Here is a 42,408-nt window from a genome sequence, read left to right on the forward strand (position 1 = left end):
CGACGTGCTGCCGCCAGACCTGGCTGGTGGCTTGTCCTGTTTTGAGTGCCATGACTCCTCCCATTTTTCGGGGGTATCATAAGCATTCACCAGGCCCTTGGGAATGTGGGGATTATTGCACGCTTACTCATAAACGGCGTGGCGGTTAAAATCTACAGTCCTGCAAAGACGGTGGCCGATTGCTTCAAGTTCCGCAACAAGGTCGGTCTCGATGTCGCCATCGAAGCGCTCCGCGAGGCCTGGCGGTCGCGTAAAGTCACCATGGACGAACTGGTGGAAGCCGCCGGAATCGACAGGGTATCGAAGATCATGCGGCCCTATCTGGAGGCAACGGTATGAACCAGGGCAAAAACGTTGCCCACTCGATCATTCAGCGGCTTTTGAACCGCGCCAAAACCGACAAGGAAGATTTTAATCTTCTGCTCTCCCGGTACGGCATGGATCGGTTCCTTTATCGGCTCAGGGTCTCTTCAACTACCTTCAGACTATACTTGGCGGCAGAGTAACCCTGTGTTTACAAAAGCAATAGCGGCAGCCGGGAAGGGAAGTGCATTGCGATTGAATCTCAGCGCCGCAGAATCATGCCGCATGGCTTCGTTTGGTTTTTTGGATAGGGGTCAGACTTAGCTTGAGCCCGAAGGGATTCAGAAGGCGGTTGATCGTTGACTGCGTCGGGTTGTGGCGCGGATTGATGGCGCGCAGCAGGTTGGGACTTTCCATGTCGATTTTTGCAGCGAACTCCTTGACACCCATGGCCCGGATCACCTTGCCGAGCGCATGCTGCAAGGAAATGCCCTCATCAACCGCGGCCAGTAGAAATTCACGGGCGAATTGAGGGTTTCTCAGATCGTTTGCCAAACCCTCGTTCCAGTCTTTAGTCCGCCGTGCCATGTCGTGTTCCCCCCAGGTATTCTTTCCAGAGAATCCGCGCTTTGCGGATATCGCCAGCTTGAGATGACTTGTCGCCGCCAAGCAAGAGCAAAATGATGGAGCGGCCTTCTTTCCCAAAATAGATCCGATATCCCGGACCAAACATTATGCGCGCTTCCCACACGCCGCCGCCAAGGGACTTGTGATAGCCGAGGTTGCCCATTTCAAAATGGAAAACCCTTGCTTGCATTCGGGCTTTAACTGAGACAGCAAGCGAGTCCAGCCACTCCCGGAAATGGTTTCTGCCATCGGCTGAGAGATATTCCCTTATTATCAGCCTCATCGTCGTTCAAAAATATCACATATGATAATATAGGGCAACCCAAAAACCGCGAATAAATTGGGAACGGAACACCTTAAAACACCACATAAATTCAGATAGCAGAGAGGCCGAATCCCATCCCCCGAGCGCTGGGCATCCATTAAGCACTTATAATGAGCCGGTCAATGATTTCTCAATTCACGGTCACTAGCTTGCGGCACTATTCCCGATTCCTTTTGGGAACTGCCGGGAAGATCCGGTCCCCATATAGATTGCCAGGCCGATTTATTGATAAGGCTGGCGGCGGAATGTTTGAAGGTAGATGAGCGTAATCGCGAAGCATGTGAGGATTTCGGAATTGTGCGCCCGGTCTACAGACAACGAAATTTCGCGGGTCCATGGGCGGAGCCTCCGGCCTCCCCTTCCGATCCGGCTGGCTGATTTTGCAGTCCATTCCGCAAACACCAAAATCCAAAAAGATGTTAAGCTGTGCCCGATCAGAAAGATGAACCCGGTACGCGTGACTCCAATGACGATTTACCCGAACCAGCCACGCGATAGCTATGATTTCATGCCCGATGGTTTGATACCGACCCCACCGGCCCGTTCGAGCGATACGAAGAGCTCAGCGGGAGAGGCGACCAGGAAAACGGCGGGCCACGACACTGACGTTGACGAATAGGACAAACGATATGATCCAAACGGTAATCACGCCAGCCGCCGGAAAGCGGCTGATGGCCAAAGCGCTTGCCAACCACCCGGCGATAAGGACGGCGCTGGAGTCCGGTACCGTCGTGATTGTCGCGGGAACGACCAACGGATATGTGGCCGAGGAGTTGCTGCACGCATGCGGCTGTGGAGAGGGGTTCTTGCGCAGGGGATTCTTCCGCGGCATCACCTTGCCGCCGTGCGCGAAGACGACCGATACCGGCCGGTTAGCGGACGAGGGCGGGTTCCCGGGCGATGTCGTCATCCGGAAAGGGAAGTGGCTGAAGGGGAAGACCATATTCGATGTCGTCGATGAACTCGGGGAAGGGGACGTCATTCTCAAGGGCGCCAATGCCGTCGACCCTGCAGAGAAGCAGGCGGGCGTTTTGATCGGGCACCCGGAGGGGGGGACGATCGTGGCCGCGCTCGGGGCGGTGGTTGGAAGGCGCGTTCGGCTCATCCTTCCCGTCGGGCTCGAAAAGCGGGTCTCGACCGGCCTACGCGACATCGCCGCGCGGCTCAACTCGCCGGGTGCCAGCGGGGCACGGATGCTTCCGGTTCCGGGGGAAGTGGTGACGGAACTGGAGGCCATCGGGACCCTTACCGGCGCCAGGGCGGAATTGGTGGCGGCTGGCGGGGTTTGCGGAGCGGAAGGGGCCGTCTGGCTGGCCATCTCGGGAACGGCGGAGCAGGAGGAGTGCGCCAGGGCGATCGTGGCCGGCCTGGGCGGAGAACCGATGTTCAGCCTGGAGTAGAGGGACAACTATGCCCCTCTGGTTCAGATACAATCGTCACATGGTGCATGTCATCGCGTGCGTGAATCCGGCGACGCTGGAGCATTTGTGTGATGTGGGCGACCCTCGGCCCGTGACGTTGAAGTGGATCATCGAAGATTATGTCCGGCATGTAGAGCATCACCTGCGACAGATCATGCCGGAGGCGGGCGCACGGCCCTGAGCGCGGCGGAAGGAACCCGTACTCGGAAGCCGCTGTCACGGGCCACCGCCTGACCAGCGCCAAAAATTGGCGCGCCCACGGGCCAGGGTGGGTCCAGGAGTTGACGCAGTCCTTTCGCATCGGTGCCTCGACGTGGTATGCCCACGCTTTGGGCTCGCTCCTACCAAAGAGGGCGGCATCGTGCAAGCAGGGCGAGGAACTCGACCGCCGGCGCGCGTTAATATTTGCATATCCGCGGCACAGATGAATGAAAGAATAGGATGTGCACAAGGAGCTGCCTGATCATGGATGGAGTATCCGGTCGTGAGGACATGCCTTTGACAGGGACCTGGTCAGGAGTGCCTTTCCGAGGCCAAGGGTCAGGGTACGAGGCCCCAAAGACGGTTAAGCTTGCGAAATATATAAAGATTTATATAATACCGATATGGGCGTCAAGGAGTTGAGGTTCGTCGCATCGAGTCTGGATGAGCTGCGGAATTTTCCTGAAGATGCCCGAAGAATTGCAGGCTTCGAACTGCGCGCCGTGCAAAATGGGCTGGAGCCTCAAAATTGCAGGCCTATGAGATCTATAGGCTCTGGCGTTAAGGAGATACGCATCCATGTACTGGGTGAATGGCGAATTGTTTACGTGGCAAAACTGAGTGATGCCATATATGTGCTGCATGCCTTTCAAAAAAAGAGCCAAAAGACCAATAGGCATGACATCGAACTGGCTCGTAAACGATTCAGGGAGCTTGGAGGCAAGTGATGAATGAATCCGTCGTCAAATCATCCGGAAACGTCTTTGTGGATCTCGGCTATTCACCGGAAGAAGCGGCTATTCTGCAGATGCGTGCGGATCTCATGGCAAGTCTCCGCAAGTTCATCAAAACCAGGAAGATTACCCAATCAGAAGCAGCCGAAATGCTGGGTGTAAGCCAGTCGAGAATTTCGGATCTTACGAGAGGGAAGTGGGAAAAATTCAGCCTCGAAATGTTGATCATTCTGGCGACAAAGGCCGGAATGCGTGTGACTCTCAAGACAGCGGCGTAGAAGAGAGCGTGAAAAGCAACATACCCGGGCTGAGGCGGCTGGCGCCAAACGTCGGCGGAGAGGACCAACGATATGATCCAGACCGTGATCACGCCGGCCGCCGGAAAGCGGCTGATCGCCAAAGCGCTGGTCAACCACGCGGCGATACGAACGGCGCTGCGATCCGGTACCGTCGTGATTGTCGCGGGAACGACCAACGGATACGTGGCCGAGGAGTTGCTGCACGCGTGCGGCTGTGGAGAGGGGTTCGCGCGCAAGCGGTTTTTCCGCGGGATCACCCTGCCGCCGTGCGCGAAGACGACCGATACCGGCCGGCTAGCCGACGAGGGCGGGTTCCCGGGCGATGTCGTCATCCGGAAAGGGAAGTGGCTGAAGGGGAAGACCATATTCGATGTCGTCGATGAACTCGGGGAGGGGGACGTCATTCTCAAGGGCGCTAATGCCGTCGACCCTGCAGGGAAGGGGGCGGGCATCCTGATCGGGCACCCGGAGGGGGGGACCATCGTGGCCGCGCTCGGGGCGGTGGTTGGAAGGCGCGTTCGCCTCATCCTTCCCGTCGGGCTCGAAAAGCGTGTCTCGACCGGCCTGAACGACCTTGCCGCACGGCTCGACGCGCCGGGCGCGAGCGGGGCGCGGATGCTTCCCGTTCCGGGGGAAGTCGTGACGGAACTCGAGGCCGTCGGGACCCTTGCCGGCGCCAGGGCGGAATTGGTCGCGGCCGGCGGGGTTGGCGGGGCCGAAGGGGCCGTTTGGCTGGCAATCTCGGGAACGGCGGCGCAGGAGGAGTGCGCCCGGGCGATCCTGGCCGAGCTGGGCGGAGAACCGATGTTCAGCCTGGAGTAGAGGGACAACTACGCCGGCAGTCCCCGTCCCGCCGATGGCAGCCGCCCTTGCGGGTCTACCTCTTCGGCTTTTTCTCCGACTTGCCGTCGCTCTTGATGAAAATGTACTTGTCCCTCATCTCCGCCGGAACCAGGTCCTGTCTCGGGGTTTCCACCAGCTTGGGACCGTAGTGCGCCTGGATGAAGATGAACGGGCGGGTGCATTTTATGATGGTAAACGGGCAGTGAACGGTTTCGGGAGGCACGTAGATCAGGGTCGACCTGTCGATGACGTGCTTTTCCATCTCCTCGCCCATGTACATTTCGAAGGTCGCCCCCAGATCCATCGGGTTGCCGGGGTCGGCGCCGAGCGCGACCAGGACTTCCGCGACCGGGTGCGTATGCGGGCCGTGCCCCATGATCTTGGTGGCGCTTTCCCCCATCCACATGACCGAAAAATAGTTGCACCCTTCGATGATGTCGTCGTCGGCGAAGGCCGTAAACATCTTCATGGCGCCGTAGCCGACTTCCTTTTCCTCCGCGGTCAGTTCGCTGAGGAAACACTTGCGGTATTTCGACCCGGGCGCCCGGGAAGCGGAAGCCCCGGGCCCGCCGATTTCCTGGGCGATGCTCTCCTGGAGCGGCCTGAACGCGGCCGCTAAAATGCCGGCCAGGGCGAGTCCGGCGGCGTTGCCGGTGAGTTCCTTCACGAATCCCCGCCTGGTCGTCCCCTGTTGCTTTTCCGGAACAGATATCATGGCTGCTTCTCCTTTTCGTGGACCCGGGATGCCCCCGGGCTGCATTGCCGCCGGTGCGGACCGGTAGGGATTCACGCCGGAGGGTTGAATTCCGCCGGCCCGACCAGGCTCACGTTCATGCCGTACAACGCGTCTCCGACGGTTTTGGTGTAATCGCCGAAAACCATCACCTGGTGGAGCCCGTTGACGTTCTGGAGGAAACGGCCGGCGTCCCTGATTTTCACCTCCATGGTGTTCGCGCACGCGTTGAGCGGCGTACCTCCGCCGGCCGAGGATTTTTCGGTATCCTTCACCTGGCTCTGGATGCGGCCGGGCCATGCCGCAAAACTTTTCAGATCCTTGCTGAACGCGCCGAGCAGGACCTCCCTCCCTTGCGGGAAAGCGACCTCCGGCACCACCCCCTTGCCGAAATTGTGGTAGTTGTGGAGCCTGTACGGGAGCGGCGGCGCCGCCGGGCCCTCGAGCCCGAGCGCGGAAGTGCAGTGGCTCAGGACGATTTTGGAACGGGGAGCATCCAGCGACATGAGGTTGCACATGAAGGAGGGCTTCCGGCTGACTCTCTCCAGGAACATCGACGTCAGCATGCCGCACACATCCGCTTCGCAGGCAGCCGTAATCCCGTCGTCCCTCAACCTGGCAAACGCCAGGCAAGGGTAGGGCAGGATGGGGTTGGGGCTCATGGTAAACCCGAGGCAATCCAGGGACACGGCCGACAGGCCCTCCCGCTGCACCATGGCGCGCAGGTACACATAAAGCCTGCAAACATCGAGGATCGTTTCATCCGGGACATTGACGATTTCGGTCGCCTCTCCCTTCCACCGCTGCATTTCCTTTCGGGCGGCCGTTTCATCGGCGCTTCTGTAGAGGGACGCCAGTTCCGCCAGCGGGCGGTACTCCATCTTTACGCCCGTTTGCCGGTAGACCTTGTCTTCGGTCAGGTTGCGGGCGGGGACGGTGGTGGACTCGAACGGTTTTCCAAAGAGCACCGCGCGACGGCCCTCCAGGATTCGGGGTGCGGCGACGATGCCGACAAGTTCCGCCGCCTCCTCGCGGGACAGGGCGAACCGGACGTTGGCCCCATTCCCCCGCAGCGAGGCTACCAGGTTGGCGTCGATGGGGATCAACTCGGGGTTTGCCGACAGCACGATCACCGGAACGCGCAGATCACCCATGGAGTCATACAGGCTTCCGAAATTGAAGGTGAGACGGGGCAGGCACAGGAGCAGGATATCCATCTGCTGCGCCCGAAGAACGCGGATGAGGTCATCCGGCTTCTGGTAGTCCACCTTCAGGGAGGATACCCGGAGGTTCTGTCCCGACGCTGATTGGACGGACCCGATCCACCCTTCGTGGCTCTTCGGGTCATCGCTCAGCACGAGGAGGTGCTTTCTCCCTGGGCCGGGCCTTACGGCCGACACGACGGCGTCCTGACCCGCGGGGGCGGCAACCGGGAGGGTTGCGGCGATGCCGGCCATGGCGGTGGTTTTTATGAAGGTACGCCTGCCTGCACGGAGTGTCATGAGGCCTCCCATCGGATCCGGTGATTTCGCTTCGGGTGCCGGAGGCGTGAAAACCCCCGGCGCTGATGGGGCGATTGTACACTCTTTTGCGGCCAGAGCGAAACGCAACTTCGGGGAGCGGCCCCGGCGTCCCGGTCCCGGCTACTCGAGGGCGAACGAGACGTCGGGCCCCGCCTTCTGCGACCGGTTGATCAGGAGCCGGCTGAGGTCGTACATGACCCGGAAGGGCTGGATGTCGGTGATCCCGTCGACGAAGCGGGCGCTGTCGATGGCGATCTTCTCCGCGCTCTCCCCCGCCTCCAGGCGCGCGAGCAGCCCGCGGTGGTATTTCTCCGTGGCCTTCATCGCGTACTCGAGGTGCTCCCGGACGTGGCCGTACAGGACGCAGTTGTGGCTCAGGACGGCACGCGCGGCCGGCAGGGTGGCTATTTTCCGGATGCTGTCGAGGTAACCGGGGAGCGACACGAAATAGTTCGGCCACAGGGCGTCCTTTTCCGGGACGTAGAAGCCGGTGGCGTCGCCGATCACCAAGGTCCCCTCCGAGCGCTCGAGGTAACAGACGTGGCAGGGGGAGTGCCCCGGGGTCTCGTAGACGTCCCAGACGACGCCCCCTCCCAGGTCGATCCGTTCCCCCTCCTGCACGACGGCGTCCAGCCCGAAATGGTAATCGGTCAGAAACGGCGGCAGGTCCTCGATTTCGTCCTTGGCCTTCATCATCTGGGCGATCGCGGTGTCGGCCAGGAGGTACTCGTGGAAGAGGTCGCGCTTCTGGAAGATCTTCTCCGCCGCGGCGCTCCCGATGACGCGGATGTGGGGCCAGATGCGCTTGAAATGGGGGATCCCCCCGATGTGGTCCGCGTGGGTGTGGGTCAGGGCGATGAACCGGATCTTCTCCGGGCTGACGCCGAGCGAGCGGATCTGTTCCACGAGGATGGGGAAGGTGGGCCCGGTGCCCCCCTCGATCAGCATGGCGCTCTCGCCCAGGGACAGGAAGGCGGGGAATGCCGGGGTCCCCAGCTGGAAAAGGGTGGGCGTCAGGGCGATGGGCGGGTGCTTCCTCCGGTACATCGGAATCCTCCTTGGGTCGATAAAGCGGATATTCTACCGCATCCGGGGGCGGATTGCGCCATTATCTCCATTGACCGGGGTCCGGGGGCGGAGAGTGTGATATCCTTTCCCCCCGGAACGGCGCCCGCCGGCGGGCGGCGCCATGAAATTGTGGGGGACGGTTACCTATGATTACGATGAAATTCGGCGGGACCTCGGTCGGCGACGCAGAGCGCCTGTGCGAAGTCGCGGCCATCGTGCGCACCAACCTCTCCTGCCGGCCGGTGGTGGTGGCCTCGGCGATGTCGGGGGTGACCGACCTGCTCCTGGGCACGGCGCACCTGGCGCTCGAGCGGAGGAAGGAGGAGGGCCTCCGCAATACGGAGCGGCTCCGGGAGAAGCACCTCGAGATCGTCACGGCGCTGGTGGAGCCGGGGGAGGCCAGGGACCGCCTGGTCCGGGAGCAGGGGGAGCTCGTCGACAAGCTCGAGACCCTCCTGCGCGGCGTGCACCTGCTCGGGGAACTGAGCCCCCGCTCGCTCGACGCCATCGCCTCCTTCGGCGAACTCCTCTCCTGCATGCAGATCGCCGCCATCCTCGAAGCGCGCGGGATCCCCGCCCGCTTCGTCGACGCGCGCCCCCTTATCCGCACCGACAGCGGCTACGGCGAGGCGGCGGTCGACTTCGAGGTGACCAACCCCGCCCTGCGCGGCGCCCTCCTCCCGTTGGTGGAATCGGGCGTCGTCCCGGTGGTGACGGGCTTTGTGGCTTCGAATCCCGAGGGGATCACCACCACGCTCGGGCGCAGCGGGTCCGACTATACCGCCTCGATCGTCGGGGCCGCCCTCGGCAGCGAGGAAATCTGGATCTGGACCGACGTCGACGGGGTCATGACGGCCGACCCCCGGGTGGTCGAGGGGGCGGCGCCGCTCGGCGAGATCTCCTACCGGGAGGCGGCGGAGATGTCGTACTTCGGGGCCAAGGTCATCCACCCGAAGACCATGCAGCCGGCGATCGAGCACGGCACCCCGATCCGCATCAAGAACACCTTCAACCCCGCCCACCCGGGGACGCTGATCTCGAGCTCGGGCAGCAGCTCCGCGAAGATCGTCAAGAACGTGACCTCCATCGACAAGCTCGGCCTGGTGGCCGTGGAGGGGAGCGGCCTGATGGGGGCCCCCGGCGTCATCGCGCGCCTCTTCGCCGCGCTCGCCCGCGTCGGCGTCAACGTCATGATGATCTCGCAGGCCTCCTCGGAGCACAACGTCTGCCTCATCATCCCCGAGAAGGACTGCCGCCGGGCGGTCGAGGAACTCCGCACCGAGCTGGGCCCCGAACTCGCCCGCAGGACGGTCGAGGCGGTCCGGGTCCGCGACTCCGTCTCCATCATCGCGGTGGTGGGGGAGGGGATGCGGGGGGTCCCCGGGATCGCGGCCAGGACCTTCACCGCCGCGGCCCGGGCCGACGTCAACGTCATCGCCATCGCCCAGGGCTCCTCGGAGCTCAACATCTCCTTCGTCGTGGACCAGTCGGAGGCGCACCGGGCGGTGCGGGCGATCCACGAGGCCTTCCAGCTCGCCTAGGGTCAGAGTCCGAGGAAAAGCACCGCGGCGCCCGAAAGCGCGATGACGGCGCCTGCCATGGCGTGGGTCCAGCGCTCCAGCCGCCCGAAGTGGACCAGGCTGAGCCCCTTCAGCGCCACGAGCGTCACCGCCACCATGAGGAGGATGGTGATGACGCCGAAAACGATCCCGGTCGCCAGCGCCAGGTCCCAGCGGCCGCGGCTGGCCGGGAGCACGAAAAGGGGGATGAGGGGCTCGCAGGGGCCGAGGACGAAGATGATGAAGAGGCTCCAGAAGGTGAGCTGGGAGCGGCCCGCGGCGCCGGCGGAGTGGGCGTGGACGTGGTCCCCGTGCGCGTGGATGTGGACCCCCCTGCCGTGGGCGTGCGCCGCGATCCCGCGGCGGCTCCGGACGGCGTGCCGGACGCCCCAGGCGAGGTAGGCCAGCCCGAAGGCCAGCAGGCCCCAGGCGGCCCAGTCCCCCCGCATCCCCTCCAGGGCCTCGATGCGGGCGATGGCGCTCCCCGCGGCCAGCCCCAGGGCTCCGAGCACGAGGGAGGAGAGGATGTGGCCCGCGCCGCAGAGCGCGGTCACCCCCACCGTGCGCGCCCGGCTCCAGCCGCGCGCGCGGGCGAGCATGATGAAGGGGAGGTAGTGGTCCGGGCCGAACAGGGTGTGGGTGACGGCGATCGCGATCGTGGCCAGGATCAGGTTCCAGGAAAAGGCATCCATCTGGGGCATGCGGTTCTTTTTCTCCTCCCGTCAACGGGCGTTTCGCCTTCGGGTACAATACAGGAACCCGCCCCGGAAGCAAAGAGCGGGGGCTTCTCGTTCCCGGCGGTTGCCCGGGGGGGCGGGTTGTGGCAGGATTCGGCTGAAAGGAGCGGACCATGGTCGGGAAGGTCGTCATCGGACTCGCGCAGATGGTCATGGAGGCCGAACCCGCGCGCAACCGGGCGCGCGCGTGCGAGCTCGTCGCGGAGGCCGCCCGCCGGGGGGCGGACGTCGTCTGTCTGCCCGAGCTGTTCACCTCCCGCTATTTCGCCCAGTACCGCGGCCCGGAGGGGAAAGGCGCGCCGTTCCTGGAATCGATCCCCGGGGAGAGCGAACGCGCCCTTTCGCGCTCTGCGGCGCAAAACCGCGTGATCCTCGTGGCCGGGTCGGTCTACGAGGACGCCCCGAACGGCCGGTTCAACACCTGCATGACGTTCGACCGGGAGGGGACGCTTCTGGGAAAATACCGGAAGATCCACATCCCGCACGACGAGAGTTTCTTCGAGCAGGACTACTTCACCCCCGGGGACCTCGGGTTCCAGGTCCATGACACGGACAGGGGGAAGATCGGGACCCTGATCTGCTACGACCAGTGGTTTCCCGAGGCGGCGCGGGTGAACGCCCTGATGGGGGCCGGGATGATCTTCTACCCCACGGCCATCGGCCGGGTGCGGGGCATGCCGGAGGAAGAAGGGGACTGGCGGGAGGCGTGGGAAAACGTGATGCGCGGGCACGCGATCGCCAACGGCTGCGTGGTGGCCGCCGTCAACCGCGCGGGCACGGAAGACCGGATGGAGTTCTGGGGCGGCTCCTTTGTCATCGACGCTTTCGGCAAAACCCTCGTGCGCGCGGGGGCGGGGGAGGAAGTGGTCCTGGCCGAAGTCGACCCGGCCCACGGCCGCAAGGTGAGAGAAGGGTGGCGCTTCTTCCACAACCGCCGCCCGGACCAGTACCGGAAAATCGTGGAACGGGGGGGGACGGCGTCATGACGGAAGCGAACAACCTCGAAACACCGAAGGCGGCCGGCTTCCGGATGCCGGCCGAATGGGCCGAACACGAGGCCACCTGGCTCTCGTGGCCGAAAAACCCCCTCACCTTCCCCGCAAACATCCTCGGCGCGGTGGAGGAGATCTACTGCCGGATGGTGAGGGCGCTGTCGCGCGGGGAGATCGTCCGGATCCTGGTCGACGACGAAGCCGCCCGCGTCCGCGTCGCCCGGATGCTCGAGAATCACGGCGCGGTCATGGACCGGGTGCGGCTGCTGCCCATCCCGAGCGCCGACGTCTGGATCCGGGACTACGGCCCCACCTTCCTGCTCCACCCGGAAACGGGGGAGCGCGCGGCGGTGAAGTGGCGCTTCAACGCCTGGGGGGGGAAGTACGACGACATCCTCCCCGACGACGCCACCGGGGACGCCGTGGCGGCCACCCTTTCGGACCGGGTCTTCCGCCCCGGGATCGTGCTCGAAGGGGGCTCGATCGACGTCAACGGTCTCGGGACCGTCCTCACGACCGAGCAGTGCCTCCTCAACCCGAACCGCAACCCGGCTCTCTGCCGGGAGCGGATCGAGGAGATCGTCCACGCCCACATCGGCACCGAGCGGATGATCTGGCTCAAATCGGGCATCGACGGGGACGACACCGACGGGCACGTCGACGATTTCGCCCGCTTCGTGGCCCCCGGCCGGGTGCTCTGCGCCTCCTCCGCCTCCGGCAAGGGGGGGAACGCCTCCGTCCTGCGGGAGAATTTCGACATCCTCCGCTCGGCCCGCGACCAGTCGGGCAACCGGCTCGAGGTGACCCCGCTCCCGCTGCCGGAGCCGCTCTGGCTGGAAGAAGAAAAACGGTGGCTGCCGGCGAGCTACGCCAACTTCTACCTCGGCAACGCCGCCGTGCTCCTGCCGGTGTTCGGCGACCCGATGGACCGGGAGGCGGTGGCCATCCTGAAATCGTGCTTCCCCGACCGCGAGATCGCGGCGATCCCCGCCGTCGAGCTGGTGTACGGCTACGGCGGGATCCACTGCATCACCCAGCAGGAGCCGGCCGCGCGCCAGAGGGGTCAGATCCGGTCGAGCAGCCGGTACCAGACGTAGCCGGCGTACTCGTGGTGCGCCCACTGCAGTTTGGCGAAATTGCGCAGCGACACGTGCCGGCCCACGTAATCGAGCACCCGGCCGCCCAGGCCCTCCCGCGCCTTCGCCCGCTGCAGGGTGCGGATGTAGGCGGGCGCGGGGATGGCGTGCAGCCCGAGCTTGCGGGCCACCCCCATGGCGCGGCGCAGGTCGCAGGCCGAGGCGACCAGGATGAAGGGCCGCTCGCCGACCAGGGCCCGCACCTCGAACAGGTTTTCGTAGGTGTTTTCCGATTTCCCCTCGATGACGAGGTCCTCCCTCGGCACCCCGAGCTCCGCGAGCAGGTCGGCCATGGCGGCCGCCACCGGCCTTTCCCCCTCGATCGCCACCCCGCCCGAGGTGACGAGCTTGTTGCCGGGGAGCGCGCGGTAGAGCCTCAGCCCCTCGGCCAGGCTGGCGAGCGTCTGCTCCGACACCCGGCTGGTGACCGGCAGGTGCGGCTGCTCCTCGGCGTACCCGGCCAGGACCACGATCCGGTCGGTCTTGGGCACCGCCGCGAGGTTCACCAGCGGCGCGTGCTCCCGCTCGAGCTTCCCCAGCATGACGTTCGCGAGCGGCGAAGCGTAATACAATAGAAACAGGAAGGCGCCCGCGACCAGCAGGCGCGGGCCCCCGCGCGACTGCCGCCGCGCGACGCTCCACAGAAACCCGGCCGCGAGGAGCAGGACCATGACCCCCACCGGGGAAAACACCCACTCGAGCAGCCTCTTGGCGATATACACGGAATCGGTCATGCGTCGTCCCTGGGAAAAGGGTTGCCGCCCGCGCGCAAAAACCGGGGCGCTACGCGCAGTGTAAGTCGTGGCATGATCCGAAGCAAGCGTCGAGTGGGTGCGATTGACCTGGGTCCGCGTCGTGACCAGACCCGCAAATTGTCCAATTCCGGGTGCGGTGAACGGCCTGCTCGACAACGAACGTCGGCTGCGGCGGCTCCCATTGATCGCCTCGATCTTCGGTTGGAATGCCCCCGTAGTCCTGATGATATATCCTAGGTCGACATGATGGCCTGCCGGAAGAGGGGAAACGGGAAGAGAATATCGCACCTGGAGGAAAAAAGCAGAGGATACATCCTATCCTTATCGGGATGCCCTGACATTCGTGTCGGGTATCCCGATACCAATCAGTCCGCTCGTTCCCAGTTCGCTTCAAACGTATTGTCATAGAGGGTGTATAAATAGCCCAGCATTCGGCCCACCCCCGGTTGTACACCCTCCTGCTGCCGCCAATAGGTGAGATAGATGGCCGGAACCATATGAGGGTCGCTGGATTTTTCTTCCACGTCGATGTTCTGCCAGACCTCTCTTTTCTCCATGACCCGCCAAAGAGTGCCGTGGGCTTTGCTGCGCACGGTCTGTCCGACTTCAGGCAATCCTTTTTGCTGAATAATCTCCTGATAAGCGTTCATGGATGCCTCCTCGATTTGATGAGATAGCCGTTAGATAAAACTTAGGCCTCTTCCCAAAGAGTTTCAAGTTTGTCCTGTGAAGGAGATCATTCCATGACGCCCCAGGCACGCCGGCGCTGCTGGACTGTCTCGCCTATAGTGTTCCATAGGGCGCTCGACGCCCTGCCCAAATTTCGCGGACACAGCAGACTTTCCACCTGGCTCTACAGGATTGCCTGGCGTGAGGGTCTGCGGAATTTACAGAAGCGGAAATCGTCCACGCGGAATGAAACGCCGATCGATGATGCCCACGATCCGGCGGATCCGGGCGAAAGCGCTCTCGAGGCGCTGGAAAGATGGGAAACCGCCGAATGCGTGCAGCGGGCATTATCCGGACTTCCGGTGAGGGACCGGGAAATACTCGCCCTGAGATATATGGAAGACCTGAAAGTGGCGGAACTGGCCGAGAGGATGAATATGCCGGTTGGAACGGTCAAGGCACAGATCCACAGAGCGCTGGCCAGGCTGAAAACATTGCTGGAGAGGCATCATGATGCATAAACTGCGGGTTCAAGAACATCTTCGAAACGGCGCCCTGTACCTGCCCGTATCCGAACCTCCGCTCAGCGGCGAGTGGAAGGGGCGTTTGTTCCGCCAGCGCTTGCTGCGTCAACAGCTCCTAGCCGCCCTGGAAGAAAGGCCCCGTTTATCGAAGAGGCTCCTCCGGATCGGCGTCCCCGTCCTCTGCGGCGCGTTCGCTTTTGCTGCATATTCTGGGCTGATATATCCGGCCGGCTGGTCTGAAGCCCTGGTTGCGTACGTCAGTAATCTCGATGCTCCGCCTGTCGGCTTGAAGGAATCTCTCCTGTACATCGCGGCTGTCAATGGGCTGACAATCCTGGTTCGAAAGCGGGCGCATTTGTTCGGGTAAGCAACCGCAGCAAGGGGCAATCCGTTCAGTTTCTGATCGTATGGGCATTGTTGCACAAAAGAAATCTCCTCAGCTCCGCGTCTGAATCCAATCTGGCGGTTCACCGGCAAGGAACGGGATGAGGAAATGTTGTCCGCCTATGAAGATGGCGCCGCGGAATGCTTGTCGATGAAGGAGTCGATGAGGCGGCGGGCGATGCTCAATCGGCCGGGGATCGGGGGGAGGTTGTCGGCGCGGAACCAGCCGGCTTCGCAGATTTCGTCGCCGTCGATCCTGATTTCGCCCGAGGCGCAGCGGGCGGTGAAGCCGATCATCAGGCTGTCGGGGAAGGGCCAGGGCTGGCTGCCGAAGTAGGCGACGTCCTTGACGGCGATGCCGGTTTCCTCCAGGACTTCGCGGTGGACGGCGTCCTCGAGGCTCTCGCCCGGCTCGACGAAGCCGGCCAGGACGCTCCACATCTCGCTCCTGAAGCGGGGGGAGCGGGCGAGCAGCAGGGTGTCGTCTTTTTCCACCAGCATGATGACGGCGGGGGAGATGCGGGGGAACTCGAGGCGGCCGCATTCGGGGCACTCCTTGGCCCGGATGTCGCGGCGCGCATTGAGGGGGGCCCGGCAGCGGGAGCAGAAGCGGCAGGCGCCGTCCCACCCGGCCAGGTGAAGGCCGCGCAGCGCGATGTCGTACCAGGGGTCCGCGAGGCGGGAGAAGAGGGTGCGCAGCTCCCGGAACTCGGCGCCGGGCAGGGCTTCGGACGGGGGGGTGGAGGGGACGGCATAGCACGCGCGGCCGCGGCAGCGGCCGAGGAAAAGAGGGTGCGAGAGATCGATCCCCTGCGAGGCGACTTCGCGCAGGGAGGGGAGTTCGGGCGCGGCGCCGGTGGTCTTGACCAGCAGGCGGGATTCCGAATAAACGAAGCAGCAGGCGTCCGGGTCGGGCTCGCCGGGAGGGTCGATGGAAGGCGAAAAATCCTGGTTCATCGCGATCACCTCGGGGATCGTGACCGGACGATCCCTGGGTAGGGTATACCCAAAGGGGAGGAGCGGGAAGGAAGAAAGCGGAGCCGGTGCTGTCTGATGCCGGCCGCCGTGAGGCGGCCGGCACCGGTGTGGATTACTTCACGCGGGCGAGCGTGAACTTCTGGGGTGCGGCGCCTTCCATCGCCGGCATGCCGGCCATCTCGAACGTCAGCTCGAGGGTATCGCCGCTCAGCACGCCCTTGTAGTTGAACACCATCTGCATTTCGCCCATCGACGATTCGACGGTGAAGGATACGTTGTTGCCGTCGATCTTGCCGTTTTTGAGCGGGATCGTCGCGCCCGGCCCGCCGGGGGCCGTGCCGGTCAAAGTGGTCCCCTCGGCCTTGAAGGTGAAATCCATCTGCATCGGTTCCCCCATGCCGGAGTTGTACTGCCCGGTCCACTTCCCGTCGATATCCGCGCCGAAAGCCACGCCTGCCACGAGCAGCAGGCTCAGGATCACTGCACAAAATTTCATCTCTGGTCTCCTTTGGTTGACTTAGGACAATAGAATACATCATTCCGGGGGAAACTCAATATCCTACCGGAGATCGGCGGGGCGATTTTGGGGCGGCGGCTGGCCGTTCTGCTTCAGCAGTTCGAAGATGACGTAATTGGCCGCCATCAGGCCGACGATGCCCGGCAGGGTCGCGATGCTGGGCAGGGCGCGGCGCGGGCGCCCGCGGGAATGGGCCCCGGCCGATTCGGGCGGGGGACCCTCGCCTTCGTGGGTCTCGACGGCCGGTTCTTCCGAGTAGAGCACGGGGGGGTCGGCGGCGACGTTTCTGACCCGCAGGTAGCGGCGCAGGGCGCGGGCGAGGGGGCAGCCCCGGGTGCGGCCAAGGGTGGTGAGCCGGATGGCGAAGGGGTCGGTCCGGCTGCTCGCCCCCAGGGCGGAGATGATCGGGATCCGGCGCTCGACGCAGTGGCGGATCAGGGCCGCCTTGGGGCCGAGGCTGTCGATGGCGTCCACGACGAAATCGAGGTCCGGGGTGACGAGTTCCTCGGCGGTGTCGGAGTGGAAGAAGGCGTTGCGGGCGTCGAGCTCGAGGCCTGGATTGATCGCCAGCAGGCGCGCGCGGGCGGCCTCGACCTTGGGGGTGTCGAGGTTGGTGGACAGGGCCAGGAGCTGGCGGTTGACGTCGCTGGCCTTGAGGACGTCGCAGTCGATGACGCGGAGCCGGCCGACGCCGGCGCGGACGAGGGCCTCGGCGGCATAGGCACCGACCCCCCCGAGCCCCACGACGGCGACGCGGGCCGCCTCGAGGCGTTCCAGCCCTTTGCTGCCGAAAAACATCCGGTTGCGGGCGAAGATGTCGCTGGCCGTCATCTTCGCGGGATCCTGGTGAAGAGGGCGAGGGCGTTTTGGGTGCTCTGGGCGGCGATCTCCTCAAGCGTGCGACCGCGGAGGGCGGCGATTTTTTGGGCCACTTCCCGGACATGGCGGGGTTCCACCCCGGAGGCGGCGGTGGACTCGGTGGCGATCGAGGGGGCGTCGGTTTCGAGCAGGAAGCGGTCGGCGGGGACGGCGGCCGCGGCCCGGTGATACTTGCGGGCGTTCGGGCGGGTGACCGAGCCGGAAAAGGAGATGGCGAGCCCCAGGTCGAGGAAGCGGGGGAGGAGGTCGGCCCCGCCCGAGTAGGAGTGGAGCACCCCCCGCAGGCGCCCCCGGTATTTTTTCAGGAGGGGGTAGAGGGCGTCGTACGCCCTGCGGCAATGAAGGAGGACCGGCAGGCCGAATTCGATCGCCAGGCCGAGCTGCCGGTCCAGGGCGCGGAGTTGTTCGTCCGGGGGGGGATAGTCGGGGGAGGCGAAATCGAGCCCGATCTCCCCCACGGCCACGGTGTCTTCGCGGCCGAGGAGGGGCCGGAGTTTTTCGGGGTCGCAACCTGAGAGGAACCAGGGGTGAAAGCCGAAGGCGGGGAAGACGAGGCCGGGATAGCCGTCGGCCAGCTCCGCCGTGCGCCCGAGCGAGGGGGCGTCATAGGCGGGCACGACGAAGCGGTTCACTCCCTCGGCCCGGGCCCTGGCGATCACCCCGGGGAGCGTGGGAGCGAAGGAGGGGTCGTTCAGGTGGCAATGCGTGTCGATGAGGTCGATGTGGTCCATGCGCCGGTCCCGTTTCCGGAATTGTATCCCGTGCGGCGGGTAAAGCGCCAGGCCTACGGCAGGGTGAAGCGCACCCCGCCGAAGACCATGTGCATGTGCCGGTCGGAGCTGTCCGAGGGGGCGCGGTACCAGGGGGCGCGGGTCACGTAGGCGTACTGACCGAGGACGACGAGGGCGCCGTGGTTCGGGTTTTTGAAGAGGGTGTGGATGTAGCCGCCGGTGGCTTCCTGGATCTGCCGGTTGGCCGTGTCGGGGGAGCCGGGGTGGCCGAAGCCGATGGCGCCCTCGCCGTCGGCGACGACGTTACGGCTGAAGTAGGCGCCGCTGTAGTAGGCGAAGAGCTGGGAGGAGGGGCGCGGCTGGTATTCGAAGCCGGTGACGCCGCTCGTCGTGTGCACGGGCGAGATCGAGCCGTCGGGCGCGACGACCGCGTCGGGCCCCATCGCCATGACGTAGCGCCCGCCCCCGCTCGAGAAGAAGGTGGTCAGGATCCAGCGGAGGTTCGGCAGCGGTTCCACGAACAGGTTGAGCGACCCCCCCACGCCGTGGGCCGTCCGTTTCTCCAGGGAGGCGTCGACGGTGCGGAAGGCGCGTGACATCCCGGCGAGCTCCACGTGGACGGAGCGGCCCGCGGGGCGCACGTCGAAGGCGAGCTTGGCGGCGAAGTCGGGGCGCGGGTTGGCGATGGTGCCGTTGCCGGACGGGGCGTCGAACTGGGAGCGGAAGGCGGCCGGAAGGGTGGTCCCCGCCGTGACGTACTGGTCGGGGTTTTCGGCGGAGAAGGCCAGCGCCCAGTTCGGGGAGAAGTGGTACGTGACCCGAGCCTGCGCCTGGCGCGCCCAGAGCAGCCCGGCCAGGTAGGAGGAGTCCTGCCCGATGCCGAGGAAGATGTCGGCGGGGGCCGCGGAGATCCCCCGGCGGTTGGGCGTCATCAGCGACCACGCCTGCCCCCCCAGGATCTCCCACTTGCCGGTCTCGGCGGTGACGAACGCCTGGCGCATGCGGAAACCGAGGCTGTTGGAGGAGACGTAGGCGGTCCCGGGGGCGGTGCCGGCGAAATCGACCTCCACGTACCCGGTGAACTTCAATTTTTCGAGCGGCTCCTCGGTGACTTTCAGGGTGAGGCGGGTGTTGGTGGCGCTCATCCGGAACTCGGACATCCGCCCCGCCAGGCTGTTGTTGGCCGGGATGGAACCGAAGGCCGTGGCCACGCCGCTCCCCACGTTGGTGGAACGCCAGACGGCGGACATGTCGATGAAGCCGCCGGGGGTGAACTCCGCCCCGCCGATGCGCAGGGAGAGCGGGGCCGTCTCTTCCGGGCCCTCCTCGGCCGCAGCGGGGAGGGGGGACAGGGTCAGGATCAGTGCGATGAGGAATCGGGAAATTCGGGAAATTCGGGAAATGATGATCATGGCGGTCATTCTCCGGGATCGGCGGTATGAGTGATGCGGGCGGTCCGCAAAAAGGACGTATTTTGTCCCCTCCGGTGCGGGGATGCAACCCCGAATGTGGATTCCGGGACGTGTCAGACCGCGCCGAGCACCGTGATCAGGTAGCCGCCCCTGCGGTCGCGCTCTTCGCCGGTCTGTTCGTAGACGTCTTCCATGACCCGGGAGCGGAAGAAGGCGGAAGCCAGGACCCGGAACCAGGGGCGGATGCCCTCTTCGGGCAGGTCGAGGGATCCTTCTTCGAATTCGACCTGGCGGAGGATGCGGGGGTCCCATTCCTCCCGGCGCGAGTCGGCGTATTCGACCCGGATGCAGAGACCGCCGCGCCGGAGCAGCCGGCGCAGGTCGCGCGAGATGCTTCGGCCGTATTCCAGGAGCGCCGGGTCCGCTTCCTCCCCGGGGCCGCCGACGAGACGGCGGGCGATGTCGCGCTCCTCCCGCTCCAGACCGGTCCCCGGGGCTTCTTCCGCCGGGGGCATCATGTTGGGGAAGGTGTAGACGGCCAGGTCGGCCTTCTCCCCGAGCGGCCGGCCCATGGGGAGGAGGGTGCGGGCGAGGGTGACTTCGGCCGTGCGGCCCCCGGGCAGGCGGGCGAGGCGAGCCGCGGCCAGATCGAGGAGCGCGTCGGAGCCGTCGAGCCCCACGAGGCGCGTGTGCGGGAAGAGGGGGGCCAGCCGGGCGAGCAACTGCCCCGCGCCGCAGGCGTAATCGACGATCACGCGCGGTTCGCGGGGGAGGGAGGCGCGGATGAAGCCGGCGATGTTGCGGTACGCCCTGCCGTGCGCGCGGTCCCGGGCGCGGCCGCGCCACCAGCGGGCATAGATGTCGCCGCAGGCGAATTCCGCGCCGGGGGGCGGGTCGAGTCGCTTTCGCTTTATTTGCATGGCGGGGTCATTATATCCTGCTGCCGTTGCCTTGCCGCTGCGCTTTCATGGAAGGATTTCCGAAGGGAAGGGAGGGGATCATGGGAACCGAAGGGCGCCTCCGCGTGGGGGCGGTGACATTGGGAGCGATCCTCCTGTTGACCGGCTCGATCTTTTCGGGTATTACACCGGCGTCCGGCGCCGATTCCGTCGCGGACCGGCTGCGGAGGCTCGAGGATACCGAGGAGATCCGCCTCCTGCTCCACGGCTACGGCCGCTTCCTGGACGCCCGGGATTTTGCCTCCTTCTCCGCGCTCTTCGCGGAGCGGGACGGGGAGTGGATCGGGGGGATGGGGCGTGCGAAGGGGCGGGCGGCCATCCGCAAACTGATGGAGGACTCGATCGGGACCGGCACCCCCGGGGCCCCGAACCGCCACCTGTTCTCCAACGAGATGATCTCGATCGACGGGGACCGCGCGGCGGCCGTGAGCACCTGGATGTTCCTGGTCCAGGCCGAATCCCGGCCGCAGACGGTGTACGTGGGGCGGTACGAGGACCTCCTGGTCCGGGAGCGGGGGCGCTGGCGCTTCCTGCGGCGCACGGTGCACGCGGAGATTCCGCCCGACCCCCCGGCGGGGCGGTAGCGCCACGGGCGGGAGCGCCCGGGGCGGCAGGCGCCCGGGGCGGCAAGGTTTTTGCGAAAGGAAAGGGAGCATGCCGGGAAAGATCGGTTTCGACAACGAACTCTACATCCAGCAGCAGGCGGCCGAAATCCTCGAGCGGGTCGGACGCTTCGACAACAAGCTCTACCTCGAGTTCGGCGGGAAGCTCCTGTTCGACTACCACGCGGCGCGCGTGCTCCCGGGCTACGACCCCAACGTGAAGATGCACCTGATCCGGGAACTCAAGGAGCGGGCCGACATCGTGCTCTGCATCTACGCCGGGGACATCGAGCGCAAGAAGCTGCGGGCCGACTTCGGCATCACCTACGACGCCGACGCGATGAAGCTGATCGACGATTTGAGGGGGTGGGGGATCGAGGTGCGGGCCGTCGTGATCACGCGCTACGAGCGGCAGCCGGCGGCGACCCTGTTCAAGAACCGGCTGGAGCGGCGGGGGATCGAGGTCTTCACCCACCGCTTCACCAAGGGGTACCCGACCGACATCGATTCGATCGTGAGCGACGAGGGGTACGGGGCCAACGCCTACATCCCGTCCGACAAGCCGCTGGTGATCGTGACCGGGCCGGGCCCGGGGAGCGGGAAGCTCTCCACCTGCCTGTCGCAGCTCTACCACGAGTACCGCCGGGGGGTGCGGGCGGGCTACGCCAAATTCGAAACCTTCCCGATCTGGAACCTCTCCCTGAAGCACCCGGCCAACATCGCCTACGAGGCCGCCACCGCCGACATCCGCGACTTCAACCTGATCGATCCCTTTCACCTGGAGGCCTACGGGAAGACGGTGGTGAACTACAACCGCGACGTGGAGGTGTTTCCCATCGTCAAGCGGATCCTGGGGAAGATCACCGGCGGGGCGGATTTCTACCAGTCCCCCACCGACATGGGCGTCAACCGGGCGGGGTTCGCCATCATCGACGACGACGTCACGCAGGAGGCTGCCCGGCAGGAGATCCTGCGGCGCTGGTTCCGCTACCGGTGCGAGTACGCGATGGGGCTGACGGATAAGGAGACGGTCGAGCGGGTGCAGCTGCTGCTCGAGAACATCGGCATGCGATCGGAGGACCGGCCGGTGGTCGAACCCGCCTGGCGGGCGGCCCGGGAGGGGAAGGAAGCGGGGAAGGGGAACGAGGAGATCTATTGCGGGGCCGCGCTCGAGCTGCGCGACGGGACCATCGTCACCGGCAACAACTCCCCCCTCATGCACGCGGCTTCCAGCCTGGTGCTCAACGCCCTGAAACACCTGGCTGGCATCCCCGACAAGCTCAAGCTGCTCCCCAGCCTGATCACCAACGCGGTGGGGAGCCTGAAGACGGAGATTCTCCAGGAGCGCTCGGTCAGCCTGGACCTCGAGGAGACGCTGATCGCCCTCAGCATCAGCGCCGCCACCAACCATGCCGCCCAGATGGCGATGGAAAGGCTTCAGGAGCTGCGCAACTGCGAGGCGCACATGACCCACATCCCCACCCCCGGGGACGAGGCCGGATTGCGCAAACTGGGGGTCAACATGACGAGCGAGCCCAATTTCCCCACCCGGAACCTCTTCATGTAGCGGCGGGATCGGCGGATCAGTCTTCGGGGCGCTCCCCTTCGGGCGCCATCTTGACGAGCCGGGGGTCGAAGCGGGCAACGATCTCGACCAGGTCGGCCTGGGCCGCCATCACGGCGTGGATGTCCTTGTACCCCATCGGCACCTCGTCCAGCCCCGCCGAGATCAGCACCACCCCCCGCCCGGCCAGGAAGCGGCGCCCCTCCTGCCAGCTGTAGCGGGTCCGCGTCTGGGTGCGGCTCATCCTCCTCCCCGCGCCGTGCGCGGCCGAGTTCATCGCCGCGGCCGTCCCCTTTCCCCGGACCACGAAGCCGGGGGTGGCCATCGATCCGGGGATGACGCCGAGCGCCCCGGCGCCCGCCGGCGTGGCCCCCTTGCGGTGCACCACGACGTCCACCCCGAAATGGCGCTCCCTCCAGGCGAAGTTGTGGTGGTTCTCGACCGCCGCGATCACCTCGGCCCCCAGCAGCCGGACCAGGTCGCGGTGGATGAGGTGGTGGTTGGCGGCCGCGTAGCGCCCCATCAGTTCCATCGCGCGCCAGTACTCCTCCCCCTCGCCCCCCGGGAGGTCGAGCCAGGCGAGCTGTTTCAGCTCGCGCGGCAGCTCCCGGTGCCGGTCCATGGCCAGCCGGCTGTACCAGGTGGCCACCTGCCCGCCGACGCCGCGGCTGCCGCTGTGGCTCAAGAGAGCCGTGTAGACGCCGGGGGGAAGGCCCAGTTCCGCCCGTTCGAGGGTCAGGGTGCCGAACTCCACGAAGTGGTTGCCCGAGCCGCTCGAGCCGAGCTGGAACCGGGCCTTGTCCCGGTTGCGGCGCGTGACGGGGCTGAAGCCCCAGTCCTCTTCCATGACCGGGTGGTCCTTCGGCTTTTTGAACCCCTCCCCGACGCCGAAGACCGTCGCTTTCTCCAGGGCGGAGCGCAGCCGCCCCTCCTCCCCCCGGATGGCCGACGGCGGGAGATCGAGTACGCTCATCTTCATGCGGCAGGCGATGTCCATCCCCACGGCATAGGGGATCACGGCGTCGCGGACGGCCAGCACCCCGCCGATGGGGAGCCCGTAGCCGACGTGGGCGTCGGGCATCAGGGCGCCCGCGACCGCGACCGGGAGGCTGCAGGCGTTTTCCATCTGCCGGAGCGAATCGGCGTCCATGTCCGACCCCCATCGGCGCCAGGGGGCCGGCTCCCCGCGGCGGGGGACGCCGGCTGCGGCTATAGGCGGATCGCGTCTCTTCATGCCATAATCATGTCCGGAAGAGGGGGGGGGCGTCAATCCCGGGCAACGGAGGAGGGAACGGTATGGGACGGATATGCGGCTGTGCGTGGGTGGCTTTGGCGCTTTTGGCTGCGGCGAGGCTTTCGCCCGGAGCGCCCGGAGCGGAGGAGCAGAAATTCTTCGTGGAGTTCGAAGCCGGGCCCGCCTGGCAGGCCAGGAACGACGTCCGCATCCCGAACAGCGACGCCGGGACGAAATTCTCGCTGCGCGATCTGCAGGGGACGGGGCCCTTTGCGGCCCCGAGGGTGACGATCTTCGTGAAGCTGGCGCCGAAGCACGAAATCGGTTTTCTGGCGGCGCCGCTTTCGATCAAGGCCGCCGGTTCCCTCGATCGCCCGGTCGAGTTCGCGGGGGCGTCCTTCCCGGAGGGACCCGGCGTCGAGGCCGTCTACCGCTTCAACTCCTACCGGGCGACCTACCGCTACCGGGTCTGGCAGGGGGAGCGCTGGACCTGGAAGCTGGGGGTGACGGGAAAGATCCGCGACGCCAGGATCGAACTCCGCAGCGGCGACACCGTCGCCGTGGACGACAACCTGGGCTTCGTCCCGCTGGTCCACCTGGACGGGGTATGCAGGCTCGGGGAGCGCTGGAGGCTCGACGTCAACGCCGACGGCCTGGGCGCCCCGCAGGGGCGCGCGATCGACCTGGCGCTCAAGGCGCGCTATGAGTTCTCCCCGAACTGGTCGGCGAGCGCGGGATACCGCATGCTCGAGGGGGGGGCCGACGTGGACAAGGTGTACACCTTCGCCTGGGTCCACTACGCCGTCGCCGGCATCCGGTTCGGGTTTTAGCCGTTCAGGACGGCTAGTGCGGGTCCTCGTGGCACGTATCGCACGACATGCTGCTGGCGACGTTGGCCTTGACGCCCGCGGGCCCGTGGCACGCCTGGCACCCTTCGGAGAACGCGTTCAGCTTTTCCTTGTACGTCATCTTCCCCCGGCTGTACTCGTTGAGCATGGAGACGATCTTGACCGCGGCGTCGGCGACCAGGCGGTTGCAGCGCTCGAAATGCTGGGGCGTCATCAGCTTCAGGCCCGAGGCGTTGGCCCAGCGGGTCGAGGAGACGTGGCAGAGGTTCGATCCCGACACGGAGGTGACGTCCGGAATCTGGTGTCTGGGGTCCTTGGGCTTGTAGACGGGCAGGGGGGCCTTTTCGTACCAGAGGGACATTTCCCCGCAGAGGGCGAACATCTCCTCCTGGCTTTTCGCGAACAGGCCGAACAGCATCCCGGCGGCGTTGACGGTGCCGCAGAGGGAGCCGATCCCGCCGATGCCGCCGCTGCCGTAGACGGTGGCGTCCACCGGGAAGGTGTTATAGGGGGCCCCGTACTTGTCTCCCAGGGTGCCGAGCACCGCCTCGAGAACGCCGTACATGCATCCGACCTTGGCCCAGGCGGAGGCGTACGCCCTCTCCTGGATCGATTCGGGCGGAAGCTCCTTCCACTCCCAAGGGGTCTTCACCGCGGCATCGGCCGCTACCCGGGAATTGGCCGCATACAAGAGGGTTCCCCCGATCGTGGCGGCGCCGAGGCCGAGGGCCCGGCGCCGGGTGATGATGGTATCCATCTGGACGCTCCTTTCAATGTGAACACGCCATGGCTTCCCTATATTAATACATCCAGCGCAAAAAGAGGAAATATCCTATGTTCAGCAGGGCCGTGATCAGCGCCGAGGGGAGGATGTGGCGGTAGACGGGGCCGTAGGTGGTGCCGAAATAGCGGTTGCTGACGATCTGGCAGACATGGATCGGGCTCATCATCTGCCCGAGGTGTCCGAAGGTGTAGGAGAGCGGGATGTAGGCGAAGGCGCCGGCGGCCCCGTCCACGGCGCCGACGAGGTTGAGTACGATCGGCAGCGCGGTGCCGACGAATCCGACGGCGATCCCGGTGACGAACCCGGCGATGAAGGGGAGGATGGCGACGACCAGGACCAGGGGGACGTGCAGGTTCTGCAGTTCCGCCGCTATCCGGCTGGGCGCGTCGACAGCCTCGAGGGTGTGCTGGAAGATCAGGATGGCGAAGATCAGTCCGGCCAGGGAATAGGTCCCCGGCTGCCAGAAGGCCTTCCGGAGCGCTTCGCGGCCGAGCCCGCCGCCGAGGACGGTCCAGAGGATGCTCCCCAGCAGCCCGATGACGAGCGGCCCGTGCTTCAGGATCATCCCGGGGAGCGAATCGGCCGGGACCCGGTCGAGCAGGAGGCCGGCGAGGAGGTAGGCGGCCCCCCAGCCGAGGAGGATCACCCAGATCGACGCGGTCGCCCCGAGGAGCCTGCGTTTGGTCCCCGCGGGAGGGGGCGCGCTTGGGGCCTGCAGGTCGGCGGGGATCCCCCGCAGCATCACGAGACCGCCCAGAAACATCGCCGCCGTGCCGAAGATCATCAGGGCGGTCCAGGCGGGGATGGCCCGGTGGGTCAGCGCCATCGCCAGGAGCACTCCCGGGTAGAGGGGCCAGAAGAACTCCCAGATATGGCGGAACCAGTAGTTGATCGAGGAGAGGAGGGAACGGGCCACCTCCGACCGGCCGCTGGCCGATTCCACCATCGGGGCGGAAAAGATGGCGCCCCCGGGCATGGGGAGCAGCCCGATCAGCGCGGGCATGGCGACCATGGTCGCTACGGGGCGCCGCAGCATCCCGTGGGCCAGCGTGACGATCTCCTCCAGCCGCCCGCTCTCGCGCATCAGGACGGACAGTCCCAGCAGCAGGGCCGTGACGAGGGCCAGGGCGATGGTCTGTGGGGCGGTGGCCCCGCTCCAGGCCGCGCGCGCCAGCTGCGGGCCGTCGAGCCCGAAGCCCAGCCCCACGGCCGCGCTCCCCAGGACTATGGAAAGCCCCAGCGGCACGCGCACCCGGGCGCAAAGCAGGATCAGGCCGAAGGCCCCGAGGGTGACCGAGAGTGCGAACATAACCCGCAATCATGCCAAGGCGCGGCCCGAAAGTCCAATCCGGGATTCCGCCGGCCTCGAGGGGGGGAGGGTCAGAGCCCCCCGGCCGCCTGGTAGGAAACCCAGTTTTTCGTGATGGTGCGCCGGATGTCTTTCACCATCATGATCTCCAGGTCCAGCCGGAGGTCGAAGTCGAGAGGGGTCCAGATGTCGGGGGCCACCCGCTGGTAATCCATCCTCCCGTCGGTGTTGCGAATGACGGCCAGGAGCCCTCCCCAGTACTTGAAGGGATGGCGCAGGGCGAACTCGATCCGCACGGCGCCGTAATCCTCCCGGGCGATCCAGAACCTTCCGGTCGACTGGTTCAGCGCCCGGTCCATCCGGTTGCGCACCGGTAGCTTTCCCGGCCTGGGCTTGAAGGCGATCACCCAGCAGTTGTGGCCCCGCACGGTCTCCGTCCCCTCGAGCCGGAACTCGTAGCGGTCCACGAATTCGCGGTTGAAGCGGATGCCCGGCTCCTGTTCGGGCTGGGGGTGCCGGCCCTCGGCCCGCCGCCTGGCCACTTCGCGGAGGAACGACTCCCTCCGCTTCCGTTCTTCCCGCTTTTCCCCCTCGTCGAGGGGACGGCCGTTTTTCTCGATCAGCTCCTCGAAGAGGGCGCCGCCGACCGGGTATTGACGGTAACGGAAGGTCTCCGTTTTGACCGGCCTTCCCTCGGCGTCGAGCGAGCGGACGACCGACAGCGCTTCCGATTCGAAAACGGCCTCCGCCTGCGCCTCATACTGGGCCTCCGCCCTGGTGACGGCGCGATGGAGGATGCCGGCCGCGCGGTCCGCGGGGGTCTCCGTTCCCGGGGAGATCGAGGGGAGGAGGGCCGCGAGAACGGCCGCGCCGAGCGTGAGGGTGATCGATTTTTTCGGACGGCGGGAAAAATGACGGTTCAATTCAAGCCCCTTCCGGGTGCTGGCGGCAGGCGGGGGCGTAACCCCCGCCTGCCGGTCGTGGCTATCGGATCGAGGCTTCCAGGGGGGCCGTGAGCTCGAAGGTGATGGGGGTTTCGCCCGCGACCTCGGCCGGGTCGCCATGGGTGGCCAGGGCGGCCCCGGTGCCCGCGGCGCCGCCGACGCCGGCCCCGATCGCCGCGCCCTTGCCGCCGCCCGCGATCGCCCCGATCGCGGCGCCGATGCCGGCGCCGATGCCGACCTTGGTGGCGTCCTTTTTCACGCTGGTCTTGGCCTGTACGCCGTAAGCGTCAGTCACGATGGAAACCTCCTGCCCGTCGGCCAGGGTCAGCCGGGTGAGCTTCAGGGAAAGGGAAGCGACCCCCTTGACCCTGCCCCCGGGATCCGCTTCGGCCACGATGCCGGTGACCAGGGCCCCGCGCCGGGCGACGACACGGTTGCCGTCGACGATGTCCTTGTCAAGGGAGGCTTCAAAAACGTCCCCGGTCTGGTGGGTCTTGGTCGAGATCGGGGAGGAGGTGACGACCGCGACGGGCGTCCCCGGGGGGAGGCTGACGGCGCGGGCCGCGGGGGCGGGCGCAGGTGCCGGGGCCGGCTGGCGGGTCGCGGAGGCGGGCCGCGCCGCGGGGGCGGGCGCCGGAGCCGCGCTTTGCGTCGTCTCTTCGGCCGCCGGCTGTTCCGGATCCTCCAGTTCGGACGTCTGCTGTGTCCCGCACCCCGAGAAAGTCAGGCAAAGCAGCGCCGCACCCAGGATGGCCAGAAAGAACAGCTGAGATCGGTGTTTCATGATAATCGTATCCTCCGAAGTAAGTTTGTCGATCCGGGGGCGCGTTTCCGGGCGCCCCCCTGAATCATTGCGCCTCGTCAAGGCAGGCCTATCCATGAACTATACTCTTTGCGGTGACGGCACGCCACCCGGGAGTACGGGTTTGGTGTCCCGCGTCACAAAAGGCGGTCCAAATCCGAGGTTGAGCCGTCGGGCGGAAACCTCTACTATGTACGCCTCTTTCCAGATGAGGTGCGCTTGGAGTTATTGAACCGGTTGAGCCGATACCTTGCCGTGATGGGCATTCCGGGCCTTCTGGCCATATCTTTCCTGGATTCGGCCGCGGTCCCGCTCGCGGGGGGGCCGGATGCCGTGCTGATGCTCCTTTCCTGGCGCCGCCCGGAACTCCTGCTCTGGATCGCGCTCGCGGCCACGGTCGGGTCCACCCTGGGCTGTTTCGTGCTCTACGGCATCGGGCGCAAAGGGGGGGAAAAGGCGCTGGCCCGTTTCGATCCGGGTAAGGTCTCCCGCATGGAGAGGCGAATGCGGGATTACGGCGTGTGGCTCGTCGCGGCTTCGGTCATGGCCCCTCCCCCGTTTCCCACCAAGCTCGTCGTCCTCGCCTCGGGGGTGCTGGGGACGGGGAAAGGGCGGTTCGGTCTCGCGGTCTTCGCCGGGAGGTTCGTGCGGTACCTGCTCGTGGCCTGTCTGGCCGCGCGGTACGGCGATCAGGCCGCCGGGGTGTTGAGCCGGCACTACCCGGCCGTTTCGGCCGTCCTGGCCGTCATTCTCGCGGTCCTCTTCCTCCTCCGGCGCCGGCGGCGCGCCCGGGGGCCGAAGCCGGTCTGACCCCCCGTCCGCAACGGGATCGGGGTCACCGGATCAGGCCGCGCGCCAGTTCCCACAGCCCGAGCAGGATGCGGAGGAGGTGGTCCCGGATGCGGGCGAGGGTCGATCCGGTTTCGTGAAGGAGGGACCGGAGGGTCCCGGGACTCCACGCTTCCAGCAGCGCGGCCGCGGCCGCCAGCAGGAGCGCCGCGAGCAGCAGCCGCCTGCCGGTGTCTTCGCCTCGGAGCATCACCTGACGTTCGGACATCGGGCCGCCTTTTCTCTTTCTCCGCGATCTGCACGCGTGGGACGATTCTATAGGAAATCGGAACGGGGCATGGTCAACAGAGCGTAAAGAATTGTGAACTTTTCGCGACCGGGCGCGGCCCGGGGGCCGATAAAAAGGACGATGGGGGCCGCAATCGTTGCGCGGAGCCCCCGCCTGACTTAAAGTATCGGTGACCGGGGCTCCGCGGCGGCACCGACTCCCGCGGCCCGATGACACAGGTGGGAACGGAATGGCCATCATTCGCCTCAGACTTCAAACATATGGGCCGGCCCGGGCAAGGCGGCGGACCCCGGGGGCGGAGGATGCCGTCCGCTTCACCAGCCTGCGCAATTCCTATTTTCCGGCCCGGGGGGTCCCCCTCTCCCTGGCGGTTCACGGCGTCCTTTTCTGCATCCTTTTCTTCCTCAGGGTGCCGAACCAACCCTGGGCGGGAGACCCCGCACCCCCCCGGGCCGCGGTGATCGAGAAAAACGAACCGAGGGTGGTCATGTATCTTCCCCTTATCGGGGGGGGGACTCTCGGGCTCCCCCAACCCGATTCCGGCAAGGGAAAGAGAGCAAAAGCGAAGCCTGTCAGCGCCCCGGAGGTTCCCGCGGCCAGGGCGCGGGGGATGAGCTATCCCGGGCGGCAGGAGATCGTGTCCGACCCGCCCGACCCGACCAACCGGATCCAGACCCTGGAGCAGCCCGAACTGCTGAATCCGCCGATTCTGCCCCCCCCGCTGGCCCTGCCGAACATGGTCCAGATAGCCGAGGCCCGGGTCGAGCTCCCGGACCTGCCGGTTCCCGCCGGAATGCCCGAACAGGTGAAACCCGTGGACCCGCCTCCCGCGAGGCCCCCGGGGCAGATCGCCCCGCCGGATCCCCCCCCGGTGGTTCCCCCGGAGGTGAAGCCGGAGGAACCTCCCGGACCGCCGGAGCCCGCACAGCCCCCGCCGCCCCCCCGCCCCGCCGATCCGCCGGCCAATCCCGAGCCGCCGCCGGTGGTGCCTCCGGTGCTGCTTCCTCCGGACGAACCGGTGCTCCCCCCGGTGGCGCCGATGACGATCCCCGTCGCGGCCCCCGCGGCCGTGATCGAGATTCCCAGGGCGGAACTCGCGCCGCTGGTGCCCCCTCCGCCGGAGCCCCCTCCGCCGCCGGAGCCCCCGGAGAAAGTGCCCCCGCCGAAGGCGCCCCCGCCGAAGGCGCCCCCGCCGCCGGCGGCGCCGCGGCCCGCGGTCGAAAAGGCTCCCGTACCGGAGGTTGAAAAAGGGACCGTCCCCGCGGCCGGGAAGGGACCCTCCCCGCCGGAGGTTCCCGTTCCGGCCCGGCCGAAACCGCGCCGGAAGACGCGGGAGGCGCCCGAGGGGGGGAGCGACCGGAGGGACCTGCTTGCCCTGACCCCCATGCCGGCGCCGGTGCGGGACACCATCGTAGTGCCCCCCGGGGAGGCCCGCGGGCGTTTCGCCATTTCGCCCGATGCCAACCTCACCGGGCCGGATGACGTGCTGGGGCCGAAATCGGGCCCGGATGAACCGGACCTCGCCGCCGGCCCGGCCGCGGAACCGGTTCCGCAGGACAGGGAGGCGGCTGCGCCCGACAGCACGGCGGGGCCCGCTCCCGCAACGGAGCCCGCCCCCCCGAAGGTCGAAAACACCCCCGCCGTCGTCAATATCGGCTCCATTTCCAGAAAGGGCGGGAACCGTCAGGGGTCCGGACCGGGCGGCGCAAAGAGCGCGAAATCCTCCCCGTCCCCGCAAACGGGGATGGGGACCGGCCGGAGCGGCAGCCCGGGCGGGGGCGCCGTGGCCGGGAGGGGGGCCGGGACCGGTTCCGGGAGCGGCTCCGGACCGGGCAGGAAGAGGCCCTTTTCGGGCATCACCATCGTGGGCGGTTCGTACGACCCCGGGACGGCCTCCGACCCGGCTCCCGTGGTTCAGGCGCGGCGCCCGGTGCAGACCGAGTACGGGCTCACGGTCATATCGACGGAGACGAGCGGCGGAGGGCTCCCCTTTACCGGGGTTTTCGCCGGGGCGCAGATCTACACCGTGTACCTCGACATGAGGCGCGACGAATCGGACGACGCCCCCTCCTGGACCCTGGAATTCGCCCTGGCCGAGGACGCGTCCGGCCCGGCGGCGCCGATGGGGCCGGGAGGCGGCGAGGGATTGATCCTCCCTTTCCCGGTGGTCAAGGAGACTCCTTCCTGGCCCCCCGAACTGGTTTCCAGATACCCGGGGAGGATGGCCATCGTCTACGCGGTGGTCAGCGCCGAGGGGAAACTGGAGCAGATCGAGGTCAAGGAGAGTCCCGACCCCCTCCTCCGGGAGCCGCTGCTGCAGGCCCTCGGCCAGTGGGTGTTCCGTGCCGCGCGGCTGCAGGGGGTCGCGGTTCCGATCCGGCTCCTGATGGGGATCCCGCTGCGGCCCCCCCGGTGAGGCCCCCGGGCGGGGCGCACGCCCCTTGCCCGAAGGGAGGGGGATGCGTTAAGCTCATCGGCACCGGGGGATTCATGAGGATTCAAGCGAAACACATCATCGTGCACGGCAGGGTCCAGGGGGTCGGCTTCCGCTATTTCGTCCGCGACGCCGCGGCCCGGCTGGAGCTTGCCGGTGATGTCCGCAACCGCCCCGACTCCACCGTGGAAATCGTCGTCGAGGGGCCGCCGGGGCCGGTCGGGGAGTTCGTCCGGGAGGTGGGCCGGGGGCCCGCCCTGGCCCGCGTCGAGCGCCTCGATGTCGACGACCTTCCGGCAGGAGGGAACTACCGCTCGTTTACAATCGAAGGACGGTGACATGAACGCACAGCTGATCGAACAACTCAAATCGGAAATCCGCGAAATTCCCGACTGGCCCAAGAAGGGGATCCTGTTCTATGACGTGACCACGCTGCTGAAAAAGGGGGAGTGTTTCGGCCGGACCATCGACGCCCTGGTCCAGCCGTACCGGGACCGGAAGGTCGACCTGGTGCTCGGGATGGAGGCGCGCGGGTTCATCTTCGCTCCCACGGTGGCCTACGCGCTCAAGGCGGGATTCGTCCCCGTCAGGAAGCCGGGGAAGCTTCCGGCGGAAAAGCTGCGGGTGAGCTATGAACTGGAGTACGGGACCGACAGCCTGGAAATCCACCGGGACGCGGTCGAGCCCGGCCAGCGCGTCCTCGTCGTGGACGACCTCATCGCGACGGGGGGGACCGCCAGGGCCGTCGCGGAAATGGTCGAGACCCTGAAGGCCACCGTCGTCGGGTTCGCCTTCCTGGTGGAACTCGACTTCCTGAGAGGGCGGGAGAAGCTCGCCGGGTACGACGTTCACAGTCTCCTCAGGTACTAGGAGGGCCATGAAGCGCATCGGCATCATCGGCAGCGGCAACGTGGGCGCCAACAGCGCCTTTTTCATGGCCGAAAACGGCACCGCCACGGTCACCCTCGTGGATATCCGGGAAGGGCTTTCGGAGGGGAAGGCGCTCGACCTCCTGGAGGCGGGGCCGATCAGGCGCTACGACACGGGGATCCGGGGGAGTGCGGACATCACCGCGATCCGCGGCAGCGACATCGTCGTCCTGGCCGCCGGGCGGGTGCGGTCGCCCGGGGAGGGGCGCGAGGCGCTCTACCGGGACAACGCGCCGCTGGTCGGGGAACTCTGCGGCGAAATCCGCGCCCTCGCGCCCGGGGCCGTCGTCATCAACGTGGTGGAGCCGGTCGACATGCTCACCCTGCTCGCCGGGAGAGTCCTCGGTTTCGACCGCGGGCGGGTCCTCGGGGTGGGGGGGCTGCTCAGTTCCACCCGGCTCCGGCACCTCGTGAGCCGGGCCCTGGGGGTTTCGCCCCGGGAGGTGACGGGCATGGTGATCGGCCCGCACCGGCCCGGCATGGTCGTGCTCGAGGACACGGTGCGCGTGAGCGGCGTTCCCGTGGCGCAGCTGCTCGAGCCCGAGGCCCTCTGCGCCATCGTCGAGGAAACGCGCCGCGCGGGGGACACCATCCTCGAACTGTCGGAAAGGTCCACGGCCTATTACGCTCCCAGCGCCGCCGTGGCCGCCCTGGCGCGGGCCGTGATCCGGGACGCCCGGACGATCCTTCCGGTATCGATGCGGCTCGACGGCGAGTACGGCCTCCGGGATATCGCCCTCAGCGTACCGGCCCGCATCGGCGCCGGGGGAGCCGAAAGCGTGATCGAAGTAGCGCTCGGCGGCCGGGAGGAGAAGGAATTTCGGGACGCCGCCGGGGACCTCCGCCGCTCGCTCGAGCGCGCCGGCGCCGGCGCGGGGCCGGGGGAGTGACCATGCCGGGGAAAAAAGTGAGCATCATCGGGGCGGGCAACGTCGGGGCGACGGCCGCCTACTACATCGCCGAGAAGGTGATGGCCGACATCGTGATGGTGGATGTGGCCGAGGGGGTGACCCGGGCCAAGGCGATCGACTTCCTGCACGCGGGGCCGATGAGGGGGTACGACGTCTCGATAGAGGGGACGGGCGATTACGCCGCCGTCGCCGACAGCGACCTGGTGGTGGTCACCGCCGGGGTCGCCCGCAAGCCGGGGATGGACCGCATGGACCTGCTCCGGGTGAACGCCGGGATCGTGAAGTCGGCGTCGAAGATGATTGCGCGTTACGCCCCCAACGCCACGGTGATCGTGGTCTCCAACCCCCTGGACGTGATGTGCCACGTGGTATACCGCACCACGGGGTTCGCCGTGCAGCGCGTCATCGGCATGGCGGGCATCCTCGATTCCACCCGTTTCCGTTATTTCGTGGCGGAGCGGCTGGGGTGCGCCTTCACGGACGTCCACGCGATGGTCCTGGGGGGGCACGGGGACCAGATGGTGCCGATGCCTCGCTACACCACCGTCGCCGGGATCCCGGTCAGCCGCTTCCTGGACGCCGACGAACTGGAGCGGCTGGTGGACCGGACCCGCAAGGGAGGGGCGGAGATCGTGGCCCATCTCAAGACCGGCTCCGCCTACTACGCCCCCGCGGCGTCGGTCGCGGAGATGGCGGAGGCGATCCTCACCGACCGCCGGACCCTGGTCCCCTGCGCCGTCTGCCTGCGCGGGGAGTACGGCATCGAAAACCTGTTCATCGGCGTCCCGGTGATCCTGGGGAAAAACGGGGTGGAGCGCATCGTCGAGGTCGAGTTGGAGCCGCAGGAACTCCAGCTGCTCCGCCGGAGCTCGGAGGCGGTGAGGAAGGGGGTCGAGGAGCTCGAGACCTTCTTCACCGTCCGGTAACCGCGGGGCAAAGAGCGCTAGGCGCGTTCCCCGATCGGGACGTAGCGGGACTCGAGCGGGCCGTCGTAGATCTGCCTCGGACGGTAGATGCGGGCCTCCGGGTCGTCCATGATCTCCTTGCAGTTGGCGATCCAGCCGGGCATGCGGCCGATGGCGAACATGACGGTGAACATGTTGCGCGGGATCCCGATGGCGCGCATGATGATGCCGCTGTAAAAGTCGACGTTGGGGTAGAGCTTGCGCTCCACGTAATAGGGGTCGCTGAGCGCCGCCTCCTCCAGGCGCTTGGCGATGTCGAGCAGGGGGTCCTTCTTATTCAGCGCCGCCAGCAGCTCGTCGCACTTCTTCTTGATGATCCGGGCGCGCGGGTCGTAGTTCTTGTAGACCCGGTGGCCGAACCCCATCAGCCTTTTCCCCGACCCCTTGATCTTGGCCTGTTCGAGGAATTTCGAACCGTTGTCGCCGCTGCGGTGGATATCCTCGAGCATGTCCAGCACCGCCTGGTTGGCGCCGCCGTGCAGCCGGCCCCAGAGGGCGCCCACCCCCGCGGCCGCGCAGGCGAAGAGGTTGGCCTGGCTGGACGCCACCATCCGGACCGTCGAGGTGGAGCAGTTCTGCTCGTGGTCCGCGTGGAGCACGAAGATCAGGTCGAGGGCCTGGACGACTTCGGGGAGGAGATCGTACTCCTGGTAGGGGCGCGAAAACATCATGTGCAGGAGGTTGGCGGTGTACTTGTAGGTCGGCTTCGGGTAGATGGCGGGGAGCCCCAGCGACTTGCGGTAGGCGAACGCGGCGATGGTGCGGACCTGGGAGATGATGCGGGCCGCCTGCATGGCGAAGATCTCGTCCTCGGGCCGCGGTGTCTGCGGGAAGAAGCAGCCGGCGGCGTTGATCATCGAGGAGAGGATGGCCATCGGGTGGGCGTTGGCGGGGAACCCCTCGAAATGGAACTTCATGTCCTCGTGGAGCATTTCGTTCCGGGTGAGCCGGTCGGAGAAATCCTTCAATTCGTCGTAGGTGGGGAGCTTCCCCCAGATCAGCAGGTAGGCGGTTTCCACGAAGGTGGACTTCACCGCGAGTTCCTCGATCGGGATGCCGCGGTAACGGAGGATCCCCTTCTCCCCGTCGATGAAGGTGATGCGGCTCACGCAGGAGCCGGTGTTGCCGTAGCCGTCGTCGAGCGTGATGTGCCCGGTCGAGTTGCGGAGGGAGGAAATGTCGATGCCCCGTTCCCCCTCGGACCCGACGACTATGGGGAGCTCGTATTGTTTCCCGTCAAGTTCCAGTCTGGCCAAATCCATCGATCGCCTCCTTCAGGCAGGTTTCGGTTCCGTTGTCTCCAAGGATACCAACACCGGATCGGCCGGTGAAGCAAAACCGGCGGGAGCGGGCCCCTTCCCTTGACCGGGCGGGCTAAAGGATTATAATCGCTCTTTTCAGGAAAGGACAATTTCATGACTGCTCCAACAAAACACGCCAGGCTCCTGGCGTGGGTACAAGAGATGGCCCGCATGACGCAGCCGGACAGCGTGGTCTGGTGCGACGGGTCCAAGGCGGAGTACGACTCCATAATGAAAATCGCGGTGGATGGGGGCGTTGCCGTGCCGCTCTCCAGGCGCTCCAATTCATTCCTGTTCCGCTCGGAAGCATCCGATGTGGCGCGCGTGGAGAACCGCACCTACATTTCCTCCAGGTCCCAGGACGACGCCGGGCCGACCAACAACTGGATCGATCCCGCCGAACTGAAAGCCACGCTCAAAAAGCTCTACACGGGCTGCATGCGGGGGCGCGTGCTCTACGTCATCCCCTTTTCGATGGGGCCGATCGGCTCCCCGATGGCCAAGATCGGGGTGGAGATCACCGATTCCCCCTACGTCGTCACCAACATGCACATCATGACGCGGGTGGGGAAGCGGGTGCTGGAAGTGCTGGGCGACTCGGGGGAGTTCATCCCCTGCCTGCATTCGGTCGGAAAGCCGCTCCTCTCCTGCCAGGACGACGGCGGGCTCTGGCCCTGCGCCCCGATGGAACGGAAGTACATCGCCCAGTTCCCCGAGGAGCGGGCGATCTGGTCCTTCGGCTCGGGCTACGGCGGCAACGCCCTGCTCGGAAAGAAGTGCCTGGCGCTGCGCATCGCCTCCGTGATCGCCAGGGATGAGGGGTGGCTGGCCGAACACATGCTCATCCTGAAGATCACCAGTCCCGAGGACAAGGTCAAGTACATCGCCGCCGCCTTTCCCTCGGCCTGCGGCAAGACGAACCTGGCGATGCTGGTCCCCACCATCCCCGGCTGGAAGGTCGAGACCATCGGAGACGACATCGCCTGGATGAAGCAGGGGAAGGACGGCCGCTGGCGCGCCATCAACCCCGAGGCGGGATTTTTCGGGGTGGCCCCGGGGACCTCGATGGAATCGAACCCGAACGCCATGCGCACCTTCGAGAGCAACACCATCTTCACCAACGTCGCGCTCACGGAGGACGGGGATGTCTGGTGGGAGGGGATCGGCTACGACGCCCCGGGCACTCTCGTCGACTGGAAGGGGAATGCCTGGGCACAGAACAAGAAGGACAAGGCCCAGCCCCCCGCGGCGCATCCCAATTCCCGCTTTACGGCCCCCGCGGCCCAGTGCCCCTCCATCGCCCCCGAGTGGGAGGACCCGGAGGGGGTGCCGATCGACGCCTTTCTCTTCGGCGGCCGCCGCCCGAGCACCGTCCCGCTGGTGACCCAGTCGTTCGACTGGAACCACGGGGTCTTTCTCGGGTCGATCATCGGGTCGGAGATCACCGCGGCGGCGATCGACGCCAATATCGGCAAGGTCCGGCGCGACCCCTTCGCCATGCTCCCCTTCTGCGGCTACCACATGGGGGACTATTTCGCCCACTGGATCCGGATGGGAAAGAAAACGCCGGAAGCGGTGCAGCCGAAGTTCTTCATGGTGAACTGGTTCCGCAAGACCGCGGAAGGAAAGTGGCTCTGGCCCGGCTACGGGGAGAACAGCCGGGTGCTCCGGTGGATTTTCGAGCGCTGCGACGGGACGGGCAAGGGGGTGGAGACCCCGATCGGCTATCTCCCGACGGTGGATGCCATCGAGCGGCCCGAAAAGGTCCGGGCCGAAGAGATGCAGGAGCTTCTGACGGTGGACGCCGCCGGCTGGCGCCGGGAGCTCGAGAACATCAAGGCCAGCCACTACCCGAAATTCGGGGCCAGGCTCCCCAGGGAACTGGCCCGGCTGCTCGAGGAGCTGGAAAACAGGCTCCGATAGGAGAACGCGCATGAAAGAGCACAACCCACTCGCCGCGGCGATGAACCGGGACCTGGAAGCGGGCGCGCCGCAGCTGCTGGCGATGTTGTCCGAGCGGGGCAAGGCCATCTATTTCCCCCACAAGGGGATCCTGGGGCAGACGGCGGAGGCGAAGGGGGTCTCGATCAACGCCACCATCGGCACCGCTTTCGAGAACGACGGATCCCCGCTGACGCTCGAGTGCATGGAGGCGCTGGTCAACGTCCCCTCCGAATCCTTTCTCTACGCCCCCAGCTTCGGGTTGCCGAAGCTGCGGGAGGAGTGGGGCCGGCTGCTCGAGACCAAGAACCCGGGGCTCAGGGGCAAGAGGTTCAGCAAGCCGGTGGTCACCGCGGCGCTGACCCACGCGCTTTCGGTCGCGGGCTACCTTTTCGTCGACCCCGGGGACGAGATCCTGATCCCCGACCTCTACTGGGACAACTACGAGCTCGTTTTCGGCGAGACCTACGGCGCCGCCTTCAAGTTCTACAACACCTTCACGGGCGGGGGCTTCGACGTGGGAGCCTTCTCCCGCGCCCTCGGCGAAGGGAAGCCGGGCAAGCGGATCGTGCTGCTCAATTTTCCCAACAACCCGACCGGCTATACCCCGACGGTGGAGGAGTACCACGCCCTCGTCGGGGCGATCCGGGACGCGGCGGAAGCGGGCAGCCGGGTGGTCGTGGTGCTCGACGACGCCTATTTCGGCCTGGTCTACGAGGAGGGAGTCGCCCGCGAGTCGCTCTTCAGCGCCCTGGCCGACCTGCACCCGAACGTGCTCGGCGTGAAACTGGACGGGGCCACCAAGGAGGACTACGTCTGGGGCTTTCGTGTCGGTTTCGTCACCTTCGGCTCGGCGGGCGCGGCCGAGTCCCACCTCCGGACGCTCGAGGACAAGGCCGCGGGGGCCGTCCGGGGCACGATCTCCAACGCCCCCTGCCTCTCCCAGGCGATCCTGCTCAGGGCCTACACCGACCCCGGTTATGCCGCGCAGAAGAAGGCGAAATACGAAACCCTGGCCGGGCGGGTGCGCGAGATCAAGGCCGTGCTCCGGGCGCACCCGGAATACGCCGACAGCTTCGATGTCATGCCCTTCAATTCCGGCTATTTCATGTGCGTCCGGCCGAAAGGGGTCGACCTGGAGGCGCTCCGCAGGGAGCTGATCGCCGGGTACGCCACCGGCGTCATCGTCCTGGTCGGCCTCGTGCGGCTCGCCTTCTCCGCGGTCCCGACCGAGAAGATCGCGCAGCTGTTCGCCAACCTGGACGTCGCCGTCAGGAAGCTGCGCGGTTAGGCGTCCCTGACCGAGAAGATCGCGGAGCTGTTCGCCAACCTGGACGCCGCCATCCGGAAGCTGCGCGGTTAGGCGTCCCTGACCGAGAAGATCGCGGAGCTGTTCGCCAACCTCGACGCCGCCGTCAGGAAGCTGCGCGCCTAGGCGCTCTTTCGCCGGCCCCGTCAAAGACCGCAAAACCCGCCCGTCCGGCGGGTTTTCGCTTTTCCGGCCCTCCCGGCCCCATGGCTGCCGCGCGAGGGGCCCGGCCCGGAAAAAGTTGGTTCCTTTTCCCCCTTTTTAATGTATCTTCTACGGATCAAAGGATATTTTGAGGGAACGGAATCCTTCCCCGCAATTTTGCCGGATTGGAGCTGGATAAAGGATTTCCCACCCAGGCGCGCGGATGCGTGAATCCGCCGGGGAACCGGGACAGGACACCAAATTTGGAGGAAATCAGCCGATGATGAACATACCGATGCACCGATTCAAGTACACCAAGCTTTCCAAGGACCAGGTGACACGCAAACTCGCCGCCACCGCGGCCGGGCCGAAGAGCGCGTCGCAGCTTTCGGGCGTGCTGGCCGGCAAGAGCCTCAAGATCGTGACCGACGACGGCCCGGTGCTCCACTACGCGTTCAAGAGCGCCAACCGCCTGACGCTGGCCGAAGGGAACGCCTCCGCCGCCGAGGCGGCCTACGGCGCGCTCGAACTGAAACAGATGGTTTTCTTTTCCCACATGGTCCCCGGGACCCTGAAGGGGTTCAACGTCTTCGTCGACCTCAAGAGCCACCTCGCGACCGTCTTCGAGGTGTGGTTCGCGGGCGGCAAGGACCCGTCCGGGCAGCAACTCGATGACCGGGAAGTCCAGCGCCAGGTCTGGTTCGGTTACGTCGACGTTGCCGGGAAAAAGGCCCCGGAGGAGCGGCACCATTTCACCAACCGGCTCGAAGGGACCGGCATGTACTGGAAGCAGGACACGGGGATCGAAACCATCGACCTCTATCCCTCGATCATCTCCTCCAACTTCATCGAGGTCACCCGGCACGCGGACGATCTCAGCTACTGCAGCCCGTCGGACTACATCCTGGTCAACGACAACCTGGTCATCTATGACCGGACCGAATGCGAGTTTTCGGGCATCATGACCCTCTACCTCCTCGACCTGTTCACGGAGACCCAGGTGGGGATGCGGCTCGGCTTCAACGAAAAGGACGAACTCGAATACTACATGTACCGCGGAGCGGGGAAGATCGTCGGCCAGCTGACGTCGCTGGCCCCCTTCGACGAGCACGGCAAGACGGTCAACCTGGCCATGGGCGGGGCCCCGGCCAAGGCCGCCAAGGCCGCTCCGGCGGGGCCGCCGCCCAAGGGGCAGCGCACCGTGTACCGCCCGGGCAGGACCTTCAAGAACATGACGCCGGAAGAGGTCCAGCGGGCGGCGGAGAAGAGCACCGTCACCTTCACCGGCGACCCCAACGCGCCCCAGCAGCAGGCGGGGATGATGGGGGGCCACCTCCTCCCCTTCAGCGACCTGCTCGTCGGCAAGGAGTTCACCCTCCGCTACGACAACGAGGGGCCCGGGTGGGAGTACAAGGTCCTCGACATCTATAACCTCCAATGGCGCAAGGAGGGGACGACCGCGTGGCAGAAGGAGACCTACCGGGCGTTCGAGGCGGACGAAAAACTGGTGTTTTTCGGCCACATCGTCACCGGGAGCAATCCCGTTTCCTGCCGCCGGATCGCCCTGGACCTGACCAACGGGCTGACCACGGCCATCCTCTCCTGGATGGGGACGGAGTATTACGGGAACGAGGTGTCCTACCGCGCCGTCTTCGGCGCCGCCGAAATGGAAGGGGTCAACGCCCCGAGGTACGTGCGCCACGGCTTCACCGACGAGCTGGTCGGCCGCGGATTCACCCGCACCTATTCCGACCAGATGACGTCCATGCACCTGTACACCACGGCGCATTCCTCTTCGTGGACGATCTACACGGCGAACCAGACGCTGGGCATGCAGTGGTGCGCCCCGGCCCTTTACGTGAAGCTCCGGGACGGGGTGTACATCTTCGACCTGGTCGAGGAGGCGTGCAACGGCGCCGAGACCTGCATCATCGAGAACGAAAAAACCAAGCGCGCCATCGGCTTCGGTTTTTCCGGAGGCGAACGGGGGGTGAGCTTCGGCCTGATCGGGGCCATCGCGCGCGACCTCGGGGGGTACGACATCAAGCACTTCCTCGGACCGAAGGCGAAAGGAGTATAGGATGACCAGAACGCAAAGGACTTCAGACACCATCGACCGACATAAGCCGGACCGCAGCCGCCGCTCCTTCATCCGCAAGACGGGGGCCGCCCTTTCCGCGGTGGCGGCGTCGGCGGCGGCGGGATTTTCCCGCACCTCCGCTCCGTCGTCCGGCGGCGACCAGCTCGGCCTTCTCAAGCGCCGGGTGGGGAACCTCGAGGACGCGGAAAATGTCCGTCGGCTGCACCTGGCCTACGAGTCGAGCCTCGACCGGGGCCGTTACGAGGATGTGGCCGCGATGTTCACCGAGGACGCCGAGGTGGTCTTCGGCGGCAGCCTCTTCAGCGGCAGCGAGGGGGTGCGCCGCCTCTACTGCGAGCGGTTCGCCGCCGGCCGCACCGGAAAAAAGATCGAGCCGGCGCCGGGATTCGAACCCGGCCTTCCCGAACTGGAGACGGCCGTGGAGGTCGCGAAGGACCGCACTACGGCCTCCGGGCGCTTCCCCTTCTCCATGCAGGTGGGCGAGCCGATGACGGGCGATTCCTCCCTGGTGGCCATGGCGCGCCTGCACGGCGAGGGGATCGTGCGGCGGTGGGAGCGCGGCAGCTGCACGCTGTCCTGCGTGAAAACCGACGCGGGCTGGAAGATCCGGCGCCTGGAATACCGCACCGCCCTCAAGGCCGACTACCGCCCCGGCCGGGTCCTGGCGTAATCGGGGACGGACCAGGGTAATTGACTGATTCTGTTCTTCTTATAAGCCTTCCGCGGCGGCCGCCCAAAGCCGCCGCGGAAGGCGGCCTCCCCGCGGGCCGGGGGGCAAAAAGGGACTTTGAGACCTCCCCCGCCCGTGCTACTCTCTCTGGGTCAATCCCTTATGCGCCTGTAGCTCAGGTGGATAGAGCAACAGTTTCCTAAATATCCCGGACCATATTTCGTAAACC

The 42,408-nt window shown here is 66.3% G+C and carries 41 protein-coding genes and 2 pseudogenes; 22 read left to right on the forward strand and 21 right to left on the reverse strand.

From position 1 onward, the window contains the following. The first annotated feature begins 123 nt into the window (after nt 1-123). Nucleotides 124-339 (forward strand): annotated as a pseudogene (locus tag GXY47_00005) (transcriptional regulator). A 240-nt stretch (nt 340-579) separates the two neighbouring features. On the opposite strand, the gene GXY47_00010 reads toward GXY47_00005, so the two are convergent. Both GXY47_00010 and GXY47_00015 read right to left on the reverse strand, forming a co-directional pair. Continuing rightward, entirely contained in the window at nt 580-891 is a 312-nt protein-coding gene (locus GXY47_00010; protein ID NLV29508.1) for a hypothetical protein, read from the reverse strand. Continuing rightward, nucleotides 875-1,213 (reverse strand): type II toxin-antitoxin system RelE/ParE family toxin, encoded by a 339-nt coding sequence (locus GXY47_00015; protein ID NLV29509.1) that lies wholly within the window; start codon nt 1,211-1,213, stop codon nt 875-877. Before GXY47_00015 ends, GXY47_00010 begins: the two co-directional genes overlap by 17 nt. A 671-nt stretch (nt 1,214-1,884) precedes the next feature. Here GXY47_00015 and GXY47_00020 point away from each other — a divergent pair. The 4 genes from GXY47_00020 (at nt 1,885) to GXY47_00035 (ending at nt 4,732) form a co-directional block, all read left to right on the forward strand. Continuing rightward, nucleotides 1,885-2,655: a hypothetical protein gene (locus GXY47_00020; GenBank protein ID NLV29510.1), complete on the forward strand. Its 771-nt coding sequence runs from the start codon at nt 1,885-1,887 to the stop codon at nt 2,653-2,655. A gap of 626 nt (nt 2,656-3,281) precedes the next feature. Further along, the gene (locus tag GXY47_00025; protein ID NLV29511.1) at nt 3,282-3,605 is read left to right on the forward strand and encodes a type II toxin-antitoxin system RelE/ParE family toxin; all 324 of its coding nucleotides are present in this window, start codon (nt 3,282-3,284) and stop codon (nt 3,603-3,605) included. Further along, on the forward strand, nt 3,605-3,889 hold the full coding sequence (locus GXY47_00030; protein ID NLV29512.1) for an XRE family transcriptional regulator: 285 nt from the start codon (nt 3,605-3,607) through the stop codon (nt 3,887-3,889). Before GXY47_00025 ends, GXY47_00030 begins: the two co-directional genes overlap by 1 nt. Before the next feature lie 72 nt (nt 3,890-3,961). Further along, complete coding sequence (locus GXY47_00035) at nt 3,962-4,732, forward strand: hypothetical protein (GenBank protein NLV29513.1); 771 nt, start codon at nt 3,962-3,964, stop codon at nt 4,730-4,732. A gap of 55 nt (nt 4,733-4,787) precedes the next feature. On the opposite strand, the gene GXY47_00040 is transcribed toward GXY47_00035, so the two are convergent. From GXY47_00040 to GXY47_00050, 3 genes are all read right to left on the reverse strand, one after another. Continuing rightward, on the reverse strand, nt 4,788-5,468 hold the full coding sequence (locus tag GXY47_00040) for a hypothetical protein (GenBank protein ID NLV29514.1): 681 nt from the start codon (nt 5,466-5,468) through the stop codon (nt 4,788-4,790). Between the two features lie 71 nt (nt 5,469-5,539). Beyond that, entirely contained in the window at nt 5,540-6,988 is a 1,449-nt protein-coding gene (locus GXY47_00045) for a hypothetical protein (GenBank protein ID NLV29515.1), read from the reverse strand. A 141-nt stretch (nt 6,989-7,129) separates the two neighbouring features. Continuing rightward, a complete protein-coding gene (locus GXY47_00050) occupies nt 7,130-8,056 on the reverse strand; it encodes an MBL fold metallo-hydrolase (GenBank protein NLV29516.1) in 927 nt (308 codons plus the stop codon). Between the two features lie 167 nt (nt 8,057-8,223). Here GXY47_00050 and GXY47_00055 point away from each other — a divergent pair, with 167 nt between their 5' ends. Then, entirely contained in the window at nt 8,224-9,618 is a 1,395-nt protein-coding gene (locus tag GXY47_00055) for an aspartate kinase (protein ID NLV29517.1), read from the forward strand. 2 nt (nt 9,619-9,620) lie between these two features. On the opposite strand, the gene GXY47_00060 is transcribed toward GXY47_00055, so the two are convergent. After that, a complete protein-coding gene (locus tag GXY47_00060) occupies nt 9,621-10,337 on the reverse strand; it encodes a hypothetical protein (protein NLV29518.1) in 717 nt (238 codons plus the stop codon). Nucleotides 10,338-10,486: 149 nt separating this feature from the next. Between GXY47_00060 and GXY47_00065 the strand changes: the two are divergent. Then, nucleotides 10,487-12,462, forward strand: a pseudogene (locus GXY47_00065) (peptidyl-arginine deiminase). Here GXY47_00065 and GXY47_00070 read toward each other — a convergent pair. Both GXY47_00070 and GXY47_00075 read right to left on the reverse strand, forming a co-directional pair. Next, nucleotides 12,429-13,235, reverse strand: coding sequence for a DUF218 domain-containing protein (locus tag GXY47_00070; protein NLV29519.1), 807 nt, complete (start codon nt 13,233-13,235; stop codon nt 12,429-12,431). The pseudogene GXY47_00065 and the gene GXY47_00070 overlap by 34 nt on opposite strands. 386 nt (nt 13,236-13,621) lie before the next feature. Continuing rightward, on the reverse strand, nt 13,622-13,906 hold the full coding sequence (locus GXY47_00075; GenBank protein ID NLV29520.1) for a hypothetical protein: 285 nt from the start codon (nt 13,904-13,906) through the stop codon (nt 13,622-13,624). A gap of 93 nt (nt 13,907-13,999) precedes the next feature. Here GXY47_00075 and GXY47_00080 point away from each other — a divergent pair, with 93 nt between their 5' ends. Both GXY47_00080 and GXY47_00085 read left to right on the forward strand, forming a co-directional pair. After that, nucleotides 14,000-14,446, forward strand: coding sequence for an RNA polymerase sigma factor (locus tag GXY47_00080; GenBank protein NLV29521.1), 447 nt, complete (start codon nt 14,000-14,002; stop codon nt 14,444-14,446). Next, nucleotides 14,436-14,816 (forward strand): hypothetical protein, encoded by a 381-nt coding sequence (locus tag GXY47_00085; protein ID NLV29522.1) that lies wholly within the window; start codon nt 14,436-14,438, stop codon nt 14,814-14,816. Before GXY47_00080 ends, GXY47_00085 begins: the two co-directional genes overlap by 11 nt. Nucleotides 14,817-14,953: 137 nt before the next feature. On the opposite strand, the gene nudC is transcribed toward GXY47_00085, so the two are convergent. The 6 genes from nudC to GXY47_00115 all read right to left on the reverse strand — a co-directional run bounded on the left by nudC (nt 14,954) and on the right by GXY47_00115 (nt 20,270). Further along, nucleotides 14,954-15,790: an NAD(+) diphosphatase gene (nudC, locus tag GXY47_00090; GenBank protein ID NLV29523.1), complete on the reverse strand. Its 837-nt coding sequence runs from the start codon at nt 15,788-15,790 to the stop codon at nt 14,954-14,956. A 133-nt stretch (nt 15,791-15,923) separates the two neighbouring features. Further along, complete coding sequence (locus GXY47_00095) at nt 15,924-16,307, reverse strand: hypothetical protein (protein NLV29524.1); 384 nt, start codon at nt 16,305-16,307, stop codon at nt 15,924-15,926. Nucleotides 16,308-16,370: 63 nt separating this feature from the next. Then, nucleotides 16,371-17,159, reverse strand: a complete 789-nt coding sequence (locus tag GXY47_00100; protein ID NLV29525.1) for a tRNA threonylcarbamoyladenosine dehydratase — start codon at nt 17,157-17,159, stop codon at nt 16,371-16,373. Then, nucleotides 17,156-17,938 (reverse strand): TatD family hydrolase, encoded by a 783-nt coding sequence (locus GXY47_00105; GenBank protein NLV29526.1) that lies wholly within the window; start codon nt 17,936-17,938, stop codon nt 17,156-17,158. The genes GXY47_00100 and GXY47_00105 overlap by 4 nt, the downstream gene beginning before the upstream one ends. A 53-nt stretch (nt 17,939-17,991) precedes the next feature. Continuing rightward, nucleotides 17,992-19,350, reverse strand: coding sequence for a hypothetical protein (locus GXY47_00110; GenBank protein ID NLV29527.1), 1,359 nt, complete (start codon nt 19,348-19,350; stop codon nt 17,992-17,994). Nucleotides 19,351-19,463: 113 nt separating this feature from the next. Continuing rightward, nucleotides 19,464-20,270, reverse strand: a complete 807-nt coding sequence (locus tag GXY47_00115) for a hypothetical protein (protein NLV29528.1) — start codon at nt 20,268-20,270, stop codon at nt 19,464-19,466. An 80-nt stretch (nt 20,271-20,350) separates the two neighbouring features. Between GXY47_00115 and GXY47_00120 the strand changes: the two genes are divergently transcribed. Next, nucleotides 20,351-20,893: a nuclear transport factor 2 family protein gene (locus tag GXY47_00120; protein NLV29529.1), complete on the forward strand. Its 543-nt coding sequence runs from the start codon at nt 20,351-20,353 to the stop codon at nt 20,891-20,893. Nucleotides 20,894-20,963: 70 nt separating this feature from the next. Next, nucleotides 20,964-22,478 carry a DUF1846 domain-containing protein gene (locus GXY47_00125; GenBank protein ID NLV29530.1) on the forward strand — a complete coding sequence of 505 codons (1,515 nt, stop codon included), beginning with the start codon at nt 20,964-20,966 and terminating at the stop codon, nt 22,476-22,478. A 16-nt stretch (nt 22,479-22,494) separates the two neighbouring features. On the opposite strand, the gene GXY47_00130 is transcribed toward GXY47_00125, so the two are convergent. Continuing rightward, nucleotides 22,495-23,709, reverse strand: a complete 1,215-nt coding sequence (locus tag GXY47_00130; GenBank protein NLV29531.1) for an RtcB family protein — start codon at nt 23,707-23,709, stop codon at nt 22,495-22,497. Between the two features lie 62 nt (nt 23,710-23,771). Between GXY47_00130 and GXY47_00135 the strand changes: the two genes are divergently transcribed. Further along, nucleotides 23,772-24,539, forward strand: a complete 768-nt coding sequence (locus GXY47_00135) for a hypothetical protein (protein ID NLV29532.1) — start codon at nt 23,772-23,774, stop codon at nt 24,537-24,539. A 13-nt stretch (nt 24,540-24,552) separates the two neighbouring features. Here the strand turns inward: GXY47_00135 and GXY47_00140 are convergent, their stop codons facing one another. The 4 genes from GXY47_00140 to GXY47_00155 all read right to left on the reverse strand — a co-directional run bounded on the left by GXY47_00140 (nt 24,553) and on the right by GXY47_00155 (nt 28,378). After that, complete coding sequence (locus tag GXY47_00140) at nt 24,553-25,314, reverse strand: hypothetical protein (GenBank protein ID NLV29533.1); 762 nt, start codon at nt 25,312-25,314, stop codon at nt 24,553-24,555. Between the two features lie 43 nt (nt 25,315-25,357). Further along, entirely contained in the window at nt 25,358-26,650 is a 1,293-nt protein-coding gene (locus GXY47_00145; GenBank protein NLV29534.1) for a DUF401 family protein, read from the reverse strand. A 71-nt stretch (nt 26,651-26,721) separates the two neighbouring features. After that, on the reverse strand, nt 26,722-27,573 hold the full coding sequence (locus tag GXY47_00150) for a hypothetical protein (protein ID NLV29535.1): 852 nt from the start codon (nt 27,571-27,573) through the stop codon (nt 26,722-26,724). A 61-nt stretch (nt 27,574-27,634) separates the two neighbouring features. Next, a complete protein-coding gene (locus tag GXY47_00155) occupies nt 27,635-28,378 on the reverse strand; it encodes a hypothetical protein (protein ID NLV29536.1) in 744 nt (247 codons plus the stop codon). Nucleotides 28,379-28,615: 237 nt separating this feature from the next. Between GXY47_00155 and GXY47_00160 the strand changes: the two genes are divergently transcribed. Continuing rightward, nucleotides 28,616-29,206, forward strand: a complete 591-nt coding sequence (locus tag GXY47_00160) for a DedA family protein (GenBank protein ID NLV29537.1) — start codon at nt 28,616-28,618, stop codon at nt 29,204-29,206. Nucleotides 29,207-29,231: 25 nt separating this feature from the next. Here the strand turns inward: GXY47_00160 and GXY47_00165 are convergent, their stop codons facing one another. Beyond that, nucleotides 29,232-29,453: a hypothetical protein gene (locus GXY47_00165; GenBank protein ID NLV29538.1), complete on the reverse strand. Its 222-nt coding sequence runs from the start codon at nt 29,451-29,453 to the stop codon at nt 29,232-29,234. Nucleotides 29,454-29,703: 250 nt separating this feature from the next. On the opposite strand from GXY47_00165, the gene GXY47_00170 reads away from it, so the two are divergent. The 5 genes from GXY47_00170 to mdh all read left to right on the forward strand — a co-directional run bounded on the left by GXY47_00170 (nt 29,704) and on the right by mdh (nt 34,674). After that, complete coding sequence (locus GXY47_00170; GenBank protein ID NLV29539.1) at nt 29,704-31,890, forward strand: hypothetical protein; 2,187 nt, start codon at nt 29,704-29,706, stop codon at nt 31,888-31,890. 74 nt (nt 31,891-31,964) lie between these two features. Further along, nucleotides 31,965-32,246 (forward strand): acylphosphatase, encoded by a 282-nt coding sequence (locus GXY47_00175; GenBank protein ID NLV29540.1) that lies wholly within the window; start codon nt 31,965-31,967, stop codon nt 32,244-32,246. Nucleotide 32,247: 1 nt separating this feature from the next. Further along, nucleotides 32,248-32,778, forward strand: a complete 531-nt coding sequence (locus GXY47_00180; GenBank protein ID NLV29541.1) for an adenine phosphoribosyltransferase — start codon at nt 32,248-32,250, stop codon at nt 32,776-32,778. A gap of 7 nt (nt 32,779-32,785) precedes the next feature. Further along, nucleotides 32,786-33,727 (forward strand): malate dehydrogenase, encoded by a 942-nt coding sequence (locus tag GXY47_00185; GenBank protein ID NLV29542.1) that lies wholly within the window; start codon nt 32,786-32,788, stop codon nt 33,725-33,727. A gap of 2 nt (nt 33,728-33,729) precedes the next feature. Continuing rightward, nucleotides 33,730-34,674 carry a malate dehydrogenase gene (mdh, locus tag GXY47_00190; protein ID NLV29543.1) on the forward strand — a complete coding sequence of 315 codons (945 nt, stop codon included), beginning with the start codon at nt 33,730-33,732 and terminating at the stop codon, nt 34,672-34,674. Between the two features lie 17 nt (nt 34,675-34,691). Here mdh and GXY47_00195 read toward each other — a convergent pair whose 3' ends face one another. Continuing rightward, entirely contained in the window at nt 34,692-35,975 is a 1,284-nt protein-coding gene (locus GXY47_00195; GenBank protein NLV29544.1) for a citrate synthase, read from the reverse strand. Between the two features lie 153 nt (nt 35,976-36,128). Between GXY47_00195 and GXY47_00200 the strand changes: the two genes are divergently transcribed. The 4 genes from GXY47_00200 (at nt 36,129) to GXY47_00215 (ending at nt 42,179) form a co-directional block, all read left to right on the forward strand. Continuing rightward, nucleotides 36,129-37,937 carry a phosphoenolpyruvate carboxykinase (GTP) gene (locus tag GXY47_00200; protein ID NLV29545.1) on the forward strand — a complete coding sequence of 603 codons (1,809 nt, stop codon included), beginning with the start codon at nt 36,129-36,131 and terminating at the stop codon, nt 37,935-37,937. A 10-nt stretch (nt 37,938-37,947) separates the two neighbouring features. Then, nucleotides 37,948-39,246 (forward strand): aminotransferase class I/II-fold pyridoxal phosphate-dependent enzyme, encoded by a 1,299-nt coding sequence (locus tag GXY47_00205; protein NLV29546.1) that lies wholly within the window; start codon nt 37,948-37,950, stop codon nt 39,244-39,246. 442 nt (nt 39,247-39,688) lie between these two features. Continuing rightward, entirely contained in the window at nt 39,689-41,488 is a 1,800-nt protein-coding gene (locus tag GXY47_00210; protein NLV29547.1) for a hypothetical protein, read from the forward strand. A 1-nt stretch (nt 41,489) separates the two neighbouring features. After that, nucleotides 41,490-42,179, forward strand: a complete 690-nt coding sequence (locus tag GXY47_00215; protein ID NLV29548.1) for a SnoaL-like domain-containing protein — start codon at nt 41,490-41,492, stop codon at nt 42,177-42,179. The last annotated feature ends 229 nt before the right edge of the window (nt 42,180-42,408 follow it).

The sequence above is a fragment of the Acidobacteriota bacterium genome (assembly GCA_012729555.1).
In the GTDB taxonomy this organism is placed as follows: domain Bacteria; phylum Acidobacteriota; class UBA6911; order UBA6911; family UBA6911; genus UBA6911.

What these genes read in the sequence shown, in the direction of transcription:
- GXY47_00080 (NLV29521.1), top strand. Translation starts at nt 14,000, where the DNA reads ATGACGCCCCAGGCACGCCGGCGCTGCTGGACTGTCTCGCCTATAGTG.
- GXY47_00210 (NLV29547.1), top strand. Translation starts at nt 39,689, where the DNA reads ATGATGAACATACCGATGCACCGATTCAAGTACACCAAGCTTTCCAAG.
- GXY47_00155 (NLV29536.1), bottom strand. Translation starts at nt 28,378, where the DNA reads ATGAAACACCGATCTCAGCTGTTCTTTCTGGCCATCCTGGGTGCGGCG.
- GXY47_00135 (NLV29532.1), top strand. Translation starts at nt 23,772, where the DNA reads ATGGGACGGATATGCGGCTGTGCGTGGGTGGCTTTGGCGCTTTTGGCT.
- GXY47_00185 (NLV29542.1), top strand. Translation starts at nt 32,786, where the DNA reads ATGAAGCGCATCGGCATCATCGGCAGCGGCAACGTGGGCGCCAACAGC.
- GXY47_00075 (NLV29520.1), bottom strand. Translation starts at nt 13,906, where the DNA reads ATGAACGCTTATCAGGAGATTATTCAGCAAAAAGGATTGCCTGAAGTC.
- GXY47_00055 (NLV29517.1), top strand. Translation starts at nt 8,224, where the DNA reads ATGATTACGATGAAATTCGGCGGGACCTCGGTCGGCGACGCAGAGCGC.
- GXY47_00045 (NLV29515.1), bottom strand. Translation starts at nt 6,988, where the DNA reads ATGACACTCCGTGCAGGCAGGCGTACCTTCATAAAAACCACCGCCATG.
- GXY47_00085 (NLV29522.1), top strand. Translation starts at nt 14,436, where the DNA reads ATGATGCATAAACTGCGGGTTCAAGAACATCTTCGAAACGGCGCCCTG.
- GXY47_00060 (NLV29518.1), bottom strand. Translation starts at nt 10,337, where the DNA reads ATGCCCCAGATGGATGCCTTTTCCTGGAACCTGATCCTGGCCACGATC.
- GXY47_00130 (NLV29531.1), bottom strand. Translation starts at nt 23,709, where the DNA reads ATGAAGAGACGCGATCCGCCTATAGCCGCAGCCGGCGTCCCCCGCCGC.
- GXY47_00110 (NLV29527.1), bottom strand. Translation starts at nt 19,350, where the DNA reads ATGATCATCATTTCCCGAATTTCCCGAATTTCCCGATTCCTCATCGCA.
- GXY47_00125 (NLV29530.1), top strand. Translation starts at nt 20,964, where the DNA reads ATGCCGGGAAAGATCGGTTTCGACAACGAACTCTACATCCAGCAGCAG.
- GXY47_00200 (NLV29545.1), top strand. Translation starts at nt 36,129, where the DNA reads ATGACTGCTCCAACAAAACACGCCAGGCTCCTGGCGTGGGTACAAGAG.
- GXY47_00180 (NLV29541.1), top strand. Translation starts at nt 32,248, where the DNA reads ATGAACGCACAGCTGATCGAACAACTCAAATCGGAAATCCGCGAAATT.
- GXY47_00205 (NLV29546.1), top strand. Translation starts at nt 37,948, where the DNA reads ATGAAAGAGCACAACCCACTCGCCGCGGCGATGAACCGGGACCTGGAA.
- GXY47_00095 (NLV29524.1), bottom strand. Translation starts at nt 16,307, where the DNA reads ATGAAATTTTGTGCAGTGATCCTGAGCCTGCTGCTCGTGGCAGGCGTG.
- GXY47_00020 (NLV29510.1), top strand. Translation starts at nt 1,885, where the DNA reads ATGATCCAAACGGTAATCACGCCAGCCGCCGGAAAGCGGCTGATGGCC.
- GXY47_00010 (NLV29508.1), bottom strand. Translation starts at nt 891, where the DNA reads ATGGCACGGCGGACTAAAGACTGGAACGAGGGTTTGGCAAACGATCTG.
- GXY47_00165 (NLV29538.1), bottom strand. Translation starts at nt 29,453, where the DNA reads ATGTCCGAACGTCAGGTGATGCTCCGAGGCGAAGACACCGGCAGGCGG.
- GXY47_00105 (NLV29526.1), bottom strand. Translation starts at nt 17,938, where the DNA reads ATGGACCACATCGACCTCATCGACACGCATTGCCACCTGAACGACCCC.
- GXY47_00025 (NLV29511.1), top strand. Translation starts at nt 3,282, where the DNA reads ATGGGCGTCAAGGAGTTGAGGTTCGTCGCATCGAGTCTGGATGAGCTG.
- GXY47_00140 (NLV29533.1), bottom strand. Translation starts at nt 25,314, where the DNA reads ATGGATACCATCATCACCCGGCGCCGGGCCCTCGGCCTCGGCGCCGCC.
- GXY47_00115 (NLV29528.1), bottom strand. Translation starts at nt 20,270, where the DNA reads ATGCAAATAAAGCGAAAGCGACTCGACCCGCCCCCCGGCGCGGAATTC.
- GXY47_00175 (NLV29540.1), top strand. Translation starts at nt 31,965, where the DNA reads ATGAGGATTCAAGCGAAACACATCATCGTGCACGGCAGGGTCCAGGGG.
- nudC (NLV29523.1), bottom strand. Translation starts at nt 15,790, where the DNA reads ATGAACCAGGATTTTTCGCCTTCCATCGACCCTCCCGGCGAGCCCGAC.
- GXY47_00040 (NLV29514.1), bottom strand. Translation starts at nt 5,468, where the DNA reads ATGATATCTGTTCCGGAAAAGCAACAGGGGACGACCAGGCGGGGATTC.
- mdh (NLV29543.1), top strand. Translation starts at nt 33,730, where the DNA reads ATGCCGGGGAAAAAAGTGAGCATCATCGGGGCGGGCAACGTCGGGGCG.
- GXY47_00050 (NLV29516.1), bottom strand. Translation starts at nt 8,056, where the DNA reads ATGTACCGGAGGAAGCACCCGCCCATCGCCCTGACGCCCACCCTTTTC.
- GXY47_00035 (NLV29513.1), top strand. Translation starts at nt 3,962, where the DNA reads ATGATCCAGACCGTGATCACGCCGGCCGCCGGAAAGCGGCTGATCGCC.
- GXY47_00100 (NLV29525.1), bottom strand. Translation starts at nt 17,159, where the DNA reads ATGACGGCCAGCGACATCTTCGCCCGCAACCGGATGTTTTTCGGCAGC.
- GXY47_00030 (NLV29512.1), top strand. Translation starts at nt 3,605, where the DNA reads ATGAATGAATCCGTCGTCAAATCATCCGGAAACGTCTTTGTGGATCTC.
- GXY47_00145 (NLV29534.1), bottom strand. Translation starts at nt 26,650, where the DNA reads ATGTTCGCACTCTCGGTCACCCTCGGGGCCTTCGGCCTGATCCTGCTT.
- GXY47_00070 (NLV29519.1), bottom strand. Translation starts at nt 13,235, where the DNA reads ATGACCGATTCCGTGTATATCGCCAAGAGGCTGCTCGAGTGGGTGTTT.
- GXY47_00120 (NLV29529.1), top strand. Translation starts at nt 20,351, where the DNA reads ATGGGAACCGAAGGGCGCCTCCGCGTGGGGGCGGTGACATTGGGAGCG.
- GXY47_00215 (NLV29548.1), top strand. Translation starts at nt 41,490, where the DNA reads ATGACCAGAACGCAAAGGACTTCAGACACCATCGACCGACATAAGCCG.
- GXY47_00170 (NLV29539.1), top strand. Translation starts at nt 29,704, where the DNA reads ATGGCCATCATTCGCCTCAGACTTCAAACATATGGGCCGGCCCGGGCA.
- GXY47_00195 (NLV29544.1), bottom strand. Translation starts at nt 35,975, where the DNA reads ATGGATTTGGCCAGACTGGAACTTGACGGGAAACAATACGAGCTCCCC.
- GXY47_00015 (NLV29509.1), bottom strand. Translation starts at nt 1,213, where the DNA reads ATGAGGCTGATAATAAGGGAATATCTCTCAGCCGATGGCAGAAACCAT.